A 57,671-nucleotide genomic window follows, 5' to 3' on the forward strand; every position below is an offset into this window, starting at 1 on the left:
TAGTCATTGAAGATGTCTTAAAAAGCGAATTGAAATTTTGGATCTCAGATCTATTTTTCAAACACAATGTAAAAAAAGAGATTCATTTAAAAGAAAGCAGAAATCTTGTAATGACCAATTTACCACTATTTCTGGATCTAATTGACTCCGTCTTTGCAATACAGATAACGATGTTAAAGGAGTCAGAGGATACCTCTCACATCTTTAAATTAGTGGAAGCTGATGAGGATCAAGACAAAATTATCCTATTATTCGACCGTACAGGGCCTGATTTCATAAAAAAAGACGGGGCTCCAGACTTTGAAGATTTCAAAGAATCTGATTTTCTTATTTTATGTTACGATGTACTTCATGATTCGGCAAAGAAATTAAATTGTAATACAATATTAGAAGACAAGGCCATAAAACTGGAAGTGCCCCGCAAGGCCTCTGATACAGAGGTGTAACTAATACGGGGCACAACATTTTACAAATATATTGGGATGCATAATTTCCAATTTGTAAGCGTTCACAAAGGGTCGCATATGGAAGGTGCAAAATCGTCCTCCCTTATATCCACGCACCAAACAACAATCCATTTGCGATACCAAGTGAACGCTTACCATTCCTTTTAAACAGGCTCAACCCTCACAGCACACACCTTGTACTCCGGAGTCAAGGTCTTAACGTCTAGACCAGGACTGGTGAGGAGGTTTGTGAGGGCATCTTCGTAGTGAAAACTCATAAATACAGAGCCTGGTCTGCTCTTATCCGTAACTTTGGCACGAACTGCCACCTCTCCTCGCCTGGAGATGACTCGAACCATTGCCCCATCTTTTACGTTGAGGCGGATGGCATCATCAGGATGGATCTCCACCTCCTCATATGGGGCAATCTTATCAAAGGCCCGTGCCCTACGGGTCATTGAGCCATTGTTATAGTGCTCAAGTCTTCTACCAGTGATTAGAACCAGCGGATAATCACGGTCTGCATCCTCCTCAGGCATTATGAAATCCACAATCTGGAGGTGTCCCTTGCCCTTTGGAAACGACTTTTGATGAAGTAGCGGGGTCCCTGGATGACCCTTTTCCGGACATGGCCAGACCTTTCCGCTATCGTCAATATCTTCATAGGAGATCCCTGCATAAGGAGGTGTGAGTTTCGCTATCTCCTCCATAATCTCACTGGGATGACTGTATTCCATTGGATAGCCCATAGCTGTGGCAAGCTTTGATACAATCTGCCAATCTGGCAGGGCTTCTCCTGGAGGCTCGACCACCTTTCTTATCCTTCTCACTCTACGCTCACCACTTGTAAATGTGCCATCCTTTTCGTAGAAGCAGGCGCTAGGCAACACAACGTGTGCGAACTCCGCCGTCTTCGTGAGGAACAGGTCTTGATAGACCAAAAAGTCCAAAGAACTCAATGCATTGTGAATAAAACCCACATTTCCCTGAGTCTGAGCAGGATCATATCCGATGCAATAGAGAGCCTTGAACTTACCCTGCAAAGCCATCTCATACATCTCTGGTTCCAACAGTCCTGGAGTGGTTGGAAGCTCTGAGACGTTCCAGGCCGTGGCAAAACGTTTTAATGCCTCCACATCATCGGTGTGCTGATACCCAGGAAGACTATATGGAAGGGTCCCCATATCGCATGCGCCCTGGACATTGTTCTGGCCTCTAAGTGGGTTGATCCCAGTGCCAGGTCTTCCAACCTGGCCAGTTGCCAGTACAAGATTTGCAAGGGCCATGACGCCATGGGTGCCTCCTTTATGCTCCGCTACCCCAAGACCATATAAAATCAACGATCTTGGAGATTGGGCATATATCCTTGCTGCCTGTTCGATCTGCTCTTTGGGCACGCCTGTTATCTGCGAAACACGTTCAGGTGGATAGTCCTTGATGAACTCGATGACTCGATCAAGCCCTTCTACCCTTTCAGCAATAAAGTCTCTATTCTCGAGTCCCTGTTCAAATATGCTATAGAGAATACTGTTTAAAAGAGGAATGTTGGTTCCAGGTTTGAGCCTCAACCACAACCCTTCAGATTGAGCCTCAGCAATCGCAGCCACATCCGTACGTCGCGGATCGATCACAATGAGCTTAACCCCTCTTTTGGCAGCCTCCTTTATCTTTAAACCTACTATGGGATGGGCCTCTGTGGTATTTGATCCGCATATCAGGAGACAATCGGTCTCAGGTATTTGGGCAAAGGGTGTTGTTGCAGCACCGCTTCCAAGTGTGGTCGCGAGACCCGCGACCGAAGGAGCGTGTCAGACCCGCGCACAATTGTCTACGTTATTCGTACCTAGGACCGCCCTGGCAAATTTTTGGAATAAAAAGTTTTCCTCATTGGTGCACCGCGAAGATGCCAGTACACCAATACTGTCACTGCCGTGATTTCGAATAATATCGGAAAAGCGCTTTGCTATGTAATCCAGGGCCTGATCCCATGAGACCTCTTTAAATGGTTCGTCTATACTGTCTCTAATGAGTGGACGTTTGAGGCGATCTTCGTGATTGTAAAAAGTAAAGCCAAATCGTCCCTTTACACAGAGGTCTCCGTAATTTGGTGGTGTATTGTAATCGGCCTTAATTTCAAGGATAGCACCGAGATTGGCAACAACATCTACGCTGCATCCTGTTCCACAGTAGGTACATACGCTCTTGACCGGCTTTATCTGTTCTGGCCAAAGTGGGACCTTCAGGCCCTTCTTTGATAGGGCACCAGTAGGACAGGCATCTACACATGCCCCACAGGATACGCAATTATCTTTGAATCTGATCTCTATATTCTGGAGCCTTCCTGACTGGCCATCTTCATCAAAATTCAGATAAAGCGCATCGTATTTACAGCTCCTCTCACACCTTGAACACCCAACGCACTTATTTGGATCAACGACAATGAATGGATGTGAATCATCAATTTTATACTCGAGCCTCTTGGGAGACTTGGCTGCATTGACCTTGTGATCCACACAAAGTTCTCTATACGTACACTTGGCAAGCCCATGGCATCCGCATTCAAGACACCGTGATGCCTCTTTTTTGGCCATCTCTTCTGTAAGGCCAAGTTCGATTTCAAAAAAGTCACCAATGCGTCTTTCAGGCGGACGTTCAGGCATGGATTGGGCCAGGCTCACTGTAAAACCATCATAGTTGTGCATATCGACGTCTTCAAAGCGCTTACCCTTGGTAAAATTAAATCTCGGCTCAGATATACCTGTCTTTTCCCCAACCATGTACTCATGCATGGCCTCTGCAGCGCGCCTTCCTGCTGCAACCGCCTGAATAACAGTCCTTGGCCCGCTTGCACAGTCACCCCCGGCAAAAATCCCTGGGATATTCGTAGCCATGGTGCTGGGATTGGACTTTATTGTCTTTTTGGGGCTCAATTTCAATTTTGCTTCCAGGTCACCAAAGGTGGAAATGGTGTCGTCACCCTCCTGACCCAGTGCTGAGATCACTGCATCCCCTTCCCACACGAGCCTGGAGCCTGGCATGGGAACAGGAAAACGTCTGCCCCTCTCATCTGGCTCTCCAAGGACCGTCCTGGCCATTATGACCTTCACCTTACCATTGTCCATGCGCTCAATAGACAGAGGCGTGGCCATGAGGAAGAGCTGTACCCCCTCCTTTTCTGCCTCTTCCACATCGCGCTGCTGGGCCGGCATCTCCACTCGGCTCCTCTCGTACACCACTGTAACATCCCTTACACCAAGACGCCTTGCTGAACGCGCGGCATCCACTGCCACATCTCCACCACCGATTACGAGGACCTTTGAACCGAGAGAGATTTGCCTGCCGAGATTGATCTTTTTCAAGAGCTCAAGGCCATCTACGGCAAACTCTCCGCCCTTGATCGAAAGTGATCTTTGCTTCGAGAGCCCAACCGCAATAAATATAGAATCAAAACCCTGATCTTTGAGGTCACTTAGGGTAAAATCATCTCCCCATCGCCTTCCAACCTTTACATGCACCCCCAGATCCAAGATATTCTGTATCTCTTGTTCCACTACCTTGGTGGGGAGCTTGTAGTTTGGAATCCCGTATCTCAGGAGCCCACCGAGTTCCTTTTCTGCCTCGAAGATGGTTACGTCATGGCCGAGCTTTCTCAAAAAATAAGCGCAGCTAAGACCAGCGGGTCCACCACCAATAATGGCTGCACGTTTGCCTGTGGATTCCCCTGGCCGTTCTTTCAAACCACCTTTGGCCTGAACGTAATCTGCCACGAACCTCTTGAGGTGATTTATGCTAATGGGCTCATCCAACAGGACACGCCTACACCTAGTCTCACAAAATCTCGGGCACACCCTCCCCACAGAGAGCGGCAGGGGATTCTTCTCCTTAATGAGCCTCAGTGCTGCCTCGTATTCCCCTGATGCCACGAGATTCACATAACCCTGAACATTAATTCCACCAGGACATGTGAGATTGCATGGCGCCCTGCAATCTCCATAGTGGGTCTGTGCAAGGGTCTCCAGTCTCTGCTTCCGAAAGGCGTCCAAATCCTTGGAGTGGGCCACTATTACCATTCCATCTTCAACCTCTGTTTTACAGGCCCTGACTCTGCCCTTGCCTTCGACTTCAACCATACAAAGAAGGCAAGGCCTTTTCGGTTCCACCCCACCTGGCATATTACATAGGTGCGGGATCTTGATCCCTGCACTGTTGGCTGCCTCCAGAATGGTATTACCTTTGGTCGCCTTGATCTCAGAATTATCGATCGTAAGTGTAACCATGTGGTCTACGCCCCTTTTGTCACTTTTTTCTGTATCTATTTACACCCTAAATGCTGCAATTAGCGAGTTTGCCCAAGATACGAGGAGCGAGGGGCAAAGACGTACTCAGGTACTTCGAGCCCCGAGCGACAAAGTAGATTGGGCAAAATCGCCAATCCCGAAGGGCGGCAAAAGGAGGCAAAAACACAAAATATGGATTCACCCAAAAAATAAATTTAGTGAAGAGCCAGATGTTAGCTAACACTCTATAAAATCGTAAATAAATCATTTTTGCTCCCTTTTGCCGTGCAGGATTTAGGTTACAGAAAAATCACTATACTAGAGTTCAAGCCATGACTCGGAAAATACTGTCTTACCCATGAGTACACGAGTTGTCTTGTAGTATTCGAGCTCTTTTGGCGAAAGATCATCAGGATTTGGTTCATTGCCGTCCATGATATCATGGACGAGTTTTACGAGTTCCGGCCTCTGGCCGTGTGCGAGCTCCACAAGCTCCTGATCATAAGTATCGACAATGGCAGACCAGATACCATACTTCATAAGCATGGCGAGATAGGCACGGTTTAGATATGGCCTCTTTTCATGGGAGACACCGTTTGAGACATTTGAAAGGCCAACTGTAGATTTTGCTCCTGGAGCGATTTCCGGAAGCATTGCCATAAACTCAAGCCCACTCATCACCTGATCTGAGCCAAGGGTTATTGGAGTAGCAATAGGGTCGATTAATATCTTTTCATTAGGAATACCTGCCTCGTTCATTGCCATAACCAGATCAACAGTCATGGCAGCACGCTCATTGGCGTCCCTTGGCATTCCATCAACGCCCCAGAGTAGGCCTACTACATAACAGCCAGCCTCTGCAGCCACTGGAATGAGCTTTTTCATTCTTTCGGGCTGCAGCGATATGGAATTCATGAGGTGTATCTCTGGGTTTTTGGCTGCCTTGATCCCTGCTATGAGGGCATCTGCATTAGTGGTATCCAGTGAAAGGGGGCAATCCGTAACGTTTTCTACCACCTTAACGATCCATGGCATGAGGTCTGTCCCGTCTTTTCTTGCAGGACCAATGTTCAAGTCCAAAAAGTCCGCTCCGTCCCTGACCTCTTCGTTGGCCATTACCTCGATTGGGACAGGGTTCCTTTCCTTCATAGCGGCCCCTGTCCGCTTACCCATTATATTGATGCTCTCTGCTATACACTGGACGTACATTACGCTCTTTCCTCCTCGTAAAGTTCCAACTTGCATATAATTAAGAGGCCTTCCAGTCCCTCAAGAATGCGGGTAAATGGCTTGCTTCCCTCGGACCAACTGTAATAGTCCAGCCTGGAAGTTCGTCTTCCAGTTCACCCTTCATGCCTGCGAGGTAGCCTGGAATAATGAGGTTTCTGTGTTTTACCTTGTCTTCAATCCCGCTCTTCTTGACAAAGGAGCCGATGAGATCCGCACTAAATTTTCCTGCTGCCCATGCAGTCAAGACTGAAAGCCCTTCAGTATCTTTAATGAGGAGCCATGATGGCACCTTGCTACCTTCAACCTCCCCTGAGACAATGAAGTAAGTGAGAGAAAAGTTACAGGTAATGAGGACAGGAGAATTTTCATCTGGACCATTTATTGGATAGATGTCTTCTTGAACCACCATGGGCCTCTGTGGGTCAGTGAAGATATTAAGCCTTTCAAGGAGGAGCGGAAATAGCGTATCTCCTCTGAGATCAGAAAGTACTGTTATGCCTGCGTACTTACATACGAGTACCGATGTAATCATTGCCTCTACCAGAGGATCATCTGCCATCTCGCAGGGCAAGGTAATAGATGGGAATCCAAGGGGCTTATACTTATGATTGATGGCTGCCCGCCTCATGACTACCTGGTCTTCCAATGCTCCCTTGAGTGTCCTTGCCCCAGTATCTAAAACGAGGTCCTTGAGGCCCTTTTCCTGAAGGGTTTCTGAGAGTTTTGCAGTCTCTCCAATAGTCTCACCCTTTACTGCAAGTGGACAGCCGGTCTCTTTTGCGATCTCAGCCATTTGCTCGAGATTGTCCTTGGTGGCTGCATACAGAAGTGGCTTGTGTTCCCCAAGGATCTCTGCTCCTTCTTTCAATGCCCCTGGATCTTCACTCATAAGGATAAGTGGGGCTGTCGACGCTTCTTCCCTCACTTTCTTAATGAGTCCAATAAAGGCGTCTTTGTTTCCGGCATCCTTGATGGCTATGAGATCTGCCTTAAGAGTCAGCCCAACACGTTCATACTTGAGGCTATTAAAACTGGATATTTTTGCGTTGACCTCTTCGTCACTCATGTCTGATGACACAAGGACTGCAAAACCTGTTGGATTTTCAAAACGTTTCTCATGCCTGAAAAGGCAGGTCTCACCACCAAATTTGAAGGTATTGTCTCCTGAACCAATGGTAATGGTCCTTATAGGAGGGGCGGATGCCTCACCCACCTTTTCCTTAACCTCATCTGAAACATAAGGACACTTTCCAATGTCCTCTTGGCCTGCTGCAACCTTCATGGCAAATGCAAGGCATGTTGGCACATCGCACTCGCCACAGTTCTTCTTTGGAAGCATCTTCAGGATCTCTATCCCAGTAAGAGCCATATTACTATCCTCTCTTCCCGTTAATATTCATAAAAATCCATTAACTTATACAGCGCTATCCATCTTAAGTGCTGGATGCCCCTTCTCCTGTAGGAACTTGAGGACCTCATCCTCAGTTGTTCCCACCTCTTCATCTGCAATCATGTCCAGAAGATCTGGCACACCTTCTTCCTCTGCCCTCTGCTGGAGCCTGTCTCTCAATTCCTCTTTTAGCATCTTTGGCATCCATACAACGCGCTTTAATCCACCTTCAGCCTTCATGAATTTCCTACTACAAATGTAGTGCTTTGAGACACCTAGGAATCCGGGTGTAACCTGTCCACCTCCAACCATACCTGCAAGAGTGGAGAACTTCATTCCACTGGGGGTCATGCCAAGGTAATCTCTGTTTACGATCATGATACCATTGCACATTGGAAGCATGGTAGCAATACACTCAAAGCATCCACAAGCTGTCATGGGATCCACCATGAGACTGTAGGCGCTTACCCTTTCCACCTTTCCACGGGATGCCTGTTTTACGAATTCATTCACTCCAGTCCACTGACCAAGGTTTTCATCAATACATTCACCCTTTTGAATAGGCTGGTTTGGACCGGTTGGATTTATCTCATAGGAGGCCTTTCCATCGAGCCAGTTGTATGCGCCACACATACCCACTCTCTCTGGAGTAATGACACAGACGTGTGTTGGCGCAAAGGACTGGCAGAGCGTACAAGAATAGAATACGTCCTCAGACTCGTCTGTCATAGAGCCAAGACGCTCGTCCCTTGCTGCATACACCTGTTTTGCAAGCTCTAGGATCTCCTTGACCTTCTCTTCCTCTGTAAAAATCTTTACCTGGACCTTGTCTAGTATTGCACCAAAATCTTGATGTAACTTTGCATGGAGGATCTTTCCTATGTGCTCGAACTTGAATCCCTTTTCTATGGCACTCTTTCCAACCCTCAGCCACATGATGTTCCTTTGCCCTATGTGCATTATTCCCTGGGCATAGTTAATCAGGTGATGGAACTGGCGTTCAAGGATTGGCTCAAAGTCGGATTGCATCTGACGTCCTGCCACCTCTACCAATATTGCAAATGGAAGCTTTGCGCCTGGCTCGACGTCTGTCATCTCAGGCCCTTCCACTGTCACCAGGCCGTCCTGTACCTCGTCCATCTCTCTAGAAATGAGGAGTTCTACACCGATGGTCCTTCCTCCACCACATTCCAGATATAGATCGTCCTTTCTAACTCTCTCACCCTCGAAGGCAGGACCATAGGCAACAGGTACATCCACTTTGCTCACTGTTACCTTGAGTCCCCTCACCTCAATGGCCTTCTGAACGATCTCCTCATGTGGGACCTTGCTCACAACGTGCTCATATGTACAGATACCAGTTGGGAGTATCTCAGGAATGTCCCAATCAGATATGGTGGGGAAGCCCCAGTTTATGGCACCTGCAGCATTTGCATACCACTCATCGGATACAGGGCCAAAGGCCATTACAAATGCAAATGTCCTGTCTTTGTTATAGATAAGATTACCCTTATAGTCGCCTGGTTTTATGCCTCCAAAGGCAAGGGCGACCCTACATGCAAAGCCAAGGGCAAAAACGGCTGAAGTATAGGTTGGTCCAAAGGGGACAAGACGTGTAGACCATCCCATCTGGACGTTTTGCTTTTTCAACTGGTCAGGCATGCTGACCCCATCTGTCTGATCATGCATAAATATGTAGAGATTCTTTTCCTGGAGTTCGAGGGCAATCTTTGCAGCCATCTCTGGATCTGGAGGGGTACCCAAAATCGCCGCAAATCCTGGTGCAGTTCCATCCACGAACTCTACGCCGCGCTTTCTGAAGATGATATCGTCTGCTGCGCCGAGCCAGATCTGGTCATCAGATGGAGGATCCTCTGTCTTGGTATAAAAATTGGGCTCATCAATATAGCGGATTGCTTCATACATCTCCTCTGCAAAGAGGGTAGCCATTCCAGCATCAAGGGCTGGGGCAAGGTATGGAAGCCACATTGAGTCACTTACCGGTGGAGGAAGGAGCTTTCTACACTCCTGAAAGATCTCCTTCATATCCCCGAGCTTTTGGACCTTGGCCCCAAGCATACTATATATAATTGGGAGGAAATAAGCAGTATTAGGAAACGAGACTTCTTGCTCAGGCCCATACTTTTTCAGGGCCTCCTCGTACTTTTCCTCGGCCATGTCCACAATCTTATGTGCTCCCCTTATTGCTGCTGAACAGATTATCTTAGACATAGGTCTATCTCACCTCTCTTTTATTTTAATTACATAAGTCCCTTTATCATTGCCTCTGTAAGGGCAACAGCTCTTGGATGGCGCATAATCATGAGCTCACCCCCTGCCAAAAGGAGGGAGGAAGCAGTTATCGCCTCTAGCAATATTGAGCGGACCTCTTGATCTCCTAGGAACTCATCAGATGGTAACTTCACTTCTTTTGCCTTCCACACCTCACGCCCAACATTACAAATAAAGGGCGCTTGGAGCTTTTCATCCTGCTGCATTAACGCTGCGAGCCTGATCCTCTCCATAACAGAGTAGGTATATTCGAGCCCGTAACCCACTGCACCTATGGAGGGGTCCATGAGGATGTGATCAAGGCCAATACCAAGGTTCTCTAGGAGGATATTCAACTGCTTTGCCAGGTTCACGTCTATGGGAGTAGATGCCACTACTGGCAGACCAAAGGCCATGGCCGTGGCGCCGAGGTTACGGTAGTTTGCGTCAGTAAGAGGGCCTATACACACCTTTTTGTCGCCTACTAGGGCGGTTACTTCGCGAAGTGTCTCTGTGTCCTTCTCTGCATTTCCACAACCCCAGAGGATCACGGGACAGTCCACTGCATCGATAACCTCTTTTGCCACCTTGGCTGCTTCACTGCTTGGTCTGTCCATTCCATTAGGATCTGTACTCACCAAGCTTAGACAGATGGCCTGAGCGTTATATTCAGAGACACACTTTTGTGCCCACTTTACTGGATCATCAAGGCAGTCTCCGTAGTATTTCTTGAGTGGCTCTGGCATCTCCTCTGGTGGGGAGTCCAACACATCAAATGCAATCCTAGGCGCATATGGCATGTCGCCCTCAAAGAGGTGAAATGGCAGAGCGCTTGCTCCTCCCACTGTAAGCGCCTTGTCGCCGTCTCCAAGAACCACCTCTTTAATAGCGCCAGTGGACTTTTCGAGGAAAAGATCCTCTGGAATATCTCCAATCCTATCTTTGAGGCTTGTGGTCTCTGCTTTAAAGGTAAACTCTCCAGAGACATCTAGTGCAGTTGCCTTGGGAGGCTCTGCCTTTTTCTCTGGCTGAGTCTCCTTTTTCTCCTCAACCTTTGGTTCCTCTGCGGTCGGCTTGACTTCTTCTACAACCTCCACGTCTGCAGGCTTCTCTTCTTCTTTGGCCTGCTCTTCTACCTTTTCTTCAGGAGCACATGCTTCATCCCTTGGTGCCTCATAGCTTGGAAACTCACCCTTTTGGGCTGCTTCTAGGCCTTTTTTCGCCTTCTCATTGTCTGGATCCAGCTTCAAGGCCTCTTCGAAATATTTAATTGCCTCATCCTGGGCCTTTTCATAGAGGGCGCAGTTACCCGTGGCCACAAGGCGAATCACATACTTTCTCTGCCATTCTTCCTGGGTAAGTCCTTCAGGACATGGTGGAAGTCCCTCTGTTGAGGCCGGGGCAACTGATTCGGCCTTTTTCAAGGCCTCTTCTGCCTCTTTAAGGCCGGCCTTGGCCTTTTCATCGTCAGGATCGATTGATAAGGCCTTTTTAAAGGCTTCTACAGCCTCATTGGCCTTACCCTGGTGTAAGAGGACATTGGCCTTGGCTACGAGGTTAACCACCTCTTTGTCGCGTTTGGGTTCTTCCTCTACCCTTTCCTCTACTGCCTTTTCCTCTACTTTTTCCTCAATTACCTCTGGAGCACTGACCTCGGGCTGTGGTGTTGCGGCAGGAGGTACTTTTGCCTGCACTACCTCAGTCACACCCTCACCCTTTAATACAAACTCTGCCTCAATAAATCTCTTCAGTGCTTCATAGGCCTCATCTTCCAGGCCAAGTACCTTCTTAAGTGCCTCGAGCCCAAGCTCCATAGAACGAAGGGCGTAATCAAGTTGCTTCTTAGACACAATATCTTCCTCCAATCCAATAGTTTGGTCACCCTCTTCGATTTGGATGGTCCTTGCACCCATTTCATGGGCCTTTTCGAGTCTTGCCTTCTCTTCTTTAAGTGCTGAGAGAAGTTCTTGAATCTTTTTCTCCTTTTCCTGAAGGATCCTTTCCTTCTCATCTATCTGGGAGCGAAGCTCCAAGATCTCTTTGGCTCCCCTTTCCTTCTCCTTTGCAACAAGTTCTCTTGAGGCCTCTGCTTCTTTCTTATATTGGTCGACCTTTTCCAAAAGGCGTGCCTCTGCCTCTTCTCTCGCCTTACGAACTGCCTCGTCAATTGCATCCATGCCCATTAGCACTGGCTCTAGTCTGGCCTCTGGCCTGGGCAATAGTCCTGACCGTTTTACGATCTCAGGCACTGCCTCTTCCCATTCAATTGCCATTACGTGCACACCTGCCACACCAGGTATCTCTTTTACCTGGTTGATGATGTCCACTGCTATCTCAATTCCCTCTTCACGAACGTCTTTGGCATCTTTGAGGCGTTTTATCACGTCATCTGTGACCTCAAGGCCTGGGACGAAATTCTTCATATACCTTGCCATTCCAAGTGACTTGGGTGGGGTCACACCAGCTAATATATAGACGCGTTCAGTGAGTCCCAGGTCCTCGACCCGCTTCATAAACTCCTTAAATTTATCCACATTATAGATTATCTGGGTCTGGACAAAGTTTGCCCCAGCATCGACCTTCTTCTTCAGCCTGATTGGCCTATACTCAAAGGGATCTGCAAAGGGATTTGCAGCAGCTCCGAGAAAGAGCCTTGGTTCTCCACCCTTTATCTCCTCACCGCACTGGAAGCGCTTTTCATCACGCATTGCCTTTACCATTTGAAGGAGCTGGATGGAGTCCATGTCAAAGACCCCTTTGGACTGGGGATGATTACCAAACTTTTGATGGTCTCCTGTAAGACACAGAAGGTTTCTAATCCCAAGGGCGTGTGCGCCAAGGATGTCGGCCTGCATTCCAATCCTGTTTCTGTCTCGACAGGTCATCTGCATCACAGGCTCAACTCCCTCGGATAAGGCAATGAGCCCAGCAGTCAAGCTCGACATCCTCACTATTGCAGTCTGACAATCGGTTATGTTTACAGCGTCAACAAAGCCCTTTAGGATCTTTGCCTTTTTTCTAACTACTTCTCTGTTCCCACTCTTTGGGGGACCAAGCTCTCCTGTGACTGCAAACTGCCCGCTTTTTAAGACTGTCTCTAAATTGCTTCCAGCTATCACGGCAATAAATCCTCCCTAATTCTGTGGCGTGGGCCCCCATGACCCGCTGTTGTCCAATCCCTTATGGGCATGATTTCTTCGAGCGATGAATCTTCGCCAAATCCCTTGAGTTTTTCATAGATCATATGCCACACACAGTTCACATTAGGATCTATCTCACACAATCCTCCCTGAGAACCACCGCATGGGCCATTAGACAGGCTCTTTGCACACCTTGCTACAGGGCACAGGCCGCCAGTTAGATGAAGCACACATGACCCACACCCTGCACACATTTCCTTCCATTCTCCACTAGAAAGGTTGGCCCCATAAAAACTGGTGTCTAGTGCTGGTTTAACTTTTACTCCCGGGCACCTGTCTGCTATAAAATTGACACCGACTCCACAGGCCATTGACAGCACGCAGTCATAGCCTTTACCGGTCTCCTTAAGGGGCTCCAGGTACTCTGGATCACACTGCCGCACGAATGTCTCCTCCACCACCTCAATCTCTTCACCTCTGCGCTTCTTCCCAAGCCTTATGGCAGAGGCAAGGGTCTTGACCTCCTTATCGCCACCTGCCGAACACACTGCAACGCACCCCCTGCAGCCAAGGACCAACACCTTCTTTGCCCCTTCGAGCATATCTAGGATCTCTTGTAGGGGTTTTTGTGAAGCAATAATCATATCTATGCGCTCCTTTTTGTCGTCCTTTTCTCCATCTCTTTTATGGCCTCTACGACATCTGCCGTGGAACCTCGATCTGCAAAAAACATCTCAACAAGCTGTGGGTCCATCCCCAGCTCTTCAATAAGACTCTTTGCGTACTTCACCCTTTTCGAGGCCCTGAGGCTCCCTGTCTTGTTGTGACAAGTCTCCATCTTACACCCTGCCACGAAAACGGCCTCGGCCCCATCGCTGAAGGCGTCTAAGAGCTCTGAAACTTGAAGGCGTCCTGTACAGGGAAGGCGCCTTATTATCACCCCTTCCCCAATTACGCCCTCTTTTTCAAGGACATCAACTGGGACCTGGGCAGTATAGTTACAGCAAAAACCTACTATCCTTGCCATACTTACCTCTCTTGCGTTTGAGCGGCCTCTAACGATGGCCTGAGTTCTATAGCCTCTGCAGGACAGTCCTTAACGCATATTCCACACGCCCTGCAAAAATCCGGATCAATAAATGCATATCCCTCCTGGATTATCCGCGGGGCCCCAAAAGGACACACCCTAACGCAGGTAAGACATGCAACACACTTACCAGGATCGACGTAAGCGAGGAGCCCCAGATCCTTTCTCTTCTCCTCATTTACTATACCGGCCTTTACAGCCTCTTCTCTGAGGGCCTTTATGACATCTGCACAGCGGACATTTTGTGGGCATACCGGTATGCAACTCTGGCACTGGGAACAGGCCCAGATAATGTCGGATTCCATTAGTTCCTTGGTAAGACCAAGGCCAACCATGTGGACGATCTTTCTTGGGTCAAAGGCATCCACCACCTTTTCCACAGGGCATGCACTGGAACATGATCCACACGTATAGCACCCGAGGACAGTATCCGTGCCCTCATGTGACTGGAGATTACGTGTTGCATTATTATCAAATCTAGTCGCCTGTATCGTCATTTCGGTTACCTCACTTATGAATGACTAAGCTGCTTTTCAAAGGCAGGGACCACCTTCTTTAAAACTCCCTCCTGAATTGCAGCCTCATCATATTGACCCGCCTTATTGAGACTCTTTGCGAGGGTACCAAAGGCTGTCCGAATCTTTGTATTTTTTGCGGCCTTTACAGCAGCTTCAAGTTTCTTCATTACCTCGTCACGCCCAGGCTCTCCCTCACCTTCTCCTAGGGGGCCTAGTTCCTTTATCTTCATACAGTAATCAGTTATAAGCTGAACAAATCTGGGGCCTTCTGCCGCTGAGGCCCACTCAAGATCGAACCTTTTGGGATTGACTCCACACATCTTGAGTACCTGCCTCACAGATTCTGCCATGACCATCGCTTCGTAATTACCAGACTGGTAATGACACTCTCCCAAGTGTCACCCACCAGTGAATACTCCATCTGCGCCCACCTTGAACGCCTCAAGGATGAAGCGCATATCAATCCTTCCAGTACACATGACTCTAATAACCCGCACGTTTGGCGGATATTGATAACGTGAGACCCCTGCTGAATCTGCTGCTGCATAACAGCACCAGTGGCAGAAAAAACCTAATATCCTGGGGTTGAATTGTTCCTGTGTCATTCGGCCTCCTTATCTATTGCTTCCCTGTAATGGCTCATGTGGCACCCCATTATTTCACATCATCCTTTTGGCCAAAGGCATGGATCTGGGCGAAAATTGCCTCGTCTGTAAATCCGCCCATGCTGATGGCAACTGTTGGGCAGTGAGAGGCGCATATGCCGCAGCCCTTACATGAGGCTGTAATGGTCCGGGCCTTTCTCTTCTTGTCCACTTTAACCAACTCAATAGCGCTAAACGGACAAAGTGATGCACATATACCGCACCCAATACACTTTTTCTGATCAACCCTAGAGACGATGGGCGCCACAGCGACTTTTCCTTTTGCTAGTGGTATCGCGGCCTTAGCCGCTGCTGCCCTGGCCTGGGCCATGGCATCTTCAAGGCCCTTGGGTCCGTGGGCTAGGCCACAGAGATACACTCCATCGACTGCCACCTCTACAGGACGAAGTTTTGCATGGGCCTCAAGGAAAAATCCATCCTTTGTGAGCGGGGCCTTCAAAACTTGCGCCAGTTCTTCGTTGTCCCCTGGGGCAATCCCTGTAGAAAGGACAACGTAACTCGATTGTATCTCTAGCTCTTCACCTACTATATTGTCATAGACCTTTACAGCGATCCCCCTACCCTTCTTCATGATTTGAGGCCGATTATCAGGCTGGTACCTAATAAATTTGATACCCTTCAACCTGGCCTCTCGATAGAGATCTTCATAAAATCCATAGGTCCTCATGTCTCTATAGAGGATAAATATGTCGAGCTCTGGTTTTATATCTTTGAGCTTGAGGGCGTTTTTAACGGCCTGAGTACAGCAGATGCGGCTACAATAGGCCATATCTTCGCCACGGCTTCCAACACACTGGATCATCACTACCCTTGATGCGCTCTTAAGGAAGCTATAGCCACGTGACAGTTTCTCTTCGAGTTCCAACTGTGTTAAAACACGATCTGACTCACCATAGAGATAGCCTTTTGGCTTATACTCTTTTCCACCAGTGGCCACCACTACGACACCGTGGTTGATAAGCTCGCTTTTACCTGCCCTCTCCACAGTAGTGGTAAAGTTTCCAATATATCCAGAGACATTCTTTATCTCGGTCTCGAGCATTATGTCGATGTCTGGATGGGACTCTACTCTGGCTACAAGATCATCGAGAACCGTCTTTGCGTCTTCCCCATCCGCGGTCCACCTAACGCGCCTGAGATTTCCGCCGAGAGTCTTTGACCTCTCTACGAGCACTACCTTAAAGCCCTGATCAGCAATACTGAGCGCAGCAGCCATACCAGAGGCACCACCACCAATGACCAGTGCAGACGGCGTTACATCTACTGTTGGCTGCTCAAGTGGCTCCAAGAGCCTTGCCTTAGCCACTGCCATCCTCACTAGATCCTTGGCCTTTTCAGTAGCAGCCTCTGGTTCCTGGGCATGGACCCATGCACATTGGTCTCTGATGTTTGCCATCTCAATAAGTGCAGGGTTGAGACCAATGGACCTAAGTGTTTCTTGGAACAGTGGCTCATGTGTCCTTGGAGAACACGCGGCAATTACCACTCTGTTGAGCCTATTTTCCTTGATCCTCTCTGCTATGGTCTTTAATGCATCCTGAGAGCACGAATATAGTGTATCTTCATAGAGGACTACTCCTGGTAGGCTACCTGCATAGTCGCGTACAGCCTTTACGTCCACTACACCTGCGATGTTGACACCGCAGTGACATACGAAGACTCCGATCCTTGGCTCTTCCTCACATAGAGCCTTGTCTTCATCTGGATATGTGACAGTAACTGCCTTTGTTCCCCTTGCCTCCTTCAAGAGCTCTGAGACGTGGGCAGCAACACCAGAGGCCTGGGTTACGCTCTCAGGGATATCCTTTGGCCCTTGGAAGGCTCCTGCCACAAACACTCCAGGCACTGATGTGGACAACGGTGAGCCTGATGTTGTCTTACAAAATTCATATTTATTAAGCTCAATTCCTGTGGTCTCTTGAATGATCTTTGCATCCTCTGGTGCCTTCAATCCAACAGATAGGACCACCATATCAAAGAGGGCACTGGATGATGTACCGTCCTCCATGACGTATGTAAGGGCAAGTTTTCCATCGACCTCTTCCACCTTTGGGACCCTTGCCCTAATGATGTTCAGTCCGTACTTCTTTATGGCCTCTTCTCTAAAGGCATCAAAGCCCTTGCCCATTGTACGGACGTCCATGAAAAATAGGGATATGTCAAGGTCTGGCTCGTGTTCCTTTGCGACACTCGCCTCCTTTATCGCGTACATACAACAGACTGATGAACAAAAACCGTTTCCACAGCTTTCGTCACGAGATCCCACACACTGGAGGAAAGCGATCTTTTTGGGCGTGGTCTGATCCGATGGCCTTACTATGTGCCCTTCGGTGGGACCAGATGCGCACGTGAGACGCTCAAATTCGAGGCTTGTCACCACATCAGGGTACTTACCATATCCAAAGCGCTCTAACACCTCATCATCTATACGGCCGAATCCAGGTGCAAGGACAACACTACCCACTTGAAGCTCAAGATTTTCTGGCTTTTGGCTAAAATCTATTGCCCCTGCTGTACAGGTCTGAGCGCAAAGATTGCAAGTTTCGTGGTTTACTCTCAAACACTCTTTGGCATCAATATAATAACTTGATGGAATTGCCTGGGCATAATCGATGTGGGGTGCACGGGTTACCTCAAGGCGCTCATTATACCAATCGACTACTGGTTTTGGGCAGTACATAGTGCAGATCCCACACGCTGTACACTTGTCTTCATCTATATATCTTGGCCTTTTGAGGACTTTTGCCACAAAGTTTCCTGGCTCTCCCTCAAGGGCCTTCAACTCGGCATTTGTAATTATTTCTATGTTTGGAGACCGACCGGCCTCAACTAACTTTGGTGCAAGTATTCATATGGCACAGTCATTGGTAGGGAAAGTCTTGTCCAGTTGTGCCATAACCCCACCAATGGATGCCTTTTTCTCCACCAAGTACACATAGTATCCAAGGCCTGCCATATCCAATGCGGCCTGCACTCCGGCTACCCCGCCGCCGAGGACGAGAACAGCCCCCTGTTTTGTGGTGTCTTTCATGGTCTAAAACAACCCCCTAAGTTTAAGAATCCAAATTTCATTTTCATAACCCAAAAGAGTTCAGCTCTCGACACTCAACCTTCTTTTTTATGCATGCCCTCCGCATCCAGCATCTGGAATTGCCGGTGACCCGAGTTCCCTTCTCATGGCCATGTCAAAGAGGACGCGCTCTTTCTTCTTGTCTATGCCAAGATCCTTTCTAGCCTGATTAATAGTATCTACCATAATATTTACAAATTCACTCGGTTTCTTTGCCAGGTGCCATGACCCACCATAAACGTCCTTCATCTTATTGAAGCAGTAGTCACTTACAACTTTTGAACCTGTTATTGGGAATGTTGGGCCAAACACCACGTCAACGCCACTAGAAACAAAGTACTGACCAATTGCAACTGCCTTTTCACTCATCCACTGTGGAGCAGCGCCAACTGCTGGAAGCTGATAGATGTCTTCGCCGAGTCCACCAGTACGGACCATCTCAGTGGCAGCTATGAGTATCCTGCTATTGTCTACGCAGCTTCCCATGTGGAGCACTGGTGGACATCCAACGGCCTCAAGCACTTCCCTGAGACCAGGCCCTGCTTGATCCAGTGCCTCTGGGGAAAGTAGTCCAGTACGTCCTATACTGGTTGCTGCACACCCTGTAACCAGAACGAGCACGTCGTTTGCGATAAGTTCCTTTGCTATCTCGACGTGCATTTCCTCTGTCACCCTGTAGTTGTCACAACCGACGATTGCAGCAACACCGCGGATTCGTCCATTAATAATGTTATCATTAAGGGGCTTATAGGATGCCCTAAACCGACCGCCGAGCATGTAATTTATGGTCTCATGACTGAAACCAGCAACAACATCCATTGAACGGACTGGCACAAAGTGTTTGCCTCTCTCAGGGAACTTTTTAATTGCCCGCTTCAAAATCTCTTTTGCTATGTCTAGAGCCCTGTGTTCATCAAAGGATATATGAGTGGCCCCGGGTATCTTTGCCTTGTCTGAGGTTGTGATCAACTCTGTATGGAACTGCTCGGCAACCCTGCTCACGTTCTGCATTATACACTGAACATCCACTACCATTGCCTCTACAGCGCCTGTTGCAAGGACCACTTCCTGCTGTATGAAACTCCCGGCAATGGGGAATCCCTTTCTCATAAGGATCTCGTTTCCAGTACAGCAGACACCTGCGAGGTTTATACCCTTTGCTCCGACCTTCTTACACTCTTCGAGGATCTCTGGATCGCGTGCAGCCATACCAAGGGCCTCTGCGAGGATTGGCTCATGGCCATGGACCGTCACGTTTACTTCATCTTCCTTGAGCACTCCTATATCTACTCTTGAGCGAATAGGAACCGGGGTGCCAAACATCACGTCTGAGAGCTCTGTTGCAATCATCGAGGCCCCCCATCCATCAGCAAGAGCCGTACGAGCTGCCTGAAAGAGGAGATTCTCGTAATGCTGGTCCACGCCCATATGGGTCCTGTGCATTATTTCAGTTATCTCCCTGTCAACGCCCCTTGGGCCTATACCGAGCTTTTTCCACAGTTCCTGTCTAGGCTTTGGGGCCCTCTTGACAAATGAAAGCCCTCCTTCTTGCTGCCCAAATTCTGCCATGAGCTTTTCACCAACTTCAATTGCAAGATCTTCCTTTGACTTTTCAGCCACATCAATCCCAATACTCATGGCAACCTGGCGCAACTTTATACCGTCTTTAATTTCATACGGGGCCTCACCCTTGGCCGTAGCCAAAAATGCCATAACTACCCCACGTGCATGGTCCATGTGTGAGGCCGCTCCTCCTGCCACAATCCTTGCAAAATTCCTAGCAGCCACAGTAGATGCATCGGCACCACAGACACCTATCATCTGCTCAACACCATCAATAATCTGGCACGGCCCCATATTGCAGTTTCTACAACAGGTCCCGCCTTGCCCAAAGAGACAGGGCTCAACACTCCTACCAGCAACCCTGTGAGCGGCTGTCACGATATTTTCAACTGGCGCGTTTTTCAGCACCTCTCTATTAGTTTCAGTCTGAATCAATACTTCACTTTCATTACCCTTTTTAAAGCGCCTTGAGGTATCCATAACCTTCTCCTTTTATGGGTTTTTAGAGGAGCCCAGCAAACTGCTTGGCTGCCTGTACAGTATTTTTCATGAGCATTGTAATCGTCATTGGGCCCACACCGCCCGGCACTGGCGTTATAGCAGAGGCTTTTTCCTTGACAGTCTCGAAATCCACATCTCCACAGAGTATGGCCTTGCCCTCTGGGGTCTTCCCAATCCTGTTCACCCCTACGTCTATTACAACCACACCTTCTTTTACCATGTCTGCCGTAACCACCTTGGGCCTTCCAGCTGCAACAATTAGTATGTCTGCACGTTTTGTGTGATAGGCAAGGTCCTTGGTACCAGTGTGACATATGGTCACAGTAGAATTTCCACCTTCTCTCTTCTGGAGCATGAGGTTGGCAATGGGCTTTCCAACAATATTGCTCCTTCCAACGACCACCGTCTCTGCCCCACTGGTCTCAACACCGCTCCTTACAAGCATCTCAAGGATTCCATGGGGAGTACATGGCAGAAAACACCTTTCACCTATGACCATCCGACCCACATTTACAGGATGGAATCCATCTACGTCCTTATCTGGATCAATTGCGTTCAAAACCTTGGATTCATCAATATGCTTGGGGAGTGGGAGCTGTACGAGTATGCCGTGAATTGCCTCGTCATTATTATATTTTTCAATGAGCTTTAATAAATCTTCCTCTGAGATGTCCTCTGGCTGATTGTCCTGTACTGAATAAAAACCAAGCTCATGGGCTGTCCTTTGCTTAGCAGTAACATACGAGACTGATGCGGGATTTTCACCAACAAGTATTGTCACAAGCCCAGGGGTTACGCCGTGCTTTTCTTTTAATTCCTGAACCTCTTTCTTTAACTCCTCTCTAATCTCCTGGGCGATCTCCTTACCACTTATAATCTTTGCACTCATTTGCTTCCTCCCATTTTTTTCTAACAGTTATCAGTGGCCAGCCGTCATAATGCCCAACTGATATAAAAACCTTCATTTTTTACACCTTAATACAATTCGGTACATTTTTATGCTAGAACTGTGCCACTTCTAGTCTACACACCTCATCCTCGCCAAAACATATAACCCCTTAAAATAAAAACATTTTTTCAAAAAATTATCGTGCTATCAATAAAAAATAAATGCTACCAGAAAAATTGGGGCATAATACCTCGCTGGGGGTAATAATGCCCCACCTGGGGTGAGCCAAGATTATGAAATAACAGGTAGAAGGAAGAAGGTAGAAGCAAGCACTGCCTGTACAAAAGCCCGATGCGCTCCCTTCTAGCTTCAACTCAAAACTTCCAAAGCTCTTTTCCTTCAACTCAACACTCAACACTTAAAACTCAACACTTCTGAAAGGCTCAAAACTCAAAACTCACAACTCAAAACTCAACACTTCCAAAGTTTTCTTCCTTCAACTCAACACTCACAACTCAAAACTCAACACTTTTAAAAGGCTTCTCCCTTCTACCTAGTAGCGCACAGCTTTTTTTCATCTACGAGAATGATGAATTCGATCGTCATGAAAATTTGGGATAACCTCGGGCTATGCATTTCATAATTTTTTTGAAGATGGCAAACAAAAAAAGGCAAAGGCCTAAGATGCTTCAGGCCCCTGATAGCACCTGACATTTAGCCACACATGACACGTGGGATTTTTTTAAGTTTTGAGTGTTGAGTTTTGATGAAAAGCCAACAATAAATGGAAAGCAGGCACAAAGGCCTGCTTTCCAGTCAAAATCAATGAAAATCCAATTAAAATAGACCCTTGACCTTTCCTGTCTCAACATCCACATCGATTCTTCTATAAGCTGGATCTGAACCAGTACCTGGCATAAGGCTTATTGCTCCTGCTACTGGCACCACAAACCCTGCACCCTTGTAGGTGAGGATGTCTCTAACAAGGAGCTTCCAGCCCTTTGGCACTCCCTTCTTGTTTGGATCATCTGAAAGGCTGAGATGTGTCTTGACCATGCAGGTACCGAGCTTAGAGAGTTCAGGATCCTGCTCCATGGCCTTGGCCTTTGCCTCAGCCTCTGGGGTATATACAACTCCATCACCACCATAAACTTCGCGAGTAATCTTTTCGATCCTCTCCCTGAGTGGCATATCGAGATCATAGAGGAACTTGAATTCGTTTTCCTCTTCACATGCCTCGATTACTGCATCTGCAAACTCGAGTGCACCTTCACCACCCTTTAGCCAGTGTTCAGATACTGCAACCCTTGCTCCAGCCTGCTCGCAAAGGCGTCTTACAGCAGCGATCTCATCTTTAGTGTCGGTATAGAAGGCATTAATGCAGACAACAGGGTTTATTCCGGCCTTCTTTACGGTCTCAATGTGATGGATGAGGTTTGCACATCCCTTTTCCACCCACTCGACATTTTCTTTGTTGTACTCTTCTGGCATTGGGCGACCTGGCCTTGGGATTGGGGCGCCACCGTGACACTTGAGGGCCCTGATGGTGGCAACTACTACGGCACAATGTGGTTTGAGGCCACTAAAGCGGCACTTCAAGTTCCAGAATTTCTCAAATCCAATATCTGCACCAAATCCACTCTCTGTGACTAGGTAATCGCCCAGCTTCAGACCAACTAGGTCTGCAATTACTGAAGACTGACCAATAGCTATGTTTGCAAATGGGCCTGCGTGAATGAGGCATGGCTGGCCTTCTATGGTCTGCATAAGGTTGGGGTTCATTGCCTCCACCATCCAGGCAGTCATTGCACCAGCTACCTCGAGGTCTTCTGTCGTTATGGGGTTATCCTGTTTATCATATGCAAGGACGATCTTTCCGATCCTTTCACGTAGGTCCTTGAGATCCTTGGCAACAGCGAGAATGGCCATGATCTCAGAACTCACCGCAATATTGAAGCCGCTTTGCATTGTAAAGCCGTCCATCTTTCCACCGAGTCCAATAATGATATTCCTCAAGGACTGGGCGCAATAATCGATAATCCATTTAAATTCTACCTTTTTGGGATGGACGTTTAGACGCTTTAGACCCCTTTGGGCTAGCTGTTCATCAGTATAATTGGCCTCGTGCTGCATCCTTGCTGTCAGAGCCACCATAGCCAGGTTATGGGAGTTCATAATGGCATTTATGTCTCCTGTGAGCCCTAAGGAAAACTTTGAAAGAGGAATAACCTGAGCAAGTCCTCCGCCAGCAGCGCTTCCCTTGATGTTAAAGGTTGGCCCTCCAGACGGCTGCCTCAGTGCTCCAACAACATTTTTTCCCCTTTTTCCAAGCCCCTCCATTAACCCTACTGCGCAGGTACTCTTTCCTTCTCCAAGTGGTGTTGGAGTAATAGCCGTGACATCAATGTACTTTCCGTCTGGACGATCTTTAAGCCGTTCCAAGACCTTCTTGTAATCAATCTTTGCCACGTAGTGACCGTATGGAAGCAGCTCTTCCTTATCAAGACCGAGCTCTTCCCCAAGCTGATAGACGGTCTTCATGTGTTCCTCGGCGGCCTCTGCAATCTGCCAATCTTTCATCTTGGTGGGGTCAAGATTCATTAAAAATACCTCCTTTCTTTTTTTCTTTATTTAAAAAATCCCATTTGCCAAATTTAAAAAAATGGCTATTTTTTGTAGTAGGATTCTTAGACTGATAAAAAAGAAAGGATTTGTCAATCCTAATGATTATTGAAATCGATCCCCAAAGAATTAATCCTAGGCAGATAAGACAGATAGCAGATACGTTACGAGATGGTGGGATAGTAGTCTATCCTACAGACACATGCTATGGGATTGGCGCAGACATTTTCAACAAAAAGGCCATTGAAAAGGTCTATTTGATAAAGGGCTTACCTAAAAATACCCCTTTTAGTTTTGTGTGCCCTGATCTAAGTGACATTAGCCGCTACGCACATGTAACTGACTTTGCATATAGAATACTAAAACGCTACCTACCCGGCCCCTATACCTTTGTACTTCGTGGCTCAAGAGAAGTGCCCAAAATGATGCTGACAAAGAGAAAGACCGTAGGCATAAGAATTCCCGACCATCCTGTATGCCTCTCCATAGTCAAAGAACTTGGCAATCCAATCATAAGCACATCTGTTTCTATAAAGGGTGGCCCAATCCTATCCGATCCCAGGGAAATGGCAGAGGTCATTGGAAACCAAGTAGACATTATTGTGGACAGTGGGATTATTTTGCCTGAACCATCTAGCGTAATCAGCCTCATAGATGATGAGCCCCAGGTACTTAGAGCTGGCAAAGGGGATTGTTCAATCTTTGTCTAGGCCGATAGACTCAAACTATGCACTTCAAATGCAACTGTCAGCACTCACCATCAAATTTCAGGCATGAGTACATCTGCTACCCTCTGCCCTGCATCTTAGGCAAGGCTTTCGAGCAACATAATCCGGTTTAAAAGGCCAAAGCGGGCTTTTTTCCAACGAGAGACAGTTTGGCTAAAAGCGGGGGTCGTTTTTAATCCTGTTGCCACTGTCTAGTATAAGACAGAGGCTTTTGAAATACAGCCGAATAACTACGGCTTCAATTGTCCCTTTAGGTCCTTACCGGCCTTAAATATCACCCTCTTTCTCGAGGGGATTTCATGAATTTCGCCTGTTTTGGGGTTCTTAAAGATTTTTCCTCTTTGAGTTCGAATAGAAAAGCTACCAAAACCACGGACTTCTATACGGTCCCCCTTATCCAGGGCATCGACCATACGACCAATAATCAAGTCCACCACATCATTGAGGTCTTTTTTGAGATGATGTGGTAGGAGTTCATGCATTCTTTTTACTATATCGTTCTTAAGAGGCATATTGGAAAACAACCCTTTCAAGAATATTTCTCAAAGAGGAAGTTGCCCCTTCTTCCAAGATCTCTTTTAAGACTTTTAGGCGTCCTTTTTCCGGATATATGAGACGTGGTTCTCCCTTGAGTCCAGCAATCCCCTTTGCCTCTCTTATAGCCACATCAAAATTGCCTAAGACATCCACCAGCCCTAGAGCCTTGGCCTTTTTCCCTGAAAAGATCTGTCCTTGCGCCAAATCAACCATTTTCTCCATAGGAATCGAACGTCGCCTACCTACATCTTCCATAAATTGATTGTGAATATCTTTCAAAACACTCTCTGCCAACAACTTCTCTTCCTCTGTCATTTCCTTAGTCATGGACCCCATGTCTTTATAAACACCACTTTTAAGGACTTGTGTCTTAATACCTAGTCTTTCCAACAAAGGGCCAATATTTGGCAGCTTCATGATGACACCAATACTGCCGGTAATTGTTCCGGGGTTGGCTACTATCTTTCTTGCGCCGATGGCCACATAATAACCACCTGAGGCTGCCACTGTCTCTAAAGACGCAACTACTGGCTTCTTTTTGTCTAACTCACAAAGCGCCTCAAAAATCTCCTGAGACGCTCCCACAGCCCCACCTGGACTATTTATGCGGACGATTACCGCCTTTATGTAGTCCCGTCTCTTATATTCTCTAATAACTTTTAAAATGGGCTCAGAGTCCGCAATAACTCCCGCAACTTCGACGATACCTATCCCTGGGGCCGATGAATCTTGGGATACCTCTATTCCCCCAGAGGTAAGTCGCATCACTAGTACAAAAAATAGCCCTGCCATTATCAGGGCCAGCGCCCCAATAGTGGCAAGGGCAACTAGTATGGGGTGCGGACGGCCTCTATGTAGGGGGCCACCCTTTTGATAGCCGTCCTTGGAATCCACCCTTTACTCCGTTTTTAATCCCTTTTGAAGGAGTTCTTCCTGAAGAAGACTTCCAAGGGTAGTAGCAGCTCCCTTGGACTTTGTGGCATACTCTTCGTATAGGACTTTCTCTTCGTCCTCTTTTAGCCTCTTTATTGAAAGGCCAATTCTTCTTTCGACAGGTGCTATATTGATAACCTTGGCCTTTATTTCATCTCCTACCTCATACAACCCTACAGGAGACTTGACCTTTTTGTCACCGATCTCTGAAACATGAATAAGCCCTTCAATACCCTCTTCGAGCTCAACAAATATACCAAAATCAGTGACGTTGGTTATGGTACCGGTCACCTCGCTTCCTACAGGGAATTTTTCAGGTACAGATTCCCATGGATCAGGAGTCAATTGTTTGACACCAAGGCTAAAACGCTCTTTTTCTCTATCAATATTCAAGACAACTGCCTGAATGGTCTGTCCTTTTTTGTAAAGCTCCTTAGGATGTTTGATACGCTTGTTCCATGAAAGATCTGATACATGGACAAGACCATCTATACCCTCGGCAATGCCTACGAACACACCAAAATCAGTGACATTCTTAACAGTACCCTCAATGACTGTTCCAACAGGATAACGTTCCTCCACCACATCCCATGGGTTGGGTTCTACCTGCTTAAGGCCAAGACTGATACGTTTGGCATCTTTGTCTACCTTGAGGACTACGGCCTCAACCATGTCTCCCACAGCGAGCATTTGCTTTGGATGTCTGATCTTCCTTGTCCATGACATTTCAGAGACATGAATAAGACCTTCGACCCCTTCCTCAAGCTCCACAAATGCGCCGTAGTCTGTGAGGCTCACTACACTACCAGTAACCTTGGAACCCTCTGGGTACTTCTCATCTACCCTGCTCCACGGGTCTTCAGTCAACTGTTTGATACCCAAAGAAACCTTCCCTGCCTCTTTGTCAAAGGAAAGGACCTTTACAGTTATTGTATCACCTACCTTTAGGAGCTTTGATGGGTGATCGACACGTCCCCAAGACATGTCCGTCACATGGAGGAGTCCGTCTATACCGCCAAGATCCACAAATGCACCGTAGTCAGTGATATTCTTGACTACCCCTTCACGGACCTGTCCCTCTTCCAGGGTCGCGAGAGTCTCCTTACGCTTGGCCTCGCGCTCTTTTTCCAGGAGGATTCTCCTGGATACAACGATGTTCTGACGTTTCCTGTTACATTTTATAATCAAACATTCACATTCCTGGTTCAAATAGTCATTGGGATCCTTGACTGGGCCCAAATCAAGTTGACTCAAGGGTAAAAATGCAAGGAGGCTTGCTGGCCTCTTGCCTATCTGGAAGCTCATGCCTCCCTTGACCCTGTTGACGATCTTACCCTTAACTGGCGTCCCATTTTCATAGGCCTCCATCACATCATTCCAAAGGGTTCGTCTCAAGGCCTTGACGAATGACAGGCGAAGTTGCCCTTCTTCTGGATCCCAGCGTTCCAATAAAACCTCGATTGTATCACCAGGCTGAACACATACCTTATCCTCTTCATCTATGAATTCACGAGCTGGAACTTGCCCCTCGCTCTTATATCCGATGTCAATGAGCACAGTTTCATTTCCTACCCTTACCACCTTGCCCTGTATAATCTGACCTGGATGATAAGAAGGAATGCTTTGTTCAAAGTACTCCTCGAATTGGCTCATATCCACCAATTCTTCATCATTTTGAGCAGATTGTGCATTTTCTTCCTGCTCAGTTAGTTTTTCCTGTGTATCTGTTGCCAACTTTTCCATTAAAATGTCCCCCTACCAAATTTGAATGTGGATATATAACAAGCCTGGGGCCAAAGTTCAACCTGAGTTTCACAAAGGAAAAAATTCTTCTAAAAGCGTCCTCATGGTACTGATGTCCATTTGCCCTGGGGCAGTAGCCGATTCCCTTTTAGGAGCACAATAGGTAAAGGGAGCACCGAGAATAAGTGAGAAGATCCGAGTTATACTGCCAAGCGGGCCCATTGAAAAGGCTATAAGCTTAATACCTGAGTCAATGGCCTCCTCGTAAAGACTCAAGGTAGCCAACAAATCCATTGGGTTACGAGCGGTTGTAACGATCTTTACGATGTCACAGTCTGTCTCCAAGGCTTCAGCCAATATCTCCGAAAGTTTCTCTCTTGGAGGAGTTTCATTGAAATCATGATACGAGACTACGGACTTGACTCCATGTTTTTTGGCCTGAATTATGAGGTCTTGGCGTAGTGACTCAGGCGTCATTAATTCTACATCAATCAAGTCTCCCCCGTTTTCTACGCATTGGTGAAGCCACTCAATACGCCTAGGATCATCAGCTTGAAAATGTCCCCCTTCTGCCAAGCGCCTATTGGTAAAAAGCAAAGGTAGAGAGCCTCCAGCCTCTTTCAAGGCATGAACATGATGAGACTCAAGGGAGAAGTCTTTGGAGGCAAGTCCGTCTAAACGGACCTCAATCAAATCTGAGATGCCAGAAAGGGACCTCACTTTTTCCACTAAATCGGTGAAGTCCCTCTCTAATATGCTGACACAAAACATGTCCTGGCAGAATTATTTGAAATATTCGTCTGTGGATGGATCGATTTTAGAAAGGTATTCTGTAATGGCCTTATCGTAGTTGGAGGTAAGCTCAAAGACCTTCCTTGCAAGCCTGAATCTCGTTTCAAGGGTGGTCTCTCCCCCATTTTGTTTCATCTCATTTAAGACCACTTCATAATCGTCAGGATCTGTAATTACAGTAACGTACCTGAAATTCTTGGCAGATGAGCGCAAGAGCGTTGGCCCACCAATATCGATATTTTCAATGGCCTCTGCCAGGGTGACATCAGGCTTTTGCACTGTCTTTTCAAAGGCATAGAGATTTACTACAACAAGATCAATAGCTGGCACACCATTGTCTTCCATCTGGCGCACGTGCTCTTTATTATCGCGAATTGCAAGGATTCCCCCATGGACCTTTGGGTGTAGGGTCTTTACCCTTCCGTCCATCATCTCTGGAAATCCAGTCAGTTCTGAGACATCTTTAACTGAAACTCCAGCCTCCCTCATAACGCGGGCCGTACCACCAGTGCTAACTATTTCAACACCAAGTTTCTCCAACTCCTTAGCAAATTCCGCGACCCCTGTTTTGTCTGTGACGCTGATTAACGCCCTCTGAATCTTTGCCATCAATTACCTCCCCCAAACAGGCATTCATGGTCGGGACGGCAGGATTCGAACCTGCGACCCCAGCGTCCCGAACGCTGTGCTCTACCAGGCTGAGCCACGTCCCGACTGAAAAGCCATTTTGAACTCCAATTCTATAAGGAATTAGACTGGTGTCAATGACCAACCCCCTCTGTCCAAAATACAATTTTATATCCAGGGGCGTTGCCAATCTTTTCCCAATATATCCTGTAACGCCTAGAGGCAGCAGAAATCTTTAGGAGCCAGACACTGGCCTTTCCATTAAACCCAAGGTCAGCCCTTTCTTCAAGGAAATTTCGAATAGGCGCTGGGGCCAGATCGGGATTGACACTACTTTTGCCATTATAGATGGTAAAGAGGTCTTTTAGCCCACCTTTCCAGCCTTCTGGGATATTGGGACTTTCTATTGGACCATAGAATAGCCTACTGGTCACACCATTTACGAGGAGTAACTCATCTACAGTCTTAAAAGGGCCATTGGCTGCATGGTATGGTGGATCTTTTTCCTCGTAAGTCTCATCTTCTGCTCCATTGATGTGTGTGAGTTTATCTGGATCCCTCCAATCCAGAATTCCATCACAGATGGTATCAGCTTTTTTAGGGTTCTCTTCACCCAAGAGATAGCGCAGAAATTCCCTTAAAAAATCCTCTTCAACCCTATTGAGATCGATCTTACCTGCCTCATTTTCAACCTCAAACCGGACATCCAATGAGCCAACATGGGTCAAATAAACCCTTTGGGGGACGATTGTTAAGGTATCGTCCTCTGTGGAATCTTCGACGCTAACTTCTGAAAGATGATTTGCCACCAATCTCAATACAGAAAGGGCAGCTTGCTCCCCCTGTATACTGGAAAAAGTATACTGGGCAGCATTCCTCAATATCCTCACCTGATTTGCATAATAGGCCACTATCATGGTGAGAAGGGCTAAGACCCATAGGACCATGATGAGGACAGAGCCTCTTTGACATCTAACGATAAAATTCATTTCTTCTCACATTTGGCCTTACCCAAAGGACCTACACTATGTTTTTCACTGTCAGGCTAAGCCTTCACTATAGTACCTTGAAATTTTTTTACAAATCATCCCTAATACACTCACTTATGTGCAAAGGTATCTTAACCTTTGCCTAGAGTGCTTGCAGCAAGGTAATTTAAATGTGTATATGTCTCGTGTCTATCTAACTAACAAAGCGAGCGATTGTTTATTTATTAAGTTTTTTCAAAAAATGAGGTTGAATTTTTATAGGCGCTTGGCTAAAGTTGGGCCTTACAAAAAGCAAGTTTAAGGAGGTTACCATGGCCCTGGGCTTAAATAGAACTTTTACAATCCTTTCTTTAGTCTTTTCAGCATTTTTACTTGTAACATTTACTGGTTGCGCAAAAAAGGCGATCACAACTGGCGAGGCTGAAAAAGCCATTCCAACAGAAGAGGTTGCAACTGCTGCCAAGGCCGGTCCAGGTGAACAGGGCGCAAAAGTAGCTGGTCTTGAGGAGTCGGCTCTTGAAGGCGGACCAGGGAAAATGGATCAAGAAGTTGCCCAGATTAGCGAAGGCAGGACAAGTGCCCCACTTCTTCCCATCTACTTCGACTTCGACAGATACAATATCCGCGGCGACATGGTCTCACGCATGGAACACAATGCCCGTTACCTCCTTCAGCATCCTGGGGTCAAAATTCAGATCCAGGGTAACTGCGATGAAAGGGGTACCAATGAATACAACATCGCCCTCGGAGAAAAACGCGCCAAAAGTGCAAAAGACTTTCTTATAAATATGGGCGTTGATCCAAGCAGGATTGACACCGTCAGCTTTGGAGAAGAACGGCCATTAGACCCAGGACACAACGAAGATGCATGGGCCAAGAATAGACGTGATGATTTCGTCATTCTGAAATAGAGTTCATCGTTTTTTACTGCGATTAACTTGGACTGACACTTATTAAACTTAAGGAGGACGTAGGTCGACATGAACCGATTGATGGGATTTGGGTGGGCTCTTACCGTTTGTTTTCTCTTAACATTCCTTTCTCAGGCAGCCATTGCACAGAGTGCATCTCATAAAATAGCTGTCATTGATATGCAGAAGGTAATGAGGGAATCTCATGCCGGAAAGGCAGCGATGGAAAAACTCAATAAAAAATTCGAAAAACTCCGGGAGGAGTTAAGAAAGAAACAGGAAGAATTAAAGGCCTTTAAAGAAGATCTCGAGAAAAAGGCCCCATTACTGAGTGAAGAGGCCAGAGCGGAAAAAGAACGCGAATACAAAAAGATGCTTAGGGATTTCAAAGATAAAAGTGACGATGCCCAGTTTGAGATGAGACAGGCAGAGTCCAGGACCATGGAACCCATATTAAAAGAGCTTGAAAAAATTGTTACTGAAATCGGAAAAAAGAAAGGCTATACCTTGATTCTAGAAAATAAAATGCCCGGGATTTATTATGTAGCCCCAGAGGCAGACATAACCGATGAAATCATAAAGGCATATGATGCCATGAAAAAAGGAAATGGGACGAAGAAATAGAGCCGTGTTTAGCATAGATTACAAAACAAAAGAGGTTTTATCTGAGGAAGATTTGAGTCAGTTGGAAGAGATGTGGCGCCGTTCTGTGGCACGCATCATTATCTCCACAACCCTTGCAGGAAGTGGTCACCCCGGTGGGTCAATGTCATCTATTCACGCCCTCCTCTTACTTTATGCCATGATTAGGCATAACCCCCAGGATCCAAGATGGGAGGAGAGAGATAGAGTATTGATGAGCATTGGCCATATCTCTCCGGCGACCTATAGCGTTTTAGCTGAATACGGATATATCACAGAAGAACAATTTCTTACCGAGTTCAGGCGTGCCGGATCCCCCTGTGCTGGTCACGTAGAACAGGCTGTGCCAGGAGTTGAATGGAATACCGGAAATCTTGGTCAGGGGTTGAGCGCAGGTGCAGCAATGGCCCTCGCCCAGAAGCTAAAGGGGCTTAAAGACGCAAAGACCTTTGTATTCATGGGAGATGGAGAACAACAAAAGGGCCAGATAGCAGAGGCAAGAAGATTTGCAGTCAAATACGGACTCTCCAACCTGTTTGGTATTGTAGATAGAAATCACCTACAAATTGGCGGCTCCACTGAAGACGTTATGCCCGTAAGGGTCAGAGAGGAGTATGAGGCCTCAGGTTGGAATGTCATTTATTGCCCTAACGGAAACGACTTTTCCCTGTGCTACAAGGCATTGAGGCAGGCACTTTTGAAACAGGATATCGAGCCTGAAGTCCCAACAGTGCTGGTATTGAGGACTACCATGGGCTATGGAGTGTCCTTCATGGAGGACCAGGCAAAATACCATGGAGCTCCTCTTAAAAAGGATGATGCAAAAAAGGCCCTGGAGGAACTGGGAGTCGACCCAGGACTACTGGATGAATGGGAGCAAAAAAGGGCCAACACACATATAAAGGCAGTACACTGCAAAAACCCTGAGGCCGCTTATCCCAAGATCGAGACAGGTGTTCCCAGGGTCTATGGAGCTGAAGTCAATACTGACTGTAGGTCTGCCTACGGTAATGCCCTGGAGGACTTGGCTAAGATAAATAACAGTGCAGATGAGCTCAAAGTCCTTGGAGTGAGTTGTGACCTCGAGGGATCTGTTAAGATGCAGGGCTTCCACAAGGTGAGCCCAGATGCATTCTTTGAAGTTGGCATCCAAGAACACCACGCCGCAGTCCTCGCTGGGGCACTAAGTAGAGAGGGATTTTCTGTATTTTTCAGCACTTTTGGTGTCTTTGCCGTTGCAGAGACCTACAATCAGCATCGTCTGAGTGACCTCAACGACACCCATCTCAAGGTGGTGGCAACGCACCTCGGACTGGATGTTGGAGAAGATGGCCCAACCCATCAATCAATAGATTACGTTGGGCTTCTGAGGAACATATTCGGTTTTTCCATATTCATGCCAGCAGATCCCAATCAGACAGACAGGATTGTCAGGTACGCAGCAAGGGTCCCAGGAAATGTATTTGTAGGTATGGGACGCTCCAAACTACCTGTGGTTTTAAAAGAGGATGGGACACCATTTTTTGATGATAGTTATGAGTTTGTACCTGGTCGGGCAGACTGGTTGAGGAGAGGCTCCAAGGCAACTCTAGTTGCCTATGGCTCTGTGATTCCTGAGGTATTGGGTGCATGGGAGATATTGAAGGAACAGGGCTTGGATGTTGGCGTCTTAAACATGGCATCCTTGAAGCCCGTAGATAGAGACTCCCTCATCGAAGCCGCTAAAATCGGGCCAGTTATAACAGTAGAAGACCACATCCCAGAGACTGGCCTAGGAGGCATTGCAGCAAGTGTCTTCGTAGAAGAAGGAATAGTGCCAAAATTTAGGAGCCTTGGAGTCAACTCCTATGGTGCTTCAGGGAAACCAAAAGACCTATACAAGATGCAGGGCCTCGACAGAGAATCAATTGCCGAGGCTGTGAAAGGGCTCTGTGGCACTTGATCCTACGAAGATTTTTTCGGTTTTTAAGAATCTAACCCAAAAGACAGAACCATTATCTCTAATAGGTCCAGGGAAGATTGCCTTTCAAAAGGGACAGATCCTAGAGGCAATCTTCCTTGGTCAAGACCAAGGCAGGAGTTTAATCCGGGTAGGACAACAACTCCTTAATGCCCGCGGACCCATCGATGCTCAAAAGGGGGACCGACTGTTATTACAGGTCTTGGATATTGGTCCACCGCCACTTTTGACCGTAGTCAGGCAAACCACCTCTGTTGATGACAGTTCACTCGAAAGCCTCTTTATTAAGGCCAAGTTGGATCTCATCCATGGCCAGGGTCCAAAAGGCCTAGCAACCAATAAATTTGGCCCACTTATCTCCAAAGATGGAAAGCCAGATGAACTGATGGCCTTGGCCGTATTAAAGGCGCTTTTTTCAAAAGAGTCTCCCAAACATGATGCCATTCCAATAGTCCATCACTTTGAGACCCTATTTTCCCTAGAAAAGGGGATTAGAGAACAGTTCGGAATCAATGCCTTTTTACTCCCTGTCTTTTTTGAGGGAGATAAGGGTGTTGGACATATTGCAATTTACAATGAAAAACAAAAGGAAGAAGACAAAAGACAAAATAGACCACAAAAGTTTAATGTCCGCGTGGATTTTGACCTGGAACTTTCAGCTCTTGGGCCTCTTAGAATAAACCTGTATCTAAGTAGTAAATCCATTGGGATGTTCATCAGGGCAAAAGATGAGACAATAACCAAAATAGAACAGGGGCTGAATGAACTTAGACAAAGGCTTGATGCCTTGGGGTTCAAAATAGAACTTTTAAAAGTCACTTCTTTCAAGAAAAAAGGGGAAAAAGAGGGTATCTTCGATATAATCTCAGATCGTGCCAACCGAAGGCTTCATTTTATACTGTAGCTAATGGATTTACATAACCATGAAAAGGTCCATGCGCAAAAAGGCTGTTGCTTTAAAATACGACCCTTCAATAGATAAAGCTCCAAAGGTTGTGGCAAAGGGTGCTGGCAAGATTGCAGAACAGATCCTTGAGATTGCCCAAAGGTCAGGGGTGCCAATCCGTGAAGATAGTGATCTCGTAGAGGTGTTGTCCCACTTGGATATCCACCAAGAAATCCCTCCTGAGACATACATTGTAGTGGCGGAAATTCTTGCCTGGGTCTATCGACTCAATGCGGAAAAAGTGTGATATAGTCAGAGGATTGACGCCCAACACTTCAAGTGCAACCACAGATCAAATACTAGTTTACCCCCAATAGAGGCTATAATTTTTACCTCATCCCCTACCTGACCATATTGGCATAAAGATTGCTTTTCATATTTAGCATGAAACTCATAGATGGAATTCACCCATATAGTCGTCTCGGTCCAATGGAATCTCTCGAAGGGGCCAGGATGCTCGAGCAAAAGCTGAGTGTCCTCTCCAACGAGGTTTCAAACATCAAAACCCCAGGCTTCAAAAGGCAGAGGATTACCTTTGAAGAGTATTTCTTGAAGCAGGTTGATGCCACCAAAAGGACTGCAAAGGGTGAGGTAATAAAAGGAGACTTTTCCCAGGGCACCTTGAGAGAGACGCGTAACCCCTTTGATTTCGCCATTGAAGGTGAGGGCTTTTTTGTGGTCCAAACCCCCAGTGGCATACGGTATACCAGGGCAGGAAACTTTAGCCTCAATGCACAAAATCAGCTCGTAACCCAGGAGGGATATCTGGTTCTCGGAGATGGTGCTCCAATAACGCTGCCAGACACCACTGGCAAAGGGATCTGGCTCAGTTCAGATGGTCGATTCTATGTGGACGAGACTGATACTGCAGGGATAGACATCGTAACCTTTAAGAATTTGAATGGACTCAAGCGCCTTGGAGGAAATCTATGGGAACAGACACAGGCATCTGGACCGCCAAGGCCTTCTGAAACAGCACGAGTGAGACAGGGCTTCCTAGAGGAGTCAAATACCAATCCTCTAGAGGCCATGATCAATCTCGTTGACCTTTTTAGGGAATACGAGGCCCTTCAACGTACATTAAAGACCCAAGATGAACTGGACAGTAAATCTGCTACAGAAGTGGGAAGAGTAGGTTAAGAGACTAGAATGACGACAAAGAAGGAGGTCAATCCATGATTAGAGGACTATGGTCAGCAGCATCGGGCATGAATAGCATGCAATTAAATCTCGACGTCATTGCAAACAACCTTGCCAACGTCAACACCGTCGGATTCAAGAGGAGCAGGGCAGACTTTGAAGACCTCCTATATCAGACCATCAGAATGCCAGGGACAGACAATGCAGATGGTACGCAGGTCCCAACAGGTATGCAAATAGGAATGGGCTCTAGGCCCACTGCGGTGCAAAAGATCTTCACCCAGGGAGATTATGAAAACACTGGCAATGAACTGGACTGGGCCATTGAAGGCAGGGGCTTTTTCAAGGTGATCTCAAACGGAGAAGAACTCTACACAAGGGCAGGTGCATTCAAACTTGATAAAGACGGCTTTATAGTGACGTCAAATGGAGACAGACTTCAGCCAGAATTCGCAGTGCCCCAGGGGACTCAATCAATTACCATTGATTCCTATGGTCTCCTTACTGCTTCTGATCCCAGCGGGAATCCATTGGCCTCGGTACAGCTTACCATATATGATTTCCCCAATCCTGCAGGGCTCTTTAGTGTGGGACGCAATCTGTTTAGACCGACCCTTGCCTCAGGAGATCCCATTGAGGGCAATCCAGGCACCGACAACCTGGGGACCATAGCACAGGGTTTTCTGGAACAATCCAATGTAGACGTTGTAAAGGAGATGGTTTCCATGATCGTCACTCAAAGGGCCTATGAACTCAATTCAAAGACTGTCCAAACGGCAGATGAAATGTTGGGTATTGCAAACAATCTAAAACGATAGAGTGATAAATGATAAAGATAGCCATGCAAATTAGGATATGCTTCATCATATATCTTCTATTATTCACACTACAGCATAGTCCCTATGTATTTGCTGGCACTAGCCACCATAAGAAATCAGTAGAGCAGCTTCATGAAGTCACTCTAGGGGAATTGAGAAGGGTATTTCTAAAAACGATCAACACCTATTCCCCCTGGGCCGGAGACGAGATAGAGATCAGGAATCTCCGAATTTATCCCTCGAGGATAAAAGTCCCCAATGGGAAGATCAGTTTTGATGTCAGGCCACCGGCAAACGGCCGTTACCTTGGAAGAGTCACCATTCCAGTCACCATCCTAGTCAATAAAAACCCAGTTCACAGAATACAGGTTTCTGGCGAAGTAGAGGTTTACACCGACGTCCTCTGCGCAAAAAGGGCCCTCAAAAAGGGCGATCTGATCACGGCAGAAGATCTCGTGGTGACGAGACGCCCCCTTTCAAGGCTACATGGAGAACCTTTAACTGAAATAGAAGATGCAGTGGGCATGGAGTTGAAGAGGGGGCTTAGGAGTGGGCAGATCATAAGAAGACGAGATTTGAAACGACCTTTTCTGGTAAGACGCGGGCAACTGGTAACGGTTATCGCCCGTTCCCCACACATTTTGATAACTCTTCCTGGTAGAGCCCAGGACAATGGGGCAAAGGGGGATGTGATCAGGGTAAAAAACCTCTCTACAAAAAAGGTACTCCTTGCCGAGGTGAAGGGTCCTAAGACAGTAGAGGTGGTATTTTAGGAGGTAATATGGGAAAGGGACTCATTTTAATTGTGCTGGTTACGTTTTTCATCTCTGGCTGTGCTGGAGGAAGAGGCTCCTTGTCCCAAGCCCCTGCCATTGCCCCTACAGTGTTACCAGATTTGGTCCCCAAGGTTGATACCAAAGTCCAGACAGATGGCTCTCTATTTACTGCAGATAGGAGTGCAAGCCTTGTTTCTGACTTTAGGGCCAGACACGTTGGGGATGTAGTAACCATTATTCTTCAGGAGAACATGAAGGGTGCAAAGGACGTAAAGACATCCACCTCAAAGCAGAGTGCGTTTAATCTGGGGCTGTCTGGCATCTTTGGTTTTGATTTTAAAAAGCGGATGAGTCCAAGGTATCCCAAAGAGACCATTGATCCCTCCAAGGCACACGGCGGAACAGTAAAGGATTCCTTCAATGGGAGTGGAAAGACCTCAAGGGATGCCTCCCTTACAGGTACCATATCCGCACGTGTATTGAGCGTGCTTCCAGGTGGCAACCTTATCATTCAGGGCACTCGGGCCCTAAAGATAAATAATGAGACACAGTATCTCACCATAACAGGTGTGGTGCGTCCTACTGATATCAGGCCAGACAATACGGTTCCTTCTACAAAGATTGCTGATGCACGCATAGAATATACAGGGAGTGGGGTCCTTGCAGAAAAACAAAATCCAGGCTGGCTCCCAAGGGTCCTGGGAAAGATTTCTCCGTTTTAGCGGGAAAGATCTATGGTTAGAAAGGTCTTATGTATAACAATCGCACTAATTTTTATGACCAATTTGGCCCCTGCCCATGGAGCGCGCATAAAAGATATAGCCCAGGTGCAGGGCATGCGTATCAATCAACTGGTAGGTTATGGTCTTGTTGTCGGACTAAATGGTTCTGGCGATGGTACCCAGGCAAAATTTACGCTCCAGTCCATTGCAAATATGATGGAACGAATGGGGATAAATGTGGACCCCAATCAAGTTAAGGTGAAGAACGCAGCAGGCGTCATGGTAACGGCGAATCTCCCCACATTTACGAAACCAGGCCAGAGAATAGACTGCGTGGTATCTAGCATTGGAGATGCCAAAAGCCTTCAAGGAGGTACGCTCCTCATGACCCCCCTCAAAGGGCCAGACGGAAAAATATATGCCATAGCCCAGGGGCCATTGAGTATTGGAGGATTTGCAGCAGGTGGCGCTGGTGGAAGCGTGCAAAAAAATCATCCAACTGTGGGCAAAATACCAAACGGGGCAATAGTAGAGAGGACTGTAGATGTAGATTTGAATAACAGGACCAGCATCACCTATAGTCTATACTATCCTGATATCACCACAGTAGCCCGTATGGCAGAGGCCATAAATGATGCGTTGGGTCAGGACGTAGCCAAGGCTGTGGACCCAGAATCTGTTAGAATTGACATTCCTCCAGAATTTCAGGGAAACGTACTCAGTTTTTTATCAAGAATAGAGGCTATTGAAGTGGATCCAGACGTAAAGGCAAAGGTAGTACTGGATGAACGCACTGGTACTGTGGTCATGGGTGAGGACGTGAGGATAAAGACCGTTGCGGTTTCACACGGCAATCTCAGCATTCAAATAAAGGAGACCCCGCAGGTGTCTCAGCCAGCCCCCTTTGGGGCGGGACAGACGGTTGTAACACCGGCTACAAAGGTCAAGGTAAAAGAAGAGAAGGCCCACCTCATGGTCCTTGAGTCAGGACCGACAATAGGCGAACTCGTAAGGGCCCTAAACGCTGTGGGAGTAACCCCAAGGGACCTTATTTCAATACTTCAATCCATAAAGTCTGCAGGGGCCCTACAGGCAGAGTTAGAGGTGATTTAGGTCATGATGACACCAGTTTTATTTGACCCAACTACAGCAGTAAATCTCAAAAAGGAATCCCTTAAGGAATCCCTTGAGGAAAAGAGATTCAAAGAGGCCTGTAAGGGATTTGAGGCCATGTTCATTAATGAAATGCTCAAGGCAATGAGAAAGACCATTCCAAAGTCTGGCCTTTTGGATGGAGGGCTGCGCCAGGAGATCTACGAATCCATGTTTGATGAAAAGGTCTCCGAGGCCCTCTCAGAAAGAGGTGCATTGGGGATAGCGGACATGCTCTATAACGCATTTGCCCCTCGTGTAATTAATAAAGGAGAGCAGTAGAAATGAAGAGGCTTCCAAGACTATCTCATACCTTTTGGGCCTATCTAAACGGACTTACATCCGATATTGATAGACTCCTTGAAGTCTTGGAAAAGGAGCGAATCAGCCTATTGGAAAGGCAGTTTAGTGCAATTTATTCTTATGCCAAGGAAAAGGAAAATCTCGTAAAAAAAGTAAAGAACGGTGAGGACAGGCTCCTTAAGACAGTCACCCAAATTTTGACCAAGATGGGAGTCAGCCCTAAAAATCCCTCCATCTTCGATGAGTTTAAAAATATCCTAGACTTTAATGATTTCTTACGGTTTGAGAAATGGTTTTTAGACTATACCCATAAAAAAAAGGAGGTTCAGTTAAAAAACCAGAGGAATCTGAATTGGGCAAAGTCAGGTTTGGCCCAAACCATAGAGCTCTCCAAGATACTCATGAAATACCCTCGAAACTGCAATACAGATGGCGCAGCTGGCCAATGCCTATACAATTCCAGAGGGCAAATTAGGGAAGGTTTAAAATAATGGCTGGTATTACGAGTCTCTTAAACATTGCAAAGACCGCTCTTTTGACCCACCAGCTCAGTCTTCAGACCGCAGGCCATAACGTCTCAAACGTAAATACCGAAGGTTATTCAAGACAGGAGGTTACCCTTGAAGCCCAATACCCCAATCTGTCTCCCATCGGCAATGTAGGAAACGGTGTAACTGCCAGGGAAATAACCAGGGCTTACAACAGCTTTATCACCAATACGCTGTTTTCCAAGATGTCTGATAAGGCCGGTCTGGAGACCCAAGAGTCTGCAATGACAACCATCGAAGGTATTTTAAACGAGGTGGATGGTTCTGGACTCTACAACCAGCTAAATGAGTTTTGGAGTGCCTGGGACGATCTATCCAATAACGCCGAAGGTATTCCAGAGAGAATGACCCTTTTAGAAAAGGCTAAGCTGTTGGTAGATGGCATAAGAGAAAGGTATAATAGCCTTTTGAATCTTTCCAACGAAGTCAATCTGAATCTGGAACAGACCGTCAAAGATATAAACCAGACCGCTGATCAAATCGCTGAGCTAAATGTCCAGATTGTGGCAATGGAGGCAAATGGCCACGCGGCTAATGATTTGAGGGACAAAAGAGATGTCCTCCTCAAAAAACTTTCTGAACTCACTGATCTTCATTATTTTGAGACACCACGAGGTACCTATACCATAATTATGGGTAAGGGGTTTCAACTCGTCGAGGGAGATAGATCCTGGCATATAGAATACTCAAATGGCGCTGTGAATTGGATAGGAACCGATGGAACTAGGACTGAGCTTACCCAGGAGGAAGTAGGTGCTGGAAAGCTCGGAGCCTGGCTTGATATTAAGTCGAGAATAAGTCCAAGGGACAAGGGACTTCTCATTGGCTCTACTGCAAACACCAGCGGAGGAAAGGCAGTAAATAGCTGGACACGCTGGGACGAAATAGACGGAGTGAATATAACAGGGCCCTTTGAGATACACTTTTCAGGGACTGATCAAGACGGTCTCCCAGTGACAGGGACCTTTCAATATGATCCTGGTCCTCCAGAATCAGGTGCAAGGATTCAAGATTTCCTCGACGCCATAGAGGCGGCTTTTTCTGGTCCTGGAAAAGGTGTTCAGGCATACGTAAATGAAGATGGAAGGATTTCAATAAAAGATCTCACTCCTGGTACCAAGTCCATAACCTTTCAGATTGATTCCATACAAGGCCTTGTGAATGGACTCGACCTTGGAAAATTCGATGGAAGATATCCAACTAATTATCTGGAAACCTTAAATCAGTGGGCAACTGCCCTTATTAAGGAGGTAAACACTCAACACAGTCAAGGTGCTGGATTGGCCCCGCTTACAGAGACCACAGGGGTCTATAGTGCCACAAATACAGGGGAACCCATTGGTTTCAGGTCCTCTGGACTATTTTTTTCAGACCAAGTTAAGGCGGGATCCTTCGAAATTTGGCTCTTCGATCAAAACGGAAATGTTGTGGACTATGATCCTTCTACCCCAGAAGTAAACGACCCTGTGGTAATATCTGTGGATCCTGCCACAACTACAATGGAAGACCTCAAAAATGCCGTTGACTCAATCGAGGGAATAAGTGCAAGACTTGTAAATGGGCACCTGGTAATAGGTGTTGATGGGACAACCAGTGTGGCTGGCTTTGCCTTTGGGAAGGATACATCAGGGGCCCTCTTAGCCACTGGACTAAATGCCTTTTTTACAGGCACCAATGCAGAGACCATTGGCCTTGACCAGGCAATTCAAGATGACCCAACCTTGATAGCAGCTGCCAAGGTGGAGTCAAAAGGGACTTCTGTTGTCGTGAGCCAGCGAGAGGTCATTGACCCACAGAGGCCACTTGGGGCCTCAATAGATCCTGGTACTCTCACTATATACAAATACGATCAAAATGGCCTCATTGTAGGGAGCTCAGAGATCCAGGTAGATCCCGCACACGATTCCCTCAATGAGATCATCAACAGGATCAATCAGATAGATGGTGTCTTTGCAGAGATCACTCCCACAGGCACACTAAGGATTTACGGAGACAGCCAGGACTTTTCCACGATTGGCATTGGCAACGATACTTCAGGGCTGATGAAATACCTGGGAATCCCCACAGCCAACCAGGAGATCCAGGCTTTTTTCAGCGTTACCAATGACAGCGTCCCACTTGGAAGCCCCCTTTCTGGGCTGAGCGATTATGGCGCCCTTAAGGCTGGATCCTTTGAACTCAAAACCTACGGGCCTGACGGTGCATTGATAGGAGAAAGTGTACTAAATTTCGATCCAAATACCATGAGCCTCCAGGATGTGGCAAATGCCCTCAATGGAACTGGTCTATTAAACGCAAGTATTGTAGACGGTCGTCTTATCCTCGATGCTCCTCCTGGGACGCAAGGCATTTTCTTTAAAAATGATACCACTAATCTAATGAGTTCCCTCGGACTCCCAACAATTGGACAGAGTCTGACAGGGATGTACGGAGTTGAGGACCTAAATGTTTCTCTGGATGATATCGAACAATCCATTGTCCCAGGGTCCTTCAATCTCTATCTGTATGACCAGGACGGAATCTCTATCCCTGGATCCCCTATAAATATCTCTGTTGGGACATGGGATAGTCTTGAGGACATAGCCCTAAAGCTCGACGCAATATCTGGGATTAAGGCCAAAGTAGTTGGAGGCCGCTTGGACGTTCGAGCAGAGGATGGAGTTGGATCGTTTATACTCACGGACGACACCTCTAATCTGTTTAATACTCTGGGAATCTTTACGCCCCTTGGAGGAGGGCTTTCTCCTGCAAACAATGAAAATGCCCTTTCAATTAGAGACATAAGTAGATATTCTATTGATAGCCTTAATGGTGCCACCATAAACGAGGCATATCAAAACCTGGTAGGAAGGATAGGAATTGAGACAAGAGGCATAAAAACCGATCATGAATTTTTAAAGAGCACTGTGGCAGATCTCCAGATGAGGAGGGATGCGATATCAGGGGTATCACTCGATGAAGAGCTCAGTAATCTACTCAAGTTTCAACATGCGTATACTGCGGCTGCAAAGTTGATAAGCACTGCTGATGAGCTCTATCTTGCCTTGTTACAGGCCAAACAATAGCCTGGTTATTAACTGGAGGGACAATCCATGCGGGTGACAGTAGCAAATATCTTCAACCAAATAAAGACAGATCTTGGAAATATTACTGAGGAAATGTCGTTGAAGACGTCTCAGATTTCTTCTGGCAAGATATACAGGCGTCCCTCTGATGCACCTGTGGCACTTACCCATGCATTGTCTATAAGATCCAGTATATCTGTGACAAACCAGGTTCAGAGAAACATCGTATATGGCCAGGGATGGACGCGATCCACAGAAGAGGTACTGAATCAGGTGCAAGAGCGCTTGACTCGTGCAAAGACTCTGGCGATTCAGGGTGCCAATGACACCCAGAATGCAGATACCAGACGTGCTATTGCAGAAGAGGTCAAGGGAATCCTTGAGGAATTGGTTAGCCTCGGGAACACAAGATTTGGAGGGCGATATCTATTTGGTGGCACTAAGACCAAGGGCTATGACCGAGGGCAGGCACCCTTTGTGCTGGGTCAGGACGGCAAGGTACAGTATCTTGGCAATAGAGACAACTTCGAGATTACCGTAGCAGATGGTCTGACCAAAGTTATAAACATAGACGGAGACACTGCTTTTATGCAAGGAGGCGTATTTGATAGTGTCAGTAAACTCTATGACAGCCTCGTATCTAACAGCCAAGAAGACATTGATGCCTCTATTGGTGCCATTGATGAGGCATTGAAGAACATCAGTGTACAGATCTCAAAGGCAGGTTCCATTTCAGGTTCACTTGAACGCCTTGAATCAATGGCTGACTCTCTTGAACTTACTGATAAAGAACGGCTTTCTGACATAGAGGATATAGACATGGTTGAGGCAGCAACAGATCTTACTAGGCTCCAGACCAGCTATCAGGCAAGCCTTGCTGCAGCCTCTAAAATAATGCAACTTAGTCTTGCAGATTTTATTTAGACAATACTGAACTGATCCTTTGAACTCTGGTCTTGACCTGGCCATGAATTTATAGATGGAGAAAGCTAAGTGCTAATTATTACAAGAAAAATAGGGGAAAAAATTAAGATAGGAGACTCCATTGAAATAGTGCTATTAGACATAAAGGGACGTCAGGCAAGTATTGGAATAAGCGCTCCAAAGGGAGTGACAATATTGCGTGAAGAGGTTTTGAAACGTATCAAAGAGGAAAATATCAGGGCTGCAAAGGAAGCCCCGAAAACAAAAGATTTGGATAGTTTGGACATTTAGGTGAGGCAAAATATCGACATGGAGATCAATACTACTCGTTTTGGAACCATTGAGATTGAAGAGGAAAAGATCATCAAGATGACCCGAGGGCTTCTCGGATTTCCAGATGACAGGCGTTACGTTTTGATTCCCCATAAGGAGGGAAGTCCCTTCCACTGGCTTCAAAGCGTAGACACGCCTGCGCTGGCCTTTGTAGTTACAAGTCCGGGGCGTTTCTTTTCAGATTATGTCTTTGATATTTCAGATGAAATCGAAAAAGAGTTGGAGATTGAAGCCCCTGAAGACGTGGACTGCTTGGTAATCATTACAATACCAAAAGATAACCCCAAAAAGCTTACTGCAAACCTTTTGGGTCCTATTGTAATCAATGTCAAAAAGCGCCTTGCCTGCCAGGTGGTTCTTGACCCAAACGTCTATCCAGTCAAGTGTCCTCTGTTGCCAGAGGAATAATTATATTTAAGACGTCTTCTAATATTTCTTCTTTACTTTTAGAGGCGTCAATCTTTTGGATGAAGGGGTAATCCAATTCGTCAAAGATCTTTTTCACCCTCCTCAGGTAATCCAGGGCCTCGAATGAATTGGGGGTTTCCCCCCTTTTTTCTTCAATGCGCCTCAGGGCGCTTTCTGGGTCAAGGACTAGTATTATGGCCAGGTCTGGCCTTGGTGAAAATGCTTCATTTTCTACCCTGATCTTTTCAGGCTCCAGTCCTCTTGCCCCTTGATAAGCAATAGTGGACAGGTAATAGCGATCAAGGACTACAATCTTTCCCTCTTTTAGGGCAGGTTCTATAAAGTCCCTTACATGCTCTCTCCTATCTTCTGTAAAGAGTCTCAATTCTTCTTCAGGAGAAAGCCGTTCGGGACTGGTAAAACTTTGCCTAAGAATTTTACCATACCTTCCAAAGGTTGGCTCAAAGCTTAAAACAGCGTCAAAGCCCTTTTCTTTCAAGGCGTTATAGAGATTTTTGGCAAGAGTGGATTTCCCAGTCCCGTCTATACCTTCTATTGCAATCAGTTTACCCATTTTTTCTCTTCTTATATGCGGAACGCTTTAGAAGGCAATAGGTTACTCCTGTTCCTCCATCCCAGGGTGGTGCACTTGCATAGGCAACAAGGAATCTCCTGTAAGGGCCTCTTTTGAGCCAGTCCACCACTGCCTTTTTAAGGACCGGACCATCTTTTGAACCTAGACCTCTACCGTGAATAAAAGCAATACATCTTAGATCCTTTTTTATGGAATCGGCAACGAACTCTTCACATAATGCCAATGCAGTCACCACGTCAACTCCATGGAGGTCCAGGTATGCCTGCACACTAAAACGGCCCTTGTGTAGTGCATCTGCTACCACTGAGGAAAAGGAACTTCGCCCTCCACTGACAAATTCTGAGGTGTCTTTCAATGAAATAAAACCATTCCCAGAGACGAGTTCCTTTAATTTTTTTAGGACTTCCTCCTCTGTTTGACTGTGGTCTAAAGTAGGCTCTCTTTTGGGTTGGTTCAAAAAACTTTCTTCTACCTTGGACTCTTCCTTTTTCAGAGGGACCACGCCCTCCATCTCCCTTAAAAACATCATTAATTCTTTTTCATTCTCAAATACTTCCTGAGAATCCAACATGTGTTGAGATTTAGCGGCGGTATTCCTAGTCAAACTGACGTCATTTAGGATCTTGTCCCTTCGTAGTTTTTTTATTTCCTTACCAAGGCTCTCAAATGGCGTAAAGGTGAGATGTCCCATGAGACTGCCTCAAAATAAATAATCTCCATTAAGATTAAAAACCTTCCAGGATCTTTTCTAAGCCATTTATAAGGGCTGCTATTTCCTCATTGGTAAGGGGTGAGGCAATATCCTCAGTGAGCTTTATGTGTAGATCATGATGCTCCTTAAAGCTCTTTTGCCCCTTTTCAGTGAGATCAACAACATAAGAGCGCCTATCATCTGGGTGTGGTTTTCTCTCAACAAGCCCCTTTGCCTCAAGTCTATCGATCATGACAGTCATGGTACCTGTTGTAACACCAATTTTCTCTGCCAGTTCCTTCATCCTAAGTCGCGGGTGATTTCCAAGGACCTCTATAGTATGTATCTGAGGTGCGGAAAGCCCTGAACCGCGTACTACTGATGCATCCCATGAGGCCATCTTATCGTAGAGTTCAATCAGAAGATCAGTGAGCTTTTGAAAGTCCTTTCTCATAGCATCTCCTCTCCCATCTTCATTCGTGATAACAGCTTTATATCACATTATCCAACTTGGTGAAACCTTGAAAAAACTATGATTTATATACTAAAAATATATAATTTTTATTCATGAAATGTTTATTTCTTCAAATAAAAATCAAAAAATCTGGCATAAATTTTGAATTTTCAAATCTCAAAGAAACCTAGGGAGGTAACGCATGAAAAAATTCAATTTCTTCATCCTCTTAATACTATTGAGTGGCTGCTCTTTTCCAGGATTCAAAAAAGAACAAAATTACGCATTATTAGAAACCAACACAACCATCAATCAGAGTGAGACTATCAACCAGAGTCCAAAAGAATCAGAAAACTCTCAGGCGGAAGAATTTGACCAGTTCATGCACAATCTTTCTTCCCAGCTCCTACACAACTTGAATGGGACGACAGACCTCCAAGGCCCCATTGCTGTAACAACATTTGTGGACCTAAATCATCTTTACAGGACCTCTCCATTTGGACGCTACATCGCAGAGGGACTTATGGGAGAACTCCAGAGGGCTGGGCTCATGGTTACTGAAATAAGGAAAACAGAATCTATCCTTATAAAGGAACGATTTGGAGAATATAGCCTTTCAAGAAACATAAAAGAGATTTCAAAACACTCTTCTGCTGAATACCTACTAGTTGGCACCTATGTTGTTCGAGGAGACAACATATTCGTGAACGCAAGGATTATATCAAACAAAAACAATATAGTGGTCTCTTCTGCCCAGGCCCATCTTATGAGAAATTCATTTCTAGACCGAATGCTCTGGCCATCCGCAGCTCCTGATGTATCACCCACAGTCACTATTCCCATTAAAGCCCTTGGTGAGGAGAGTAATGTGGAAATAATTCCCGCTGGATCGTAGCAGAATTGGAGGATATTGCGTGGGCTTCAAGGTACTAATTGCAACAATTATCTCCTTATTCACCCTTGTCTCATGTGGCCCCATTAAAGGAAGCTATTTTGCCCAGGGGCCGCCCCCAATGGTAAATACTGTACCCAAAGGTAGGGAGGTCTCAAATTTCCCAGAACTTTGCCGGGAATTGGTCCGTGATCTACTCAAAAACAATAGCTATGAGAATCTCCATGAAAGGACACTGGTAGTTACCACCTTTTCAGACATCAACAACCTTGAACACCCAACAAGATTTGGAAGGACTCTAGCCGAGACACTACTATCTACCTTGACCCAAAACGGTATTCAGGTACAGGAGATCAGGAGTGCTACATCCATCAATCTCGCTCCGCAAAAGGGGGAATTCTTGCTTACGCGTAATCCCGAAGAAATCAAGAAGTCGATCAAGGCAGAAACAGTGCTAACAGGCACCTTTTCAGAGACCCCTACCACAGTCATTGTAAATGCTCGGATAATCGACTTTAAAACCAGGACTACTATATCTGCAACTTCAAGGGAGATAATAAAGACCCCTATTGTAGAACAACTCCTCAGAGAAGAAGGAGGGCTGGAACCCAGTTCTCTTGACAGGCTTATACAATGAATAAAGAAATCATACCTGTGAACAAGAGTAGTACAAGCAGATCTAGCTTAAAAGACAATCAATTAAGTACTGTTGAGGCACCTCTTACACATAGCAATGAATGTAAAGGGATACTTCCTTTAACACAGACATCTGAGGCCAAAGTTGATAAGGGCATGTGGAAGCGTCTACAAATAATCTTTGCTGCTATCCCATTGCTAATATCCCTGTTCTCGTGTTCTAACCCACAAACATCTACTCTCTTGTCAACAAATAGGGCCTATACAGAAATAACTCCCAAGATTGAGGTGTATGTTAAGCCTAAGGTTTCTCCTAAACTTCCCCTTGGTCCAGTGCTTCTGGCTAAAACAGTATTTCCATCCTATGTTGACGAGACACAAAGAGGGCTAAAGGAGATTATCCATGGCACTTTGTTACAGACAGGGCTCTTTACTGCAGTGGTGGACCTTGAAGACGCAGACGACAAAGGAGAATACGCAGAAGCCAGTACCTTTGATTATGCCTTAGACCATGGGATTCCACTCCATTTGACAGTCAGCGTGCAAAAAATCCTTGAACCCGTGGGAGAAAGCCCTGGCTTCTGTGCCCTGACCCTCAAGCTTCAGAGATCAAAAGACAAGGTAACCGTATTTTACGCCTATGGGGAGGCACAACTCACTCCTCAAAGAGAAAAGGACTTCATCTTCTTTACCAAGGCCTACAGACGTGCTCCCACGACCGTCCAGGGACTGATTACCATATTGCACGCCATGGCAGCAGAACTCAGGTGAGGGGAGCTCAACCTTTGTGCTGAGCTTTACCCACACATGACACCGTAAACTCAACACTTCCAAAGCTTTCTTCCTTCAACTCAAAACTCAACACTCAAAACTCAAAACTTTTTTAGGAATATTGCTTCATAAATTTCTCAATTCTATCATAGGCCTCGTTCAGTACATCTTCTGGAGGCAAGAACACGAGCCTAAAATGTGGAGTCTCAGGGAGACTTCCAAAACCACTGCCATGTACCACAACTACACCTGTTTCCCTGATCAGGGACTTGACCCACTCTTTATCATTACAGTCCACTTCAATCTTGGGAAAGGCGTAAAAGGCCCCATTGGGCACCTGACATGAAATCCCTGGGATGGCATTTAAACGCTCTACAGTCAGGTCTCTTCGCCTCCGCAATTTATCAATAGCATCCTGAATATGACCCTGGGCTCCATTCAAAGCCGCGGGAATGGCAAACTGTTTTGGATGGCTTGCACACAGCCTTGCTCGAGCAAGCTTCCTCATGGCCTCTGTATAATCCTCTACAAGCTCTGGGGCACCGCTAACCACTGCCCAACCTATACGGAATCCAGGAGCAAGGTAACACTTTGATAAACCATTAAAAGTTACAACTGGCAATTCTTTATCAAGGGAAGCGAGACTAATATGAGGCTGACCATTCAGTATAAGCTTTTCATATATTTCATCACAGAGCACCACAAGGTTGTGCTTCCTCGCCAGCTCCACAATCCCCCTCAAGGTCTCTTCAGTGTAGACCGCCCCAGTGGGATTGTTCGGATTTATAACGACAATCGCCCTTGTCTTATCATCTATTTGGCTTGCCATGTGGTCAAGGTCCGGCTCCCAATTCTTCTCTTCATCGAGTTTATAGGGCCGAGCCTCACCAATGAGCCTTGCTAAAAGTGCATTGTAAAGCGGGTAACCTGGAGATGGTACGAGTACATTTTCACCATTGTTTACCAGGGATGAAAGGGCAAAGTCAATGGCCTCACTGGCACCGGTTGTAATCAATACCTCATAAGGTTCAATCCCCTTTTTAATGGCGTCTTCCTTGATGGCCTGGACAGCCACATCCACTCCCTCAGAAGCAGAGTACCCTGTGTGATGCTCAAGCATTGCCTTATATGTAGCCTCAATTAGGTGTGACGGGGTTCTAAAATCAAACAGTACTGGGTCTCCAATGTTGAGGTAGATGAGATCTCCGCCACGCTCTTTACGTTTCTCTGCCTCAACTACAATGTCTCGAATAGCATACTCTATATTCTGTGTCCTTTTCGATGGGATAACCTTTGATAACATCACTGGCCCTTCCTAAATTAAAGTACAATCGTCAGTCAAATTTCTTTTCATTTGTGTTACTATGAAGGCACTTTGTCAACTCTTTTTTTTAGAAATACCTTAACCCAGCTAGAACGCTTCCATTCCTCCCAATCTCGCGGGGATAACGTATGTTTTAAGAACGTACACTGCTGTTCAAGTGCCCTTAATCTCTTATATACGCGCACATAAAAACATGGTTTTTCCCCAGGCCAAACCTCGCACCAACCATCTCTACTTCCACCACATGGACCGTTCAAAAGCCCTTTAGCACACTGTGACTGGGGACAAAGATACGCAAATTCAGTTAAAACGCAATTGCCGCACATCTGGCATTCATAGAGCGGGGCCTTGACAGCCTTTTCAAAGGATGTAAGCACTCCGTTTAATCCCCCCTTTTCAAGGAGCCTGATAAGAGTCTTTGTGGGACCAAAAAGGTACTTTCCCTCTTCAAAAAAAAGCTCATGCACAAAGCTGCTCGTGCGATAAGAGAGATATTCTCCGATCGGAAGCTTTGTCCTCTGAGTTTTTGTGCGTTCTCGCTTATTTAGCCCATTTTTTTCATCCTTTTCATACAGAAAAAATTCCCAAAGATGCGGAAACTCAAATTCACCAATGAAGTCCCACCACAAGTCCTTTATAGCCTCAGAGCGATTTATCATCCACGCAACATCTTCGTAAGCAAGGCCAGGCCCACTTATATGTACGCCATTATAGCCAAGTCCTCTGAGCACTGCTATGAGGCGAGCCCCAAATTCCAGCCGATCCCTTTTCCCTGGCCCTTTCCAGGACTCCATCCTCGACAACAGTTCATCTGGAAGTACACAGCCAGGTACCACCCCCTTATTTATTGCCCGGGCAAGCCTAGGACTTGGGAGAAATACTGTTCCGTAAACAGGGATATCGATACCAGCTTCTTCCATAAAGAATAAAAGTTCCTGAAATTTCCTCGCATCGAATCCCATCTGCGTGATTACATATTCAGCCCCACTTTCCACCTTCTTCTTGAGCTTGAGATACTGGCCTATGAGTTCACCCTCCAGACGTTTAAACGGACTTACCACACAGCCCGGCCTAAAGGGCATGGGAGAAAGGCGGGTTCCACCACCTGGGGCCCTGGGATCTATTAAAAACCCCTTTTTCATCTGGGAAATCATTTCGAGTACAACGACCGAGTCGATGTCAAATACGGGCTTTGGAATCCCCTTATATCCGTATCTAGGATAATCCCCTGTCAGCACCAAAAGATTCCTCAACCCGTGGCGGTCCAGTTCAAAGAGCTGACTTTCTATCAAATTCCTGTTTTTATCCTTACAGGAGAAATGGATTATTGGAGTGATCCCCAGGGTCTGGATTTCTCGACCAAGTGCGGTTGGAGAAAGTGCCGGATGCCCTCCTGCATTGTCAGTTATTGAGAGTGCGCTAAGTATCCCGTCGTCTACAGCCTTTTGGGCAAAAGAAATTATGTCATCAAGGGCCTTGCCCCTGGAGGCCCTGGCTGGAACAAGCTCAAAGGTATATTTAAAGTCATGGTCCTTTTTCACTGACTCCTCAGCTTCCTTTTATCTCCTATTCTTATGGTAACCCTTTTCATATCGAAATATTCCAAAAGAGGGATCAAATACTTCCTAGACAGCCCGCCAGTGAGATCCCTAAATTCTGGGACTCCGATCTCTCCATGCTTTTTAAGATAGTCAACCAGCTTTCTCTCAAGATCCTCTAATGCTTCTCTGTGGAATATGAGGTCATCTTTTAGCCTTACTAAGGCCCCTTCCCTAATGAGCAAGTCAAGTAAAGAGGCCTTTTGTTTTTCATCACCGTCGAACTTTGATGATGCCTCTTTCCAATTCACAGTCTTTAGGCCCTTCTTCTTAAAGAATGAAAGGATCTTTTCCCTTAATTCTTCCTCAGTTTCACCAAGTAGTACTGAATGCTGTTTGAGCCTCACTATGTCTCGGTCCACTATAACATCATTGTTTGACGACAATTCCTGGAGGGCCTTGGCAAAAAGTCTCTGGTCCAATTCTCTCAGCCGGAGTTTTGAGCAAACCCTGGACCTCAACTCCTCTTTGGAGAGCCCTGGGCTGAGGGGATTTTCACTGTGATATGCCTCGAGGACGTCTACTAGCTCTTTTAGCACACGTACGTAGGCTTCTTGGTGGAGAATACGTCTTCCTTCACCTTCAATGGCAATTGCCAATTTCTTTCCAAAGACATCATTCAATGCCTTTTTTAGGCCCTTTCCATAGAGGCCTGTCCGGATCTGGAGTTCAGTTTCCTGAAGTCCTCTAAGGCCTGCCTGCTTAAGGTGATAGGATATGAGTTCAATGGGGCTACCATCTCGTAGCACCTGCATCTCTTCCCAGAGGTCCTGCCTCGTCCTCCGCCTTCGTCGTGGAAGCGGATTCAGGACCTTGCCGCCACCAATGGTCCTTATTGGTGAATAGCTCCTGATTACAAACCTGTCTCCTGGAAGCACACACACTGGCTCCTCAAGCTTTATCTGGGCAAAGGTCGTAGTCCCAGGTTCGATCTCATCACCTTGAATGAGAATCCTTCCAATGGCCTCTTTAGTACCACAGTGAAAACGCACAGGTGCCCTGTATCTCAGGGGTTTTTCAGCACTTTCAAGGTAGATGAGATCTAAGTCAAGAAGGAAACTCGGTGCAAGACTCCCCCTTGTAGCTACGACGTCTCCACGGTCGACATCTGCCTTTTCAACTCCCTGGAGATTGAGGGCCGTTCTAAATCCAGGCACGGCCTCTGTCTGCTCTTCTCCGTGCATCTGTATCCCACGGATCTTACACTCGATCCCCTTTGGATAGATGGTTGCCTCGTCTCCAACACTAATCCTTCCAGAAATGCTCGTGCCAGTGACCACTGTGCCGAAGCCCTTTTTGACAAATACCCTATCCACAGGAAGCCTATAAGGGCCAACAGGCGGCCGTGGCTCAACCTCTTTGAGGATCTCTTGAAGGGTCTTTAAAAACTCTTCTATCCCCTCGCCTGTTGTGGACGAAACTGACACTATGGGGGCCCCGTCCAAAAAGGTCCCAGTCAAAAACTGGGCAACGTCTTCCTTTACGAGTTCCAGCCATTCCTCATCCACAAGATCCCGCTTTGTGAGTACTACGAGTCCCTTTTTCACTCCAAGGAGCTGACAGATTTCAAGATGTTCCTTGGTCTGGGGCATCACCCCCTCATCTGCTGCTATGACCATGGCCACCACATCCACTCCAGCAGCCCCTGCCACCATGTTCTTCACAAACCTCTCGTGTCCCGGCACATCCACTATGCCCACATGGATCCCGCCCGGTAGCTCAAGACTTGCAAAGCCAAGCTCTATGGTTATTCCCCTCTCCTTCTCTTCTTTTAGCCTATCTGTGTCTATACCAGTGAGGGCCTTTACAAGAGTGGTCTTGCCGTGATCAATATGTCCAGCAGTACCAAGGATTATGTGGGGTCTCATATCAACTCACCTTTGCTCCTGGTTCAACATCTCCTTCAACTGTTATCAGGCGAAGCCCGTGGCTCCCTTTTGCCACGAGCATCATTCCCTGGGACTTTACTCCCCTTAGCTTAACAGGCTTTAAATTGGCACAAATCAAGACCTTTTTTCCAAGTAGATCTTCCTTTGAAAAGTGTTCCTTGATGCCTGCTACAATAATCCTCTCTTCTGGTGCAAGGACTGTGAGTTTGTAAAGCCTGTCTGCCTTTGGGATATCCTCAACAGCCTTGATCTCCGCCACTCTCAAATCTACCTTCTGAAAGTCCCCAATCTCAATGAGACCAACTTCATCTGCCTTAGGAGTCTTTTCAGTCTTGTCTTCCACCTTCTTTTCTTCCTCCCCTTTGTTCATGGCAAGATTCAGGGCCTTTTCAACCTCATCCTTATTCAATCTTGGGAAAAGCCCTGGAATCTTTTGAATCTTTGTACCCTCTTTCAAGAGCCCAAACGTCTTTGCCCTGTCGAAAGACAGCTCATCTTCAGGGCTACATCCAAGGGCCATTAGGAGCCTCTTTGAGGTATCAGGCATTGCCGGATATACGAGTATGGAGCTTATTCTAAGTGTCTCTAAAAGTGTATAGAGCACTGAATAGAGCGTAGGACGTTTTTCAGGGTCCTTTTGCAGGGCCCATGGCTCTCGCTTTACAATGACCTTGTTCGCAAGATTGAGTGCTTCCCACAATACGCCATATGCCCTATGGGTTTCAAAGGCGTTCATGTGTTCATCCCATTTGGCACTTGCCTCCAGGATCTTTGCCTTTAGCTCAGCCTCCGGGCCCTCTATCTCATTACAGGCTGGGACCACGCCATCGAGATATTTTTCCACCATGGTGAGCACTCTACTCGCGAGGTTGCCAAGGTCATTGGCAAGATCCGCATTTATGCGGGTAAAAAAGGCGTCTACGCTAAAGCTTGCATCGAGCCCAAAAGACATCTCCCTTAACATGCAGTAACGTACGGGATCTTTTCCAAAGACAGAGACCAGGGTCTCGGGGTTCACCACGTTTCCCAGACTCTTAGACATCTTGGTCTCTTTTATCTTCCAATAACCATGGACATGAAGCCCTTTGTATGGCGTAAGGCCCAAGGCGCGAAGCATGGTTGGCCAGTAAATGGCATGTGGTTTCAAGATGTCCTTTGCAATTACGTGGTGACAGTTTGGCCAGAAACGCTTAAAGTTCTCACCATCGGGATATCCTAGACCTGTAAGGTAATTGATGAGTGCATCGAACCAAACATATGTCACAAACCCATCATCAAAGGGAAGCTCTATTCCCCACGTAAGCCTCTCCTTTGGCCTCGATATACAAAGGTCTTCAAGGGGTTCCCTCAAAAAAGAGAGGACCTCGTTTCTATAACGCTCAGGGGTTATGAAATCTGGATTCTTTTTGATGTGATCGATGAGCCAGTCCTGATACTTACTCATCTTAAAGAAATAGTTCTTTTCTTTCAGATACACCGGCTCAATTCCATGATCAGGACACTTTCCATCCACGAGCTCTCTTTCCATATAGAAGCGTTCGCAACCATAACAATATAGTCCTTCGTATTCTTTAAACTCTATGTCTCCGTTTTTATAGACAATATCTAGCACACGTCTTACGGTTTCCACATGGTCTGGATCAGTAGTACGAATGAACCTGTCTGGCTCACATCCAAGGATGGGTAGAAGGGCCCTAAAGTTTGCACTGATCTTGTCTGCATACTCCTTTGGAGACTTCAGCCCAGCATTGGCCGCTGCCTTGACAATTTTATCTCCGTGTTCGTCCGTCCCAGTCAAAAAGAAGGTTTCATCTCCTTTAAGACTGCGATAACGCCTAATACAATCTGCAACTACTGTGGTATACCCATGCCCCAAATGGGGTTCTGCATTCACATAGTATATCGGTGTAGTAATGTAGTATCTGGACTGTTCCTTCATTTTAACCCTCTTTATTTCCCCTTTTTCCCTGTTTCTTCTTTTTTGATCTTTTTTTACTGCCACCTTTGTCTTTCTTAGAAGAACTCCTTGCCCTGTGTTTCCTAGAACCCCTTTTAGCCTGTCCGTGACCGGCATTTTTCGAACCGCTATCTCTCTTGGATCCTCTGGAGTCCTTGACTTCCTGCTCCTCTTTCATAGGAGTCATTGGGGTTTGTTCTTCCTCTTCAGGTGGCAAATCTTCATGAGACGCTACGAGGACAAGCTCTGTCTCCACCTCTCCATCCTCTCCTACAGGCAGTTCCGCTTCTTCTCCATCTGGCAGAAGAACTGTCACAGTACCCTTTAGCACATTTTGCCTGATGACCTTGGCCTCGCCTGTCTTCAATTCAATAGACTTTCCAAGAGATGGAAGTTCTGCCTGCAGATCCTTGTAGGTCTCATACTCAAAGGTGAGGCAGCATAGAAGCCTTCCGCAGATGCCCGATATCTTGTTGGGATTCAGGGGAAGGTTCTGAGCCTTGGCCATCTTTATGGATACTGGGGCAAATTCCTTGATAAAGGTTGCGCAGCAGACCTCTCTACCGCAACAACCGATTCCGCCCACCATCTTGGCCTCGTGCCTCACGCCTATTTGACGCATCTCAACCCGAGTCTTCAGACCCCTTACAAGGTCCTTGACGAGTTCTCTAAAGTCCACACGATTTTCTGCGAAGTAATAAAAAGTGATCTTCTTTCCGTCGAATTGGCGCTCTACCCTGACGAGCTTCATGGCAAGCCCATAGTGGCGCGCCCTTTCATCGCAGAACTTCCAGGCCTGTTTCTCTCTTTCAAGATTGTCAAAATAGCTTTCTATTTCCTCTGTGCTAGCCAATCTCTCAATTGGAGGAGGAAAATTTTGAGGGGGTAGATCTACCTCGATGGGTCTCTCAATCACTTGTCCGACCTCGAGCCCGTGCTCTTGAGGTACTACCACCCATTCGCCTTCATCAAGATCGAGGTCTTTTACAAGAAAATGTTCAGGTGGCCTATAAGGCCTTATGCTAACTCGTACGATCTTTGCCATGTTCACCAAACCAAAACAGTATTGCAAAATTGCCAGCGTATTCGAGATTTATACCACGTCTTGCCATGTTTTCTAGTTCTGAAAGCTGAAATGAATATTGACAGAGGTCTGACTCATGAAACTTTCCTGACAATTCAATGAGAAAATCCTTGTATTCATTATTGATTAAAAGATTATCCAGCTCAGCATCGTTTCCCACTGTCTTAATCAGGAGCAAATCCCTTGCGAGGACCTTTAAACACAACAAGAGTTCAAAAAAATCCTGGCGTTCCTGTGCGGAATCCTTGGATAATTGAAAGGCATTGGAAATAGCCGCTGCTTCTTTTCCCCTCTCATAATAGAGGGAAAGAATTTCAAAAATCCTATTCCTTTTTTCTATTATCTTACTGGATTCATTGTCCTCGATTCCATTTACTGTCACTTCATTGACGTACAACTCGAATCGGCTCAACTCCGTAGGGGCCTCAACAGCATAGGGGGAAATACGCTCAACGCCTACACTCAAGCGCTGGCATCTAGAGACAATCGTTGGCAATAGCTGATCTATGGAGCCCACTGTGAGGAAAAAAATATTATTTGAAGGGGGTTCCTCCAGGGTCTTTAATAGGGTATTTGCTGCGTCTGAGTTCATTTTCTGGGCCTCTTGGATAATTATGCACCGCACTTGCCCCTCAAGAGGTGGGTATTTAAGTCCGGAGACTAGGTCTTTAATCTGATCGATCCTTATGAGATCCTTCACAGGTTCAATTAAAATAAGATCGGGATGGACCCTAGCAAGCACCTTTTTACAAGAAATACACTCTCCACACGGAGCAGATGTATCTGTGTGCCTTGCCATACACAATAAGAGCATGGAGAGCCTTTCGGCCTCTTGAATCCTTTGTGCAGGGCTACTGCCTTCAAGTATATAGGCATGTGAGGTCCTCTCGGATTCGAGTATTCTGGAAAATACCTCCACCAGGTCCTTCATTTTTCCCAAAGACCCTTCTGTCCTATATCCTGTGCCTTGAAATCGTGCTCTCTTACGTCAGATTGCCCTCTAAAAAGTCCATCTAGCAGATCTTCCCTAATACCTGGGAGGAAAAAGGAGCGCTCAAGTAGACTCTGATATTTTGTCCAGTTATAATCATCAGTTGGATTTTCTTCTTTTAAC

At 46.4% G+C, this 57,671-nt stretch carries 50 protein-coding genes, 1 tRNA gene and 1 pseudogene (1 of these 52 running past the window's edge); 21 read left to right on the forward strand and 31 right to left on the reverse strand.

The features are described from left to right. A partial coding sequence (locus tag DBT_RS12170) for a hypothetical protein (RefSeq protein ID WP_161939901.1) occupies positions 1-446 on the forward strand: 446 nt, incomplete at its 5' end. 164 nt (positions 447-610) lie between these two features. Here DBT_RS12170 and fdhF read toward each other — a convergent pair. From fdhF to DBT_RS04140, 14 genes and pseudogenes are all read right to left on the reverse strand, one after another. Beyond that, the gene (fdhF, locus tag DBT_RS12440; RefSeq protein ID WP_341843843.1) at positions 611-3,235 is read right to left on the reverse strand and encodes a formate dehydrogenase subunit alpha; all 2,625 of its coding nucleotides are present in this window, start codon (positions 3,233-3,235) and stop codon (positions 611-613) included. Positions 3,236-3,265: 30 nt separating this feature from the next. Further along, positions 3,266-4,723: pseudogene (locus DBT_RS12445) on the reverse strand (FAD-dependent oxidoreductase); the annotation flags it as partial. 318 nt (positions 4,724-5,041) lie between these two features. After that, positions 5,042-5,932, reverse strand: a complete 891-nt coding sequence (locus tag DBT_RS04070; protein WP_067616733.1) for a dihydropteroate synthase — start codon at positions 5,930-5,932, stop codon at positions 5,042-5,044. Positions 5,933-5,972: 40 nt separating this feature from the next. Beyond that, positions 5,973-7,322, reverse strand: a complete 1,350-nt coding sequence (acsC, locus tag DBT_RS04075; protein ID WP_067616735.1) for an acetyl-CoA decarbonylase/synthase complex subunit gamma — start codon at positions 7,320-7,322, stop codon at positions 5,973-5,975. A 45-nt stretch (positions 7,323-7,367) separates the two neighbouring features. Beyond that, on the reverse strand, positions 7,368-9,575 hold the full coding sequence (acsB, locus tag DBT_RS04080) for an acetyl-CoA decarbonylase/synthase complex subunit alpha/beta (RefSeq protein ID WP_067616737.1): 2,208 nt from the start codon (positions 9,573-9,575) through the stop codon (positions 7,368-7,370). A gap of 29 nt (positions 9,576-9,604) precedes the next feature. Beyond that, positions 9,605-12,733, reverse strand: a complete 3,129-nt coding sequence (locus DBT_RS12450; RefSeq protein WP_067616739.1) for an acetyl-CoA decarbonylase/synthase complex subunit delta — start codon at positions 12,731-12,733, stop codon at positions 9,605-9,607. Continuing rightward, the gene (locus tag DBT_RS04090) at positions 12,730-13,398 is read right to left on the reverse strand and encodes a methylenetetrahydrofolate reductase C-terminal domain-containing protein (protein ID WP_067616741.1); all 669 of its coding nucleotides are present in this window, start codon (positions 13,396-13,398) and stop codon (positions 12,730-12,732) included. The genes DBT_RS12450 and DBT_RS04090 overlap by 4 nt, the downstream gene beginning before the upstream one ends. A gap of 2 nt (positions 13,399-13,400) precedes the next feature. Beyond that, complete coding sequence (locus DBT_RS04095; RefSeq protein ID WP_067616743.1) at positions 13,401-13,781, reverse strand: hydrogenase iron-sulfur subunit; 381 nt, start codon at positions 13,779-13,781, stop codon at positions 13,401-13,403. Positions 13,782-13,783: 2 nt separating this feature from the next. Next, complete coding sequence (locus DBT_RS04100; protein ID WP_067616745.1) at positions 13,784-14,338, reverse strand: 4Fe-4S dicluster domain-containing protein; 555 nt, start codon at positions 14,336-14,338, stop codon at positions 13,784-13,786. 14 nt (positions 14,339-14,352) lie between these two features. Next, the gene (locus DBT_RS11920) at positions 14,353-14,964 is read right to left on the reverse strand and encodes a hydrogenase iron-sulfur subunit (protein WP_153304045.1); all 612 of its coding nucleotides are present in this window, start codon (positions 14,962-14,964) and stop codon (positions 14,353-14,355) included. A 49-nt stretch (positions 14,965-15,013) separates the two neighbouring features. Then, positions 15,014-18,055, reverse strand: a complete 3,042-nt coding sequence (locus DBT_RS04115) for a CoB--CoM heterodisulfide reductase iron-sulfur subunit A family protein (protein ID WP_083186613.1) — start codon at positions 18,053-18,055, stop codon at positions 15,014-15,016. Positions 18,056-18,142: 87 nt separating this feature from the next. After that, positions 18,143-20,137, reverse strand: coding sequence for an anaerobic carbon-monoxide dehydrogenase catalytic subunit (gene cooS, locus DBT_RS04125; RefSeq protein ID WP_067616755.1), 1,995 nt, complete (start codon positions 20,135-20,137; stop codon positions 18,143-18,145). 22 nt (positions 20,138-20,159) lie between these two features. Continuing rightward, positions 20,160-21,047 carry a bifunctional methylenetetrahydrofolate dehydrogenase/methenyltetrahydrofolate cyclohydrolase FolD gene (gene folD, locus DBT_RS04130; RefSeq protein WP_067616757.1) on the reverse strand — a complete coding sequence of 296 codons (888 nt, stop codon included), beginning with the start codon at positions 21,045-21,047 and terminating at the stop codon, positions 20,160-20,162. Positions 21,048-21,884: 837 nt separating this feature from the next. After that, positions 21,885-23,648 carry a formate--tetrahydrofolate ligase gene (locus DBT_RS04140; protein WP_067616761.1) on the reverse strand — a complete coding sequence of 588 codons (1,764 nt, stop codon included), beginning with the start codon at positions 23,646-23,648 and terminating at the stop codon, positions 21,885-21,887. A 122-nt stretch (positions 23,649-23,770) separates the two neighbouring features. Between DBT_RS04140 and DBT_RS04145 the strand changes: the two genes are divergently transcribed. Next, positions 23,771-24,379: an L-threonylcarbamoyladenylate synthase gene (locus DBT_RS04145; protein ID WP_067616763.1), complete on the forward strand. Its 609-nt coding sequence runs from the start codon at positions 23,771-23,773 to the stop codon at positions 24,377-24,379. Positions 24,380-24,627: 248 nt separating this feature from the next. Here DBT_RS04145 and DBT_RS04150 read toward each other — a convergent pair whose 3' ends face one another. The 7 genes from DBT_RS04150 to DBT_RS04180 all read right to left on the reverse strand — a co-directional run bounded on the left by DBT_RS04150 (position 24,628) and on the right by DBT_RS04180 (position 30,018). Further along, positions 24,628-24,909, reverse strand: a complete 282-nt coding sequence (locus DBT_RS04150; RefSeq protein ID WP_067616765.1) for an HU family DNA-binding protein — start codon at positions 24,907-24,909, stop codon at positions 24,628-24,630. Further along, positions 24,899-25,828: a signal peptide peptidase SppA gene (sppA, locus tag DBT_RS04155; RefSeq protein ID WP_083186614.1), complete on the reverse strand. Its 930-nt coding sequence runs from the start codon at positions 25,826-25,828 to the stop codon at positions 24,899-24,901. Before sppA ends, DBT_RS04150 begins: the two co-directional genes overlap by 11 nt. 3 nt (positions 25,829-25,831) lie before the next feature. Beyond that, positions 25,832-27,610 carry a 30S ribosomal protein S1 gene (locus DBT_RS04160; RefSeq protein WP_067616767.1) on the reverse strand — a complete coding sequence of 593 codons (1,779 nt, stop codon included), beginning with the start codon at positions 27,608-27,610 and terminating at the stop codon, positions 25,832-25,834. Positions 27,611-27,679: 69 nt separating this feature from the next. Then, a complete protein-coding gene (aroD, locus tag DBT_RS04165; protein ID WP_083186615.1) occupies positions 27,680-28,381 on the reverse strand; it encodes a type I 3-dehydroquinate dehydratase in 702 nt (233 codons plus the stop codon). Between the two features lie 12 nt (positions 28,382-28,393). Next, positions 28,394-29,011, reverse strand: coding sequence for an IMP cyclohydrolase (locus DBT_RS04170; protein ID WP_067616770.1), 618 nt, complete (start codon positions 29,009-29,011; stop codon positions 28,394-28,396). A gap of 27 nt (positions 29,012-29,038) precedes the next feature. Further along, positions 29,039-29,115, reverse strand: a tRNA-Pro gene (locus DBT_RS04175). 48 nt (positions 29,116-29,163) lie between these two features. After that, a complete protein-coding gene (locus DBT_RS04180) occupies positions 29,164-30,018 on the reverse strand; it encodes a type II secretion system minor pseudopilin (protein ID WP_083186616.1) in 855 nt (284 codons plus the stop codon). Between the two features lie 311 nt (positions 30,019-30,329). Here DBT_RS04180 and pal point away from each other — a divergent pair, with 311 nt between their 5' ends. From pal to fliW, 16 genes are all read left to right on the forward strand, one after another. Next, positions 30,330-30,929: a peptidoglycan-associated lipoprotein Pal gene (gene pal, locus DBT_RS12455; protein ID WP_067616774.1), complete on the forward strand. Its 600-nt coding sequence runs from the start codon at positions 30,330-30,332 to the stop codon at positions 30,927-30,929. A gap of 69 nt (positions 30,930-30,998) precedes the next feature. Next, positions 30,999-31,553, forward strand: coding sequence for an OmpH/Skp family outer membrane protein (locus tag DBT_RS04190; RefSeq protein WP_083186617.1), 555 nt, complete (start codon positions 30,999-31,001; stop codon positions 31,551-31,553). Continuing rightward, a complete protein-coding gene (locus DBT_RS04195) occupies positions 31,537-33,513 on the forward strand; it encodes a transketolase (protein ID WP_067616777.1) in 1,977 nt (658 codons plus the stop codon). The genes DBT_RS04190 and DBT_RS04195 overlap by 17 nt, the downstream gene beginning before the upstream one ends. Continuing rightward, positions 33,503-34,435, forward strand: a complete 933-nt coding sequence (gene fliK / locus DBT_RS04200) for a flagellar hook-length control protein FliK (RefSeq protein ID WP_067616779.1) — start codon at positions 33,503-33,505, stop codon at positions 34,433-34,435. The genes DBT_RS04195 and fliK overlap by 11 nt, the downstream gene beginning before the upstream one ends. 19 nt (positions 34,436-34,454) lie before the next feature. Continuing rightward, entirely contained in the window at positions 34,455-34,724 is a 270-nt protein-coding gene (locus DBT_RS04205) for an EscU/YscU/HrcU family type III secretion system export apparatus switch protein (protein ID WP_067616781.1), read from the forward strand. 137 nt (positions 34,725-34,861) lie between these two features. After that, positions 34,862-35,617, forward strand: a complete 756-nt coding sequence (gene flgF / locus DBT_RS04210) for a flagellar basal-body rod protein FlgF (RefSeq protein ID WP_083186618.1) — start codon at positions 34,862-34,864, stop codon at positions 35,615-35,617. A gap of 35 nt (positions 35,618-35,652) precedes the next feature. Then, positions 35,653-36,435 (forward strand): flagellar basal-body rod protein FlgG, encoded by a 783-nt coding sequence (flgG, locus tag DBT_RS04215; RefSeq protein WP_067616782.1) that lies wholly within the window; start codon positions 35,653-35,655, stop codon positions 36,433-36,435. An 8-nt stretch (positions 36,436-36,443) separates the two neighbouring features. Next, a complete protein-coding gene (flgA, locus tag DBT_RS04220; protein WP_067616784.1) occupies positions 36,444-37,208 on the forward strand; it encodes a flagellar basal body P-ring formation chaperone FlgA in 765 nt (254 codons plus the stop codon). Between the two features lie 8 nt (positions 37,209-37,216). After that, entirely contained in the window at positions 37,217-37,933 is a 717-nt protein-coding gene (locus DBT_RS04225) for a flagellar basal body L-ring protein FlgH (protein ID WP_067616786.1), read from the forward strand. 12 nt (positions 37,934-37,945) lie between these two features. Next, positions 37,946-39,046 carry a flagellar basal body P-ring protein FlgI gene (locus DBT_RS04230; RefSeq protein ID WP_067616788.1) on the forward strand — a complete coding sequence of 367 codons (1,101 nt, stop codon included), beginning with the start codon at positions 37,946-37,948 and terminating at the stop codon, positions 39,044-39,046. A 3-nt stretch (positions 39,047-39,049) separates the two neighbouring features. Beyond that, the gene (locus tag DBT_RS04235) at positions 39,050-39,367 is read left to right on the forward strand and encodes a rod-binding protein (RefSeq protein WP_067616790.1); all 318 of its coding nucleotides are present in this window, start codon (positions 39,050-39,052) and stop codon (positions 39,365-39,367) included. Positions 39,368-39,369: 2 nt separating this feature from the next. After that, positions 39,370-39,879: a hypothetical protein gene (locus tag DBT_RS04240; RefSeq protein WP_067616792.1), complete on the forward strand. Its 510-nt coding sequence runs from the start codon at positions 39,370-39,372 to the stop codon at positions 39,877-39,879. Beyond that, positions 39,879-43,001 (forward strand): flagellar hook-associated protein FlgK, encoded by a 3,123-nt coding sequence (gene flgK, locus DBT_RS04245; RefSeq protein ID WP_067616795.1) that lies wholly within the window; start codon positions 39,879-39,881, stop codon positions 42,999-43,001. The genes DBT_RS04240 and flgK overlap by 1 nt, the downstream gene beginning before the upstream one ends. A gap of 27 nt (positions 43,002-43,028) precedes the next feature. Then, positions 43,029-43,925, forward strand: a complete 897-nt coding sequence (flgL, locus tag DBT_RS04250; protein WP_067616797.1) for a flagellar hook-associated protein FlgL — start codon at positions 43,029-43,031, stop codon at positions 43,923-43,925. Between the two features lie 69 nt (positions 43,926-43,994). Continuing rightward, positions 43,995-44,216 (forward strand): carbon storage regulator CsrA, encoded by a 222-nt coding sequence (csrA, locus tag DBT_RS04255; RefSeq protein ID WP_067616808.1) that lies wholly within the window; start codon positions 43,995-43,997, stop codon positions 44,214-44,216. Further along, positions 44,217-44,666, forward strand: coding sequence for a flagellar assembly protein FliW (gene fliW / locus DBT_RS04260; RefSeq protein ID WP_083186619.1), 450 nt, complete (start codon positions 44,217-44,219; stop codon positions 44,664-44,666). On the opposite strand, the gene tmk is transcribed toward fliW, so the two are convergent. The 3 genes from tmk to DBT_RS04275 are packed head-to-tail and all read right to left on the reverse strand — an operon-like array spanning position 44,638 to position 46,406. Continuing rightward, on the reverse strand, positions 44,638-45,240 hold the full coding sequence (gene tmk, locus DBT_RS04265; protein WP_067616811.1) for a dTMP kinase: 603 nt from the start codon (positions 45,238-45,240) through the stop codon (positions 44,638-44,640). The two genes, fliW and tmk, sit on opposite strands and share 29 nt — an antisense overlap. Continuing rightward, a complete protein-coding gene (locus DBT_RS04270) occupies positions 45,233-45,952 on the reverse strand; it encodes a Smr/MutS family protein (RefSeq protein ID WP_067616812.1) in 720 nt (239 codons plus the stop codon). Before DBT_RS04270 ends, tmk begins: the two co-directional genes overlap by 8 nt. 34 nt (positions 45,953-45,986) lie before the next feature. Continuing rightward, entirely contained in the window at positions 45,987-46,406 is a 420-nt protein-coding gene (locus DBT_RS04275; protein WP_067616814.1) for a MarR family winged helix-turn-helix transcriptional regulator, read from the reverse strand. Positions 46,407-46,608: 202 nt separating this feature from the next. Between DBT_RS04275 and DBT_RS04280 the strand changes: the two genes are divergently transcribed. From DBT_RS04280 to DBT_RS04290, 3 genes are all read left to right on the forward strand, one after another. After that, a complete protein-coding gene (locus tag DBT_RS04280) occupies positions 46,609-47,301 on the forward strand; it encodes a FlgO family outer membrane protein (RefSeq protein ID WP_067616815.1) in 693 nt (230 codons plus the stop codon). Positions 47,302-47,419: 118 nt separating this feature from the next. Continuing rightward, entirely contained in the window at positions 47,420-47,935 is a 516-nt protein-coding gene (locus tag DBT_RS04285) for a FlgO family outer membrane protein (RefSeq protein ID WP_141674205.1), read from the forward strand. Then, positions 47,932-48,705 (forward strand): hypothetical protein, encoded by a 774-nt coding sequence (locus DBT_RS04290; protein ID WP_067616821.1) that lies wholly within the window; start codon positions 47,932-47,934, stop codon positions 48,703-48,705. The genes DBT_RS04285 and DBT_RS04290 overlap by 4 nt, the downstream gene beginning before the upstream one ends. A 112-nt stretch (positions 48,706-48,817) precedes the next feature. Here DBT_RS04290 and DBT_RS04295 read toward each other — a convergent pair whose 3' ends face one another. The 7 genes in view from DBT_RS04295 to DBT_RS04325 are tightly spaced (at most 59 nt apart) and all read right to left on the reverse strand, a layout consistent with a single transcriptional unit that may run on beyond the window. Further along, the gene (locus DBT_RS04295) at positions 48,818-50,008 is read right to left on the reverse strand and encodes an aminotransferase class I/II-fold pyridoxal phosphate-dependent enzyme (RefSeq protein WP_067616823.1); all 1,191 of its coding nucleotides are present in this window, start codon (positions 50,006-50,008) and stop codon (positions 48,818-48,820) included. A gap of 59 nt (positions 50,009-50,067) precedes the next feature. Next, on the reverse strand, positions 50,068-51,570 hold the full coding sequence (locus tag DBT_RS04300) for a methylenetetrahydrofolate reductase C-terminal domain-containing protein (RefSeq protein WP_067616829.1): 1,503 nt from the start codon (positions 51,568-51,570) through the stop codon (positions 50,068-50,070). Continuing rightward, on the reverse strand, positions 51,567-53,495 hold the full coding sequence (selB, locus tag DBT_RS04305; RefSeq protein WP_067616831.1) for a selenocysteine-specific translation elongation factor: 1,929 nt from the start codon (positions 53,493-53,495) through the stop codon (positions 51,567-51,569). Before selB ends, DBT_RS04300 begins: the two co-directional genes overlap by 4 nt. A 1-nt stretch (position 53,496) precedes the next feature. After that, on the reverse strand, positions 53,497-55,455 hold the full coding sequence (gene metG, locus DBT_RS04310; protein WP_067617190.1) for a methionine--tRNA ligase: 1,959 nt from the start codon (positions 55,453-55,455) through the stop codon (positions 53,497-53,499). A gap of 1 nt (position 55,456) precedes the next feature. Then, positions 55,457-56,518, reverse strand: a complete 1,062-nt coding sequence (locus tag DBT_RS04315) for a PSP1 domain-containing protein (protein WP_067616832.1) — start codon at positions 56,516-56,518, stop codon at positions 55,457-55,459. Beyond that, a complete protein-coding gene (locus tag DBT_RS04320) occupies positions 56,496-57,488 on the reverse strand; it encodes a DNA polymerase III subunit (RefSeq protein ID WP_067616837.1) in 993 nt (330 codons plus the stop codon). Before DBT_RS04320 ends, DBT_RS04315 begins: the two co-directional genes overlap by 23 nt. Beyond that, a protein-coding gene (locus tag DBT_RS04325) for a 3'-5' exoribonuclease YhaM family protein (RefSeq protein ID WP_067616842.1) crosses the window boundary here: on the reverse strand, positions 57,485-57,671 show its final stretch. It continues 887 nt past the right edge of the window; the window shows 187 of its 1,074 coding nt (coding positions 888-1,074); its start codon lies off the right edge, out of view — the gene reads right to left on this strand; it ends in the stop codon at positions 57,485-57,487. Before DBT_RS04325 ends, DBT_RS04320 begins: the two co-directional genes overlap by 4 nt.

Origin of the sequence: Dissulfuribacter thermophilus, assembly GCF_001687335.1 — a bacterium.
GTDB lineage: Bacteria > Desulfobacterota > Dissulfuribacteria > Dissulfuribacterales > Dissulfuribacteraceae > Dissulfuribacter > Dissulfuribacter thermophilus.

Coding starts and splice junctions, on each gene's coding strand:
- DBT_RS04070 (WP_067616733.1), bottom strand. CDS start 5,932: ATGTACGTCCAGTGTATAGCAGAGAGCATCAATATAATGGGTAAGCGG.
- acsC (WP_067616735.1), bottom strand. CDS start 7,322: ATGGCTCTTACTGGGATAGAGATCCTGAAGATGCTTCCAAAGAAGAAC.
- acsB (WP_067616737.1), bottom strand. CDS start 9,575: ATGTCTAAGATAATCTGTTCAGCAGCAATAAGGGGAGCACATAAGATT.
- DBT_RS04090 (WP_067616741.1), bottom strand. CDS start 13,398: ATGATTATTGCTTCACAAAAACCCCTACAAGAGATCCTAGATATGCTC.
- DBT_RS04095 (WP_067616743.1), bottom strand. CDS start 13,781: ATGGCAAGGATAGTAGGTTTTTGCTGTAACTATACTGCCCAGGTCCCA.
- DBT_RS04100 (WP_067616745.1), bottom strand. CDS start 14,338: ATGACGATACAGGCGACTAGATTTGATAATAATGCAACACGTAATCTC.
- cooS (WP_067616755.1), bottom strand. CDS start 20,137: ATGGATACCTCAAGGCGCTTTAAAAAGGGTAATGAAAGTGAAGTATTG.
- folD (WP_067616757.1), bottom strand. CDS start 21,047: ATGAGTGCAAAGATTATAAGTGGTAAGGAGATCGCCCAGGAGATTAGA.
- DBT_RS04140 (WP_067616761.1), bottom strand. CDS start 23,648: ATGAATCTTGACCCCACCAAGATGAAAGATTGGCAGATTGCAGAGGCC.
- DBT_RS04145 (WP_067616763.1), top strand. CDS start 23,771: ATGATTATTGAAATCGATCCCCAAAGAATTAATCCTAGGCAGATAAGA.
- DBT_RS04150 (WP_067616765.1), bottom strand. CDS start 24,909: ATGCCTCTTAAGAACGATATAGTAAAAAGAATGCATGAACTCCTACCA.
- DBT_RS04160 (WP_067616767.1), bottom strand. CDS start 27,610: ATGGAAAAGTTGGCAACAGATACACAGGAAAAACTAACTGAGCAGGAA.
- aroD (WP_083186615.1), bottom strand. CDS start 28,381: ATGTTTTGTGTCAGCATATTAGAGAGGGACTTCACCGATTTAGTGGAA.
- DBT_RS04170 (WP_067616770.1), bottom strand. CDS start 29,011: ATGGCAAAGATTCAGAGGGCGTTAATCAGCGTCACAGACAAAACAGGG.
- DBT_RS04180 (WP_083186616.1), bottom strand. CDS start 30,018: ATGAATTTTATCGTTAGATGTCAAAGAGGCTCTGTCCTCATCATGGTC.
- pal (WP_067616774.1), top strand. CDS start 30,330: ATGGCCCTGGGCTTAAATAGAACTTTTACAATCCTTTCTTTAGTCTTT.
- DBT_RS04190 (WP_083186617.1), top strand. CDS start 30,999: ATGAACCGATTGATGGGATTTGGGTGGGCTCTTACCGTTTGTTTTCTC.
- DBT_RS04195 (WP_067616777.1), top strand. CDS start 31,537: ATGGGACGAAGAAATAGAGCCGTGTTTAGCATAGATTACAAAACAAAA.
- DBT_RS04205 (WP_067616781.1), top strand. CDS start 34,455: ATGAAAAGGTCCATGCGCAAAAAGGCTGTTGCTTTAAAATACGACCCT.
- flgF (WP_083186618.1), top strand. CDS start 34,862: ATGAAACTCATAGATGGAATTCACCCATATAGTCGTCTCGGTCCAATG.
- flgG (WP_067616782.1), top strand. CDS start 35,653: ATGATTAGAGGACTATGGTCAGCAGCATCGGGCATGAATAGCATGCAA.
- flgA (WP_067616784.1), top strand. CDS start 36,444: ATGATAAAGATAGCCATGCAAATTAGGATATGCTTCATCATATATCTT.
- DBT_RS04225 (WP_067616786.1), top strand. CDS start 37,217: ATGGGAAAGGGACTCATTTTAATTGTGCTGGTTACGTTTTTCATCTCT.
- DBT_RS04230 (WP_067616788.1), top strand. CDS start 37,946: ATGGTTAGAAAGGTCTTATGTATAACAATCGCACTAATTTTTATGACC.
- DBT_RS04235 (WP_067616790.1), top strand. CDS start 39,050: ATGATGACACCAGTTTTATTTGACCCAACTACAGCAGTAAATCTCAAA.
- DBT_RS04240 (WP_067616792.1), top strand. CDS start 39,370: ATGAAGAGGCTTCCAAGACTATCTCATACCTTTTGGGCCTATCTAAAC.
- flgK (WP_067616795.1), top strand. CDS start 39,879: ATGGCTGGTATTACGAGTCTCTTAAACATTGCAAAGACCGCTCTTTTG.
- flgL (WP_067616797.1), top strand. CDS start 43,029: ATGCGGGTGACAGTAGCAAATATCTTCAACCAAATAAAGACAGATCTT.
- tmk (WP_067616811.1), bottom strand. CDS start 45,240: ATGGGTAAACTGATTGCAATAGAAGGTATAGACGGGACTGGGAAATCC.
- DBT_RS04270 (WP_067616812.1), bottom strand. CDS start 45,952: ATGGGACATCTCACCTTTACGCCATTTGAGAGCCTTGGTAAGGAAATA.
- DBT_RS04275 (WP_067616814.1), bottom strand. CDS start 46,406: ATGAGAAAGGACTTTCAAAAGCTCACTGATCTTCTGATTGAACTCTAC.
- DBT_RS04280 (WP_067616815.1), top strand. CDS start 46,609: ATGAAAAAATTCAATTTCTTCATCCTCTTAATACTATTGAGTGGCTGC.
- DBT_RS04285 (WP_141674205.1), top strand. CDS start 47,420: ATGGTAAATACTGTACCCAAAGGTAGGGAGGTCTCAAATTTCCCAGAA.
- DBT_RS04290 (WP_067616821.1), top strand. CDS start 47,932: ATGAATAAAGAAATCATACCTGTGAACAAGAGTAGTACAAGCAGATCT.
- DBT_RS04295 (WP_067616823.1), bottom strand. CDS start 50,008: ATGTTATCAAAGGTTATCCCATCGAAAAGGACACAGAATATAGAGTAT.
- selB (WP_067616831.1), bottom strand. CDS start 53,495: ATGAGACCCCACATAATCCTTGGTACTGCTGGACATATTGATCACGGC.
- metG (WP_067617190.1), bottom strand. CDS start 55,455: ATGAAGGAACAGTCCAGATACTACATTACTACACCGATATACTATGTG.
- DBT_RS04315 (WP_067616832.1), bottom strand. CDS start 56,518: ATGGCAAAGATCGTACGAGTTAGCATAAGGCCTTATAGGCCACCTGAA.
- DBT_RS04320 (WP_067616837.1), bottom strand. CDS start 57,488: ATGAAGGACCTGGTGGAGGTATTTTCCAGAATACTCGAATCCGAGAGG.